The organism is Stenotrophomonas veracruzanensis, from assembly GCF_032911525.1.
Lineage (GTDB): Bacteria > Pseudomonadota > Gammaproteobacteria > Xanthomonadales > Xanthomonadaceae > Stenotrophomonas > Stenotrophomonas africana.
Window position 1 is genome coordinate 1 of sequence record NZ_JAWJTI010000010.1, and the last position, 57671, is coordinate 57671.

The following is a 57671-nucleotide window of genomic DNA, read 5'->3' on the forward strand; positions in this document are numbered from 1 at the left end:
CCATCGAGCCCCCATGGATGGGTTCACGGCGTGTCCTGCAGCCCCACACCGACCTGCCTGCCACCGTAAGCCGCTTTGGCTGTTGCTTCGGCCGTTGCCTCTGCGGGTGCCGGGTGCAACCCGGCCGACGCCCCCAACCCGTACAATATCCGGATGCCTCTGATTACCCTACAGAACGTCGACTTCAGCGTCGGCGGCCCGTTGTTGCTGGAAAAGGCCGAATTGTCGATCGAGCCGGGCGAACGCATCGCCCTGATCGGCCGCAACGGCGCCGGCAAATCCACCCTGCTCAAGCTGCTGTCCGGCGACCACAAGCCCGATGACGGCGAAGTCCGCGTGCAGCAGGGCGTGCGTGTCACCCGCCTGGAGCAGGAAGTGCCACACGGCGCGGCCGGTTCGGTGTTCGACGTCGTCGCCGATGGCCTCGGCGAACTGGGCCAGTGGCTGGCCGAATTCCACCACCTCAGCCATGCCGAGGTCTTCGATGGCGAAGCTCTCGGCAACGTGCAGGCCAAGATCGATGCCGCCAACGGCTGGGGCCTGGACCAGCGCGTCAGCGAAACCCTGACCAAGCTCGACCTCGACGGCGATGCCGAGTTCGGTCGCCTGTCCGGCGGCATGAAGCGCCGCGTGCTGCTCGCCCGCGCGCTGGTGTCCAGCCCCGATGTGCTGCTGCTGGACGAACCGACCAACCACCTGGACATCGAGGCCATCGACTGGCTCGAAGCGTTCCTGAAGGGCTGGAGCGGCAGCGTGGTGTTCGTCACCCATGACCGCCGCTTCCTGCGTGCGCTGGCCACCCGCATCGTCGAGATCGATCGCGGCCAGGTCACCAGCTGGCCGGGCGACTGGGCCAACTACGAGCGCCGCCGCGAGGAACGCCTCAATGCGCAGGCGCAGGAAAACGCGCGCTTCGACAAGCTGCTGGCGCAGGAAGAAGTCTGGATCCGCCAGGGCATCAAGGCCCGCCGCACCCGCGACGAAGGCCGTGTGCGCCGCCTGAAGGCGATGCGCAACGAGCGTTCCGCACGTCGGGACCTCAGTGGCAACGTCAAGATGGAAGCCGCGCAGGGCGTCAGCTCCGGCAAGAAGGTCATCGACGTCAAGGACATTTCGTTCGCCTTCGGCGAGCGCACCATGGTCCGTGATTTCACCACCACCATCCTGCGTGGCGACCGCATCGGCCTGATCGGTCCCAACGGCAGCGGCAAGACCACGCTGCTGAAGCTGCTGCTGGGCGAACTGCAGCCAGCCAAGGGTGAGGTCAATGCGGGCACCAACCTGCAGATCGCGTATTTCGACCAGTACCGTGCGGTGCTGCGCGAAGACTGGAGCGCGATCGAGAACGTGGCCGAAGGCCGCGATTTCCTCGAGTTCAACGGCAAGCGCAAGCACGTGCATGCCTACCTGCAGGACTTCATGTTCACCCCGGAACGTGCGCGTGCGCCGATCACCCGCCTGTCCGGTGGCGAGCGCAACCGCCTGCTGCTGGCCAAGCTGTTCGCGCAGCCGTCCAACCTGCTGGTGATGGACGAACCGACCAACGACCTCGACGTGGAAACCCTGGAGCTGCTGGAAGAGCTGCTGGGCGAATACACCGGCACCCTGCTGCTGGTCAGCCACGACCGTGACTTCATCGACAACGTGGTGACTTCCACGCTGGTGATGGAAGGCGATGGCGTGATTGGTGAGTACGTTGGCGGCTACAGCGACTGGCAGCGTTATGCGGCCAGTGTGGCGACGCCTGCTGCGGCTCCGGCAGCCAAGCCGGCGGCAGCTGCACCGGCCGCCACGGCCGCTGCTCCGGCAGCGCCGAAGCGCAAGCTGGCCTACAAGGAAGCGCGCGAACTGGAGCAGTTGCCGAAGACCATCGAGAAGCTGGAGGGCGATGTCGAAGGCCTGACCTCGGCGATGAACGACCCGTCGTTCTACACCCGCAGCAGCGCCGAAGTGACCGCGCACACCCAGCAGCTGGCAAAGGTGCAGGCCGAACTGGATGCCGCTTACGCGCGCTGGGAAGAGCTGGAAGGCTGAGCGTTGACCGGCGCCAGCGGTTGCGCCGATTGATGTAGAGCCGAGCCCACGCTCGGCTCAGTAGATCCACGCCATGCGTGGATATGCGGATCTGTGCGGACCAACGGTCCGCACCCACCAATCAACGGTCCGCACAGACCGGGGGCCGGCGGTCATTTGACCCCGTGCAGATCCCGCAGCTGGGTCGGCCGGCTGCCGAAATACGCCGCCAGATCGGCAATGTCCTGATCACTCAGGTCCTTCGCCTGCGGCGTCATCAGCGCATGCTGGCGGTCACCGGCGCGGTAGGCCTGCAGCGCATGCGCCAGGTAGTCGCCGTACTGCCCACCCAGCTTCGGATAGGTCGGATCGATCGGCGCATTGCCGTCGGCCCCGTGGCAGTCGATGCAACTCTGGTTGGTGGCTTTGCCCTTCACCTTGGCGCGGGCTTCACCTGCTGCCTCGCGACCTGCCGGCAGGCCGGCGGAGGACGATGAACCGTGTTCGCCGCTGGCATGGCCCGGGTCGGCGGCGGATTTCTCGCTGTTCTCCACCTGCGACTGCGAACAGGCCGCCAGCAGCAGGGCAACGGACAGGGCGATGGCGTGACGCATCGGATGCGCGGCTTTCGACATGGGCGGGCCTTACTTGACGGTGGACAGGTAAACAGCGAGATCGGCGATCTCCTGTTCGCTGAAACTCATCGACTGCGCCTGCATCGTCGGATGCCTGCGCTTGCCTTGGCGGTACTCGGTCAGCGCCTGGGCCAGGTACTGCTGGGTCTGGCCGCCGATCTTCGGCACCCGGTAACTGGGGTAGGCGTTCTTGTAACCGGTGATGCCATGGCACCCCTGGCAGGTATAGGCCAGGACACGGCCATTGTCGAAGTTGCCGGTGGGGGCGGCAGGCGCCGGGGCGGCGGCGGGAGCCGGGGCCGGGGCAGGTGTGGCAGGAGCAGGAGCGGGCTGTGCGGCGGCCCCAAGGGGCAGGAGGACGGCCAGAGCGAGACAAGCGGCGAGCGGCTGCGGGCGCATGGTGTCGTTTCCGGGGATTCGGGTCTGGTCGTTCCGGCGTGGGGTACGGAACGCCCCGAGTATAGCCTCAGGTTTCATCTAGCTGAAATGGGGGTGCCCGACCAGCGGCGTGAAGAGACCATGACCTTTGGGATATGGTGTTGCCGTGAAGTGGTGCATTACTTTGCTACCACACCTGTCCACGCATCCTCCAGGGACCTGACGATGTCACACCCAACCTTCCTGTCCGGCCGTCGCAGCGGAATCTGCGCTGCCGCACTGCTGATCTCCACCTCCCTGCTGCTGGGCGGTTGCGCCGCAGGGCCCAATTCCGAAGCCAAGGCCGCCGAGACCAAGGAGGAGAAGAAGGTTGACGCGGTTCCCGTCGAAGTAGCCGTGGCCAGCCATCGCGCGGTTGCCGCCAGCTATACCGGCACCGCTGCGCTGGAGCCGCGCGCCGAATCGCAGGTGGTGGCCAAGACCTCCGGCGTGGCGCTGGCGGTGCTGGTCGAGGAAGGGCAGCGGGTCACTGCCGGGCAGCCGCTGGTCCGCCTTGATCCGGACCGCGCGCGCTTGGCCGTGGCGCAGAGCGAAGCGCAGATGCGCAAATTGGAAAACGACTATCAGCGTGCGCAGAAGCTGGTCGCCCAGCAGCTGGTCAGTGCGGCCAGCGTCGACCAGTTGCGCTACGACCTGGAAAACGTGCGCGCCCAGTACCGCCTGGCCACGCTGGAACTGTCGTACACCACCGTGGTCGCACCGATTTCCGGCGTGATCGCCTCGCGCTCGATCAAGACCGGCAACTTCGTGCAGATCAATACACCGATCTTCCGCATCGTCGACAACTCGCGGCTGGAAGCCACCCTCAACGTGCCCGAGCGTGAGCTGGCCACCCTGCGCGCCGGCCAGCCGGTGACGCTGGCCGCCGATGCGTTGCAGGGCCAAAGCTTCACCGGCACCGTCGATCGCATTGCGCCGGTGGTGGACTCAGGTAGCGGCACGTTTCGCGTGGTCAGCGCCTTCGATGGCGCCGCGCACGCACTGCAGCCCGGCATGTTCGGGCGCATCCGCATTGATTACGACCAGCGTGCCGATGCGCTGGTGGTGCCGCGCCTGGCGCTGCTCGACGACGGTGAGCCGGCGGTGTTCCGGGTGCGCGAAGGCAAGGTCGCACGCGTTCCGGTCAAGCTGGGTTACGCCGAGGGCCCGTGGGTGGAGATCCGTGATGGCCTGGCGGCCGGTGATCAGGTGGTCACCGCCGGCAAGGTCGCCCTGCGCGACGGTACCGCGGTGCAGGTGATCGCCGATCCGAAGGCAAAGGCAAAGACGGTCGCAGCGGCCGCAAAGCCGGCAGACAAGGCCGGGAGCAAGCAATGACCGGCCCGGGCCACGACCACGGTGCCTCGCCGGCGAGCGACGGCGCCGCCGCCGGCATGCGCGGCGGCCTGGTGGAATTCGCCACCCGCCGCCGCGTGACCATCGCCATGTGCACGGTCACGCTGCTGCTGTTCGGCCTGATCGCGCTGGGCAACCTCAAGGTCAACCTGCTGCCGGACCTGAGCTATCCGACGCTCACCGTGCGCACCGAGTACACCGGTGCGGCGCCGACTGAAATCGAAACCCTGATCACCCAGCCGGTCGAAGAAGCGGTGGGCGTGGTCAAGAACCTGCGCAAGCTGAAGTCGGTCTCGCGTACCGGCCAGAGCGATGTGGTGCTGGAGTTTGCCTGGGGCACCAACATGGACCAGGCCAGCCTGGAGGTGCGCGACAAGATGGAAGCGCTGAACCTGCCGCTGGAGGCCAAGGCCCCGGTGCTGCTGCGCTTCAATCCGTCCACCGAGCCGATCATGCGCCTGGTGCTGTCCAGCAAGACCGCACCGGCCGGCGATGCCGATGCGGTCCGCGAGCTGACCGGCCTGCGCCGCTATGCCGATGAAGACCTGAAGAAGAAGCTGGAGCCGGTCACCGGCGTGGCAGCGGTCAAGGTCGGTGGCGGCCTTGAGGACGAGATCCAGGTCGACATCGACCAGCAGAAGCTGGCACAGCTGAATCTGCCGATCGACACCGTCATCAAGCGCCTGAAGGACGAGAACATCAACATCTCCGGCGGTCGCCTGGAGGAGGGTTCGCAGCGCTTCCTGGTGCGCACCGTCAACCAGTTCGCCGACCTGGAGGAGATCCGCAACCTGCTGGTCACCACCCAGGGCTCGAACGGAAGTGCAGCCGACTCGGCATTGCAGCAGATGTTCAACATCGCCGCGTCGACAGGTTCGGCCGCGGCCATCGCGGCGGCCTCGGCGGCGCAGAGCGCATCGTCCGGTGGAGGCTCCAGCGTGGTCGCCAACGGCGTGCCGGTGCGCCTGAAGGACGTGGCCACGGTGCGCCAGGGCTACAAGGAGCGCGAAGCGGTGATCCGCCTGGGCGGCAAGGAATCGGTTGAACTGGCGATCTACAAGGAAGGCGACGCCAATACGGTGTCCACCGCCGAAGCGCTGCGCAAGCGCCTGGAGCAGATCAAGGGCACGTTCCCGTCCGATGTCGAGATGACCACCATCGAGGACCAGTCGCGCTTCATCGAGCACGCCATCGCAGACGTCAAGAAGGATGCGGTGATCGGTGGCCTGCTGGCGATCCTGATCATCTTCCTGTTCCTGCGCGATGGCTGGAGCACGTTCGTGATCAGCCTGTCGCTGCCGGTCTCGATCATCGCCACGTTCTTCTTCATGGGCCAGCTCGGCCTCAGCTTGAACGTGATGTCGCTGGGCGGCCTGGCATTGGCCACCGGCCTGGTGGTGGACGACTCGATCGTGGTGCTGGAGAGCATTGCCAAGGCGCGTGAGCGGGGCCTGGGCATCCTGCAGGCGGCGATCGTCGGTACCCGCGAAGTGAGCATGGCGGTGGTCGCCTCCACCCTGACCACCATCGCGGTGTTCCTGCCGCTGGTGTTCGTCGACGGCATCGCCGGCCAGCTGTTCCGTGATCAGGCACTGACCGTGGCGATCGCGATCGCGATCTCGCTGCTGGTGTCGATGACCCTGATTCCGATGCTGAGCTCGCTGAAGGGACGGCCGCCGCTGGCGTTCCCGGAAGAGGCACCGAACGAACCATGGCAACCGCAGAGCCGCTGGCAGAAGCCGGTTGCGCTGGGCCGCCGTGGCGCCGTGGCGACCGCGCGCTGGGGCTTCTACGCACTGGCCTGGCTGATCGTGCGCCTGTGGCGTGGCGTGGTCGCGGTGGTCGGCCCGGTGATGCGCAAGGCCAGCGATCTGGCGATGAAGCCCTATGCCGGTGCCGAGCGCGGTTACCTGCGACTGCTGCCGAGCGCGCTGGCGCATCCAGGCAAAGTGCTGGGCGTGGCCACGATCATCTTCGTGGCGACCATGGCGCTGGTGCCGATGCTCGGTGCGGACCTGATCCCGCAGTTGGCCCAGGACCGCTTCGAGATGACGGTGAAGCTGCCGGCCGGCACGCCGCTGAAGCAGACCGATGCGCTGGTGCGCGAGCTGCAGCTGGCGCACGGCAAGGGGGAGGGCGTGGCATCGCTGTACGGGGTCAGTGGCAGCGGCACCCGCCTGGATGCCAGCCCGACCGAGAGCGGCGAGAACATCGGCAAGCTGACCGTGGTGATGGAAGGCGGCGGCAATGCACGTACCGAAGCGGAGATCACCGAGCGCCTGCGTGACACCATGGGCCAGCATCCGGGTGCACAGGTCGACTTCGCACGGCCGGCGTTGTTCAGCTTCTCCACGCCGCTGGAAATCGAGCTGCGCGGGCAGGACATGGCGACGCTCGAAGTAGCTGGCCAGCGCCTGGCGGCGCTGCTGCGCGGCAATGCGCACTACGCCGACGTGAAGTCGACGGTGGAAGAGGGCTTCCCGGAAATCCAGATCCGCTTCGACCAGGAGCGTGCCGGCGCGCTGGGCCTGACCACGCGCCAGATCGCCGATGTGGTGGTGAAGAAGGTGCGTGGCGACGTGGCCACCCGTTACAGCTTCCGTGACCGCAAGATCGACGTGCTGGTGCGTGCGCAGGAAGGTGATCGTGCCAGCGTGGAGAGCATCCGTCGGCTGATCGTCAATCCGGGCAGCACCCGTCCGGTCACGCTGGATGCGGTGGCCGACGTGGTTGCCACCACCGGTCCCAGCGAGATCCATCGCGCCGACCAGACCCGCGTCGCCGTCGTGTCGGCCAACCTGCGCGATATCGATCTGGGCGCGGCCATGCGCGAAGTGCAGCAGATGGTGGCCGAGCAGCCGCTGGGTGCGGGTGTCGGCCTGCACATCGGTGGCCAGGGTGAGGAGCTGGCGCAGGCGGCGAAGTCGCTGATCTTCGCCTTTGGCCTGGCGATCTTCCTGGTCTACCTGGTGATGGCCTCGCAGTTCGAGTCGCTGCTGCATCCGTTCGTGATCCTGTTCACCATCCCGCTGGCGCTGGTCGGTGCGATCCTGGCGCTGATGCTGACCGGCAAGCCCATTTCGGTGGTGGTGTTCATCGGCCTGATCCTGCTGGTCGGCCTGGTCACCAAGAACGCGATCATCCTGATCGACAAGGTCAACCAGCTGCGCGAGGCCGGCGTGGCCAAGCACGAGGCCCTGGTGGAAGGAGCACGCTCGCGCTTGCGGCCGATCATCATGACCACCCTGTGCACGCTTTTCGGCTTCCTGCCGCTGGCGGTGGCGATGGGCGAGGGTGCCGAAGTGCGCGCGCCGATGGCGATCACCGTGATCGGCGGCCTGCTGGTATCGACCCTGCTCACCCTGCTGGTGATCCCGGTGGTGTACGACCTGATGGATCGTCGCGGTGATGCCTATTACCGCGAACGCGGCCGCAAGCATGCCGGCGAGATCGAACCGGGTGCGGCGGGCAGCGCGGCGGGTGCGGAGGAACCGGCATGAGTGTTGCCGAGTTCTCCATCCGCCGCCCGGTCACCACCATCATGTGTTTCGTGTCACTGGTGGTGATCGGCCTGATCGCTTCGTTCCGGCTGCCGCTGGAGGCGCTGCCGGACATCTCCGCGCCGTTCCTGTTCGTGCAGATCCCGTATACCGGTTCAACTCCGGAGGAAGTGGAGCGGACCATCATCCGCCCGGTGGAGGAATCGCTGGCGACGATGACCGGCATCAAGCGCATGCGCTCGTCGGCCACCTCCGAGGCCGCCCTGATCTTCATCGAGTTCAGCGACTGGGACCGCGACATCGCCATCGCTGCCTCCGATGCACGCGAGCGCATCGACGCGATCCGCAGCGACTTGCCGGACGATCTGCAGCGCTACAACGTGTTCAAGTGGTCCAGCAGTGACCAGCCGGTGCTGAAGGTGCGACTGGCCAGCACCACCGACCTGACCACCGCCTATGACATGCTCGACCGCGAATTCAAGCGGCGCATCGAGCGCATCCCCGGCGTGGCGCGCGTCGACATCACCGGTGCGCCGCCGAACGAGGTGGAGATCGCCATCGATCCGAACCGGCTCAACGCGCACGGGCTGAGCATCAACGAGCTGAGCGAGCGTTTGCGTACGCTGAACTTCTCGATCTCGGCCGGGCAGATCGACGACAACGGCCAGCGCGTGCGCGTGCAGCCGGTGGGCGAGATCACCGACCTGCAGGAAATGCGCGACCTGGTGATCAACGCCAAGGGCCTGCGCCTTGGGGATATCGCTGACGTGCGCCTGAAGCCGGCGCGGATGAACTATGGGCGCCGCCTCGATGGCAACCCGGCCGTCGGCCTGGATATTTTCAAGGAGCGCAGCGCCAACCTCGTGGAAGTCTCGCGCGCGGCGCTGGCCGAGGTCGAATCGATCCGTGCGGAGGCGTCGATGCGCGACGTGCAGATCAAGGTGATCGACAACCAGGGCAAGGCGGTGACGTCCTCGCTGCTGGAACTGGCCGAGGCCGGTGCGGTCGGCCTGATCCTGTCGGTGACGGTGCTGTTCTTCTTCCTGCGCCATTGGCCATCCACGTTGATGGTGACCCTGGCCATTCCGATCTGCTTCACCATCACCCTGGGCTTCATGTACTTCGTGGGGGTGACGCTGAACATCCTGACCATGATGGGCCTGCTGCTGGCGGTGGGCATGCTGGTCGACAACGCCGTGGTGGTGGTGGAGAGCATCTACCAGGAGCGCGAGCGCCTGCCGGGGCAGCCGCGGCTGGCCTCGATCATCGGCACCCGCAACGTGGCCATCGCGCTCAGCGCCGGCACGCTGTGCCACTGCATCGTGTTCGTGCCGAACCTGTTTGGCGAGACCAACAACATCAGCATCTTCATGGCGCAGATCGCGATCACCATCTCGGTCTCGCTGCTGGCCTCATGGCTGGTCGCGGTCAGCCTGATCCCGATGCTGTCCGCGCGCATGGCCACGCCCAAGCTGGTGCACTCGCAGACCGGCATGATCGCGCGCCTGCAGCGCCGCTACGCGCAACTGCTGGACTGGTCGCTGCACCATCGTGGCTGGAGCCTGCTCGGCATTCTGCTGGTCGTGCTGGTCAGCCTGGTGCCGATGAAGCTGACCAAGATCGACATGTTCGGCGGTGACGGCGGCAAGGACATCTTCATCGGCTACATGTGGAAGGGCGCCTACACCTACCGCCAGATGTCCGAGGAAGTGGCACGGGTGGAGAACTGGATCGACGAGAACCGCGAGCGCCTGCACGTCAAGCAGGTGTATTCCTGGTACAGCGAACAGGAAGGCAGCTCGACCGTGGTCACCCTGGACGAGAAGTACGCCAAGGACATCAAGTCGCTGCAGGAAGAGCTGCGCAAGGGTCTTCCGAAGTCGGCCCGCACCGACTACTTCGTCGGCAACCAGGGGGGTGATGGCGGCGGTGGTGGCGGCAACCAGGGCGTGCAGGTGCAGCTGGTGGGCGACTCCAGTTCGATGCTGCAGGAAATCGGCCAGGAAGTGGTGCCACTGCTGGCCCAGCGTGCCGAGCTGCGCGATGTGCGCATCGACAATGGCGAGAAGGGCGGCGAGCTGAAGGTGCGCGTCGACCGTGAGCGTGCCGCCGCATTCGGCTTCAATGCCGAGCAGGTGGCCAGCTTCGTCGGCCTGGCCCTGCGCGGTGCGCCGATGCGCGAGTTCCGCCGCGGTGACAATGAAGTGCCGGTGTGGGTGCGCTTTGCCGGTGCCGAGCAGAGCAGCCCGGAAGACCTGGCCGGCTTCAGCGTGCGCACCGGCGACGGCCGCAGCGTGCCACTGCTGAGCCTGGTCACCGTCGACGTCGGTTCGTCAGCCACCCAGATCGGACGCACCAACCGCCAGACCACGCTGACCATCAAGGCCAACCTGGCCGAGAAGGTCACCGCGCCCGATGGCCGCAAGGCGATGGAGTCCGTGCTCAAGCCGATGAACTTCCCGGCCGGCTATGGCTTCACCTTCGATGGCGGCGACTACGGCAACGACGACGAGGCGATGCAGCAGATGGTGTTCAACCTGCTGATCGCGCTGGTGATGATCTACGTGGTGATGGCGGCGGTGTTCGAGTCGCTGCTGTTCCCGGCGGCGATCATGAGTGGCGTGCTGTTCTCGATCTTCGGCGTGTTCTGGCTGTTCTGGATCACCGGCACCTCGTTCGGGATCATGTCCTTCATCGGCATCCTGGTGCTGATGGGCGTGGTGGTGAACAACGGCATCGTGATGATCGAGCACATCAACAACCTGCGGCGCGGCGGCATGGGACGCACGCAGGCGCTGGTGGAGGGCTCACGCGAGCGATTGCGCCCGATCATGATGACCATGGGCACGGCGATCCTGGCGATGGTGCCGATCTCGCTGACCAACACGCAGATGTTCGGCAATGGCCCCGAGTACGCGCCGATGGCGCGCGCGATTGCCGGCGGCCTGGCGTTCTCGACCGTGGTCAGCCTGCTGTTCCTGCCGACCATCTATGCGGTGTTGGATGACCTTCGCAGTGCCGTGACGCGGCTGGTCCGCTGCGCACGCGGCCTGGAGAGGGTAGAGCCGGGCGCTGCCCGGCTCTAATACACGTCAACGTGTTGTGGTGTGGGGGAGGCCGGTCGTAGTGGGGCGGCCTCCCCCTTTCTTTCAGCTCATTTCGACCTTGATCACCTGTGATTTGAACTTTGGAAACAGCGTGATCTGATGGTTGAGGAAACCCTTTACGCGCGCGTGAGGGTCTAGACGCCTTACCGAGTTTTGTTGGGGGTCTGATGCCCTCCAAAGGCCAAACGCAATGACATGGGTGCCATGCGGATACTGCTGGAGCCATTCTTGGTCAGTGTGACCGATACTTGCTCCATACGTCAGCTGTATCCCGTCATTTCCAACCTTGTGCCGTTCCGGAATCAGATTGAGAAACGTATTCCGTTGATTCGAACCGGTGTTTGGAAGCCAGATTCGATCCACAACGCCGGCTATCGCAAACGGGTGGGCCGAAGGCTCGGCCTTACGCAGCATTTTCCAAGCGTCCTCATACCGATCTTGTTCAAAGTAGAAACGGCGCCAAGGGATTTTGCGATTGCCAAAGCGCAGGAGCAGCGTCGCGCTCAGCTCGGCATCCTCCTCGCAGCGTTCGCGCAGCTTGAGAATGTCCATCGTAGTTCGGAGATAGCCGTCGAGCTTTCCACCAGTTCTGATGTAGTCTGTTCTTATGTGTTCATCTTTAGTTTTCGATCCAGTCTGGTAACCAGCCTTCACAGATCGATCAGAATTGCCAAGTGCGTTGTGTAGCAGCTGTAAGCGAAGCTCGTGTTTTCCTTCGTCAAGGCTTGACAAGAAGTCAGGATCAGATTGATTGGCGATGATCAGCTTGAGCTTTCCGGTTGCGTTGTAGCTGCAGCTTGTCGCGTGATCTGAATCTCTGGCTGATGTGAGGCCTATGTATGCAGCCCGCTCTACCGGCTCTTTTCCCGGCGGTCCATTTCGAAGTCCAAGTTTGACGAAACGGACGGACGCAGAGCATCCAACACCATCACAGAACAGTGGAGGGATTGTTTGACCATTTTCGGCTCGATTCTGCAGTGATTCGAGCGTATGTCGGTTCCTCCGATCGTCCACGGCTGAAGCCATCTTGATACCTTTTCCCATACTGGCCCTCCAGGCTCAGAAAAGTTTCATTGATCATACTTGCCGGAAGCGTGGCACAAAAAAAGCCACGCAATGCGTGGCTTTTTTGCTTGGGAATGATGTGCCAACCAAGGTTGGCACCTACCAGAGCGCAGTCGAGCTTGGCTCGACGCTACACGGAACAATCAACCCGCCACCTTGCCCCACACCTTGAACGTGGTCAGCCACAGGCCGAGCATGCTGCCGATGTTGGTCAGCATGAAGGTGAGCACCACGCGGGTGACGCGGTTGCGATACCAGCCCTTCAGGCTCTGCGCGTCGTCGCGCAGCTTCAGGAAGTCTTCGTAAGCCGGCTTGCGCAGGCGCGCTTCCACCAGCGCCGAGAATGCGCCGGTCGGGATGCTCAGGCGGAACGGCTTGAACGGGGCCACTGCGATCGCAGTCAGGATGCTCAGCGGATGGCCGCCGGCCAACAGGCAGCCCAGGCCGGCGAGGCCGCCGGTATACATCGCCCAGGTCGCCAGCAGTTCGGTGCCCACGCCCAGTCCGCCGCGGTAGAAGCCCACGCCGATGCCGGTTGCCACGATGGCCAGGATGCCCAGCGTGAACCACGGAATGTTGCGCTTCTTCGGCACCGCTTCCAGCTCGGCGCGCAGCGGCGCCGGTGCTTCGGTGTCGGTTTCCAGATAGCGCGCCAGACCCGCAAGGTGACCCGCACCGACAACCGCCAGCACTTCACGCTGCTGCGGGTTGTGTTCCTCGCGCAGGCGCGTGGCCATGTAGCGGTCGCGCTCGCCGATGATGGTCTCGTACAGTGCCGGGCTCTCGCTGGCGAACTCGCCGAAGCTCGATTCCAGCATGTCGCCCTGCTTGAGCTTCTCGATCTCGTTCTCGCCCACTTCCTCGGACGAGAACAGGCCGGCGCCGAGACCGGCAACCAGCTTCAGCTTGCCGAAGAAGCCCAGCCGCTGCGAGGCGCGGCGGAAGGTCAGGCCGACCTCGCGGTCGATCAGGTGCACCGGCAGGTCGCGTTCGCGCGCCAGTTCCACCGCGCGCTTCAGCTCGGCGCCCGGCTCGATGTCGAGCTGTTCGGCCAGGCGACGCTGGTAGGCGGACAGGGCCAGGTTGGCGGCGAACAGGGCGACGCGGCCCTTGCGGATCACCTCGACCAGGTCGAGCTTGGCCAGCGTGTCGGGGTCGCTCAGCGCCTGCAGGCGCTGCGGGTCCAGTTCAACGGCAACGGCATCGAAGCGGCCGCTGTCGATGGCTTTCTCCACCGCCTCGACGCTGGCGCGGGAGACGTGGGCAGTGCCCAGCAGGGTGTAGCGCACGCCGTCGCGTTCAACGACGCGCACCGGCTGGCCGGCGAACAGGTCGTCGCCGGTCTCGGGAAGGGTTTCGGTCATGGGTTCATTCATTGGAAGGTGCGGTGTCGGCGCCGTCGCCGAGCGCGCGCTGCATCTGCACGGTATCCAGCCAGCGGCCATGCTTGCGGCCGAGGCCACGGAACACGCCCACCAGCTCGAAGCCGAAGCGTTCGTGCAGCTTGATTGAAGCGGTATTGGTCGGTTCGCCGATCACCGCCACCATCTGCCGGTAGCCACGCGCCACGCAGGCGTCGATCAACGCCTGCAGCAGGCCGGTGCCAACGCCCTTGCCCTGGAACGCGGCATCGACGTAGACCGAGTTTTCCACGGTCCACTGGTAGGCAACGCGGGTGCGGTAAGTATTGGCGTAGGCATAGCCGGCCACCTGGCCGTCGATTTCGGCGACCAGGTAGGGAAAGCCGCGATCGATGATGTCGCGCATGCGGCGCAGCATCTCGGTCGCGTCCGGGATGTCGTACTCGTAGGTGTTGACGAAGTCGGTCACTTCCACCGCGTAGATCGCGGTGATCGCGTCGATGTCGGCCGGGCCGGCATCACGGATGAGGACGGCCATGCGCGGGCTCCGGCTCAGTCGATGTAGCGCTTGAGCAGGTCACCGTACGCGTCGATGCGGCGGTCGCGCAGGAACGGCCAGATGCGGCGCACATGCTCGCTGCGCTGCAGATCGACATCGCACAGCAGAACCGTGGCATCGGTGCCGGCTTCGGCCAGGAACTCACCCTGCGGGCCCAGCACGTGGCTGTTGCCCCAGAACTGGATGCCCGACGCGCCCAGCGGTGAGGCCTCGTGGCCGACGCGGTTGCAGCTCAGCACCGGCAGGCCGTTGGCCACGGCGTGGCCGCGGTGGCTCAGCACCCACGCGTCGCGCTGGCGGGTCTTCTCGTCCTGCACATCGTCCGGGTCCCAGCCGATCGCGGTCGGGTACAGCAGCAGTTCGGCACCGGCCAGCGCCATCAGGCGCGCCGCTTCCGGGTACCACTGGTCCCAGCACACCAGCACGCCAAGACGACCCACCGAGGTATCGATCGGCGTGAATCCGATATCGCCCGGGGTGAAGTAGAACTTCTCGTAGAAGCCCGGGTCGTCCGGAATATGCATCTTGCGGTACTTGCCCAGCAGGGTGCCGTCCTTCTCGAACACCACCGCGGTGTTGTGGTACAGGCCGGCAGCACGGCGCTCGAACAGCGAGCCGACCAGTACCACGCCATGCTGCTTCGCCAGCGCGCCCAGGCGCTCGGTGCTCGGGCCCGGAATCGGCTCGGCCAGGTCGAACTCGTCCACCGATTCGTGCTGGCAGAAGTACGGGCCGTTATGCAGTTCCTGCAGCAGCACCAGCTTGGCACCCTGCGCAGCCGCCTCGGCCACGCGTGCTTCGATCACCGCCAGGTTGGCGGCGGCATCACCGTGGTTGCGCTCCTGGATCAGGGCGACGGTAAGGGGGCTGCGCGAGTTCATGCGGGGCGTTCCTGCGGGGGAAAACCTGCATGTTAGCGCGGATGGGCAGCGACCGCGTGTCGCGCGCTGAATGGGCCGGTGTTGTAGAGCCGAGCCCATGCTCGGCTGCGTTCTGCTCCGGTCGCGCGAGCGCGCCAGCCGAGCGTGGGCTCGGCTCTACAAAAGGCCAGTCGAGCATGGCTCGAAGCTACAGGGGGAGCGCCGGGCGTGGCCCGGCGTCATCCGTCATGCCTTCAGCAGGCCTTCCGGCAGCTGCATGGTGATGCAATGCAGGCTGCCGTTCTGCCAGATCAGCGAGCGGCAGGGCACCTGCACGATCTCGCGGCCCGGGTGCGCCTGCGCCAGCACATCGCGGGCCAGGTCGTCGGCTGGATCGCCATAGGCCGGCATCAGCACCGCGCCATTGACGATCAGGTAGTTCGCGTACGACGCGGCCAGGCGACGGCCTTCGTCGATCACCGGCTGTGCCCACGGCAACGGGAACAGGCGGTACGGCTGGCCGTCCTTGGTGCGCAGCGCCGCCAGCTCATTGCCCATCGCCTGCAGTTCGGCGTAGTGCGAGTCGCTCTCGTCGTCGCAGGCCTGGTAGACGATGCTGTCAGCCGAGGCGAAGCGGGCGAGGGTGTCGATGTGTGCGTCGGTGTCGTCGCCTTCCAGGTAGCCGTGGTCCAGCCACAGCACGCGGTCCTGCTGCAGCCAGTCGGCCAGGTCGGCGCTCAGGCTGGCGCGGTCGCGGTCGGGGTGGCGCTCGTGCAGGCACTTCCAGGTGGTCAGCAGGGTGCCTTCACCGTCGGTCTCGATGCCGCCGCCTTCCAGCGCGAACGGAATGCTGCGCACCGGGGCGTTGTTGAACACGCCGGCCTGGTCGAGCACGCCCACCAGCTGGTCATCCAGGGTGGCGTCGAACTTGCCGCCCCAGCCGGTGAAGCGGAAATCCAGCAGCTGGAACCCGCCATCGGCGCGGCGCAGGGTGATCGGGCCGGAGTCGCGCAGCCAGGTATCGTCGTAGGCCGCCGTGGTGAAGTGGACCTTGTCCATGTCGATGCGGTTGGAGCGCAGCCGCATCTCGGCGTAGGTCTCCACATCGTCGTCGGCCACGCAGATCAGCACCGGCTGGAAGCGGGTGATGGCCGCGACCAGGGCGATGTAGGTCTCTTCCACCTGGCCCAGGCGGTCGGCCCAGTCGGTGTCGGCGGTGGGCCAGGCAATCAGGACGCCGCTCTGGGCTTCCCACTCGGCAGGAAAACGAAGGGTCTGGTTCATGGTCTCGCTACACAGGCCCGCCCACGGCGGGTAAAGGGATCAACGGATCGGCGGTTTCGGGCCGATTTCGTTCGGGTCCGCCTGGTTGGCCACCACGTCGATCACCTTCTGCTTCTCGAAGTAGACGGTGAACTGCGGGTACACCCAGCGGTTGATGGTCGGCCATTGCCGCTTCTGCCCGCCACGCGGCTGCAGCTGTTCGCTCGGCGCGCCGAACTGCGCCTGCACCTGCTGCATGCTCTGGCCGCGCACGGGCAGGGCACCGGCCGGCTTCTCGCGGGCACGGTCGACAAGCAGGGTATCGGCCATCGCCGGTGTGGCGGCGGCCAGGGTGGCCATCACGGCCAGGGCGGACAGGTAACGCTTCATCTCGATCTACTCCCCAGTGGTCAAGAAAGGCGATTACAGCAAAAACGGCAGGAAAAAGCCGCATAAACAAAAAACCGCCCGAAGGCGGCTTTTTGCATCGGGTCGGCCCCGCGTAGGGCCAGCCGCAGCCGCGAAGGCTGTTGGGCTTAGCGCTGACGCGCCTTGAAACGCGGGTTCGACTTGCAGATGACGAAGATCTTGCCACGACGACGCACGACCTTGCAGTCACGGTGACGGGCCTTCGCCGACTTCAGGGAGGACAGGACTTTCATGGCATACCTCGGCGTAAACAGTAGTTGTTCGGGTGGAGCGTGGCCGCGATATGCGAAAGACAATCGGCAGTTGACGCTCGTTCAAGCCCGCCATTCTACCGGGCTTTTCCTCGTGGTTTCAAGTGGTTGCACAAAAGATCCCGTTGGGGGCGTCTGACAGGGGCTAGAATGACCCCTTCACACGCTCTGGGAACCCCATGAATCCACTCGCTCCCGTCCTGACCATCGACGGCCCTTCAGGGGCTGGCAAGGGTACCATCAGCCGCATCATCGCGCGCCGGATGGGCTGGCATTACCTGGATTCGGGCGCGCTGTACCGGGCGGTGGGCGTGGCCGCGAGCTGGGCCGACATCGACACCTCCGATGCCTCGGCGCTGGTCCGCTGCACCTTCGATACCCACGTTCAGTTTGTCGAGCAGGGTGAAGCCATGCGGGTCATGGTGAACGGCACCGATGCCACCGACGAGCTGCGGCTGGAGACCACCGGCGCGCTGGCCTCGGCCATTGCTGCCATTCCCGAGGTCCGGGCCGCCCTGAAGGAGCGCCAGCGCGCATTCAGGGAGCTGCCCGGCCTGGTCGCCGATGGCCGCGACATGGGCACGGTGATCTTCAAGGACGCCCCCTACAAGGTCTTCCTGACCGCCAGTGCCGAGGAGCGCGCCGAGCGCCGGCATAAGCAGTTGAAAGACAAGGGGGTTTCTGTTAACTTTGATGACCTCCTGCGCGAGATCATGGCCCGCGACGCCCGTGATGCTCAGCGTACCGTGGCGCCCCTGAAGCCGGCAGACGATGCTGTCCTCATCGACACCACAGGCATCGGCATCGCAGATGTCGTTGCCAGAGTGATGGATCTGCTTCCGGTTCCGGCTGCCTGATCCGTTCGCGCGGGAGCACTGCCAGCAACATCGGTGGTGGTCGCGCATAGCAGTGCTGTACCAGCTCCGTCGCGCAATGATGCGTGGCGGTTTTCCTACTACACACGACCTGCGTTTCCGGGGTCGACCAACAGGCGGGCGGTCGCCATTCCCCTGAAGGGGACGCTACCGACCCATGTGTCCAACAGAGTAAATCTAATGACCGAATCATTTGCCGAACTGTTTGAAGCCAGCCAGGCCAACCTGGCCAAGCTGAAGCCGGGCGCCATCGTCAGCGGTACCGTTGTTGAAGTCCGCGGCGACGTCGTGGTGATCAACGCTGGCCTGAAGTCCGAAGGCATCGTGCCGATCGAACAGTTCCGTAACGACGCTGGCGAAATCGACGTCGCCGAAGGCGACATCGTCAAGGTCGCCCTCGACTCGATCGAGAACGGCTTCGGCGAAACCGTCCTGTCGCGCGAGAAGGCCAAGCGCGCGATGGTGTGGGACGAGCTGGAAGAAGCGTTGGAAAAGAACGAAACCATCACCGGTCGCATCAGCGGCAAGGTCAAGGGTGGTTTCACCGTGGACATCAAGGATGTCCGCGCCTTCCTGCCGGGTTCCCTGGTCGATGTGCGCCCGGTGCGCGATCCGGCCTACCTGGAAGGCAAGGAACTCGAGTTCAAGCTCATCAAGCTGGACCGCAAGCGTAACAACGTCGTGGTTTCGCGCCGCGCTGTCGTCGAAAGCGAGCACTCGGAAGAGCGCGAGCAGCTGATGGACAAGCTGCAGGAAGGCGCGATCCTGAAGGGTGTCGTCAAGAACCTGACCGACTACGGCGCGTTCGTGGACCTGGGCGGTATCGACGGCCTGCTGCACATCACCGACATGGCGTGGAAGCGCGTGCGTCACCCGTCGGAAGTCGTGAACGTCGGCGACGAGCTGGACGTCCGCGTGCTGAAGTTCGACCGCGAGCGCAACCGCGTTTCGCTGGGCCTGAAGCAGCTGGGCGAGGATCCGTGGGACAACATCGGCCGTCGTTACCCGGCCAACAGCCGCGTCTTCGGCAAGGTCTCCAACGTCACCGATTACGGTGCGTTCGTTGAGATCGAGCCGGGCGTCGAAGGCCTGGTGCACGTCTCCGAGATGGATTGGACCAACAAGAACGTCAACCCGTCCAAGGTTGTGCAGGTTGGTGACGAAGTCGAAGTGATGGTGCTGGACGTCGATGAAGAGCGTCGCCGTATCTCGCTGGGCATGAAGCAGGTTGCCGCCAATCCGTGGGAAACCTTCGCTGCCACCCACAAGAAGGGTGACAAGGTGTCGGGCCAGATCAAGTCGATCACCGACTTCGGCATCTTCATCGGCCTGGACGGCGGCATCGACGGCCTGGTTCACCTGTCCGACATCAGCTGGGCCACCACCGGCGAAGACGTCGTTCGCAACTTCAAGAAGGGCGATACCCTGGACGCCGTCGTCCTGGCCGTCGACCCGGAGCGCGAGCGCATCTCCCTGGGCGTGAAGCAGCTGGAGCAGGATCCGTTCGGCCAGTACATGGCTGCCAATCCGAAGGGCTCCAAGGTCGAAGGCGTGGTGAAGGAAGTCGACGCCAAGGGCGCCGTGATCGAACTGGCCGACGGCATCGAAGGCTACGTGTCGGCTCGCGACATCGCCAACGAGCGCGTTGACGACGCTACCCAGCACCTGAAGGTCGGCGACAAGGTCGAAGCCAAGTTCGTGGGCATGGACCGCAAGGGCCGCACCCTGCAGCTGTCGATCAAGGCCAAGGATGACGCGGAAATGCGCGAAGTGCTGGAGGAATACCAGTCCTCTTCGGCTTCCAGCGGCACCACCCAGCTGGGCGCGCTGCTGCGTGCACAGCTGAACGGCAACAAGTCCGAGTAATCGGCCTTACGCTGTTCGTTGTTTCCTGGACGGCCCGGGCATTGCCCGGGCCGTTTCAGGCTGAGATGCCCCTGATGTGAGCCGGTGATGACCAAATCCGAACTGATCGAAATCCTTGCGCGCCGCCAGGCGCACCTGAAGGCCGATGATGTCGATCTGGCGGTGAAGTCGTTGCTGGAAATGATGGGCGGATCGCTGTCCGCCGGGGATCGCATCGAAATCCGTGGTTTCGGCAGCTTTTCGCTGCACTATCGTCCGCCGCGCCTGGGTCGCAACCCGAAGACCGGCGAATCGGTTGCCCTGCCGGGCAAGCATGTCCCCCATTTCAAGCCGGGCAAGGAACTGCGCGAGCGGGTCAGCAGTGTGCTGCCGCTGGACGCCGATCCGGCCTGAGCCCCGTCGCGCCACCGCGTGCGAATCCAGCCGCGAGTCGGATAAGCTACGGACTCCTGCCACTGGAGCTGTCGCATGAAGGTTTTTCGTCTGCTGGTCCTGCTGGCGGTCCTGATCCTTGGGCTGATCATTGGTGCGGTCAACATGACCGCAATGTCGATCAACCTGTTGTTTACCCAATTGAACACGTCCGTCGGTGTGGCGCTGATTGCCGCCCTGCTGATCGGTGTCGTGGTCGGTGCCGGTCTGGTGCTGGTGAGCGTGGTCATTCCGCTCTACAGCCAGTTGCGCCGCGCTAACAAGTCCGTGGCGGCCACGCCGGCCGCAGGCGTTTCCCCCCAATCTTTTGATGGACGTTGATCGAAGATGGATTTCGTCACCGAGTGGTTCTGGTTCTTTCTGTTCGTTCCGTTGGCTGCACTGGCCGGGTGGGTGATCGGACGGCGTGGCGGTCAACGCCACGGTGACAACCAGGTGAGCCGACTGTCCAGCACCTACTTCCGCGGTCTGAACTACCTGCTCAACGAACAGCCGGACAAGGCCATCGAGCTGTTCCTGCACATCGCCGAGCTGGACAAGGAAACCTTCGAGACCCAGGTCGCGCTGGGCCACCTGTTCCGCCGTCGCGGTGAGGTGGATCGCGCGATCCGCCTGCACCAGGGCCTGGTCAACCGCCATGACCTGAGCGATGCACAGCGCGTGCAGGCCCTGCTGGCGCTGGGCGAGGACTACATGAAGTCCGGTCTGCTGGACCGCGCCGAGACCGTGTTCACCGAGCTGGCGCAGCTGGACCAGCGTGCACCGCAGGCGCTGAAGCACCTGATCGGCATCTACCAGGCCGAGCGCGACTGGGAAAAGGCGATCGACAATGCCACCCGCTTCGAAGACGTGACCGGCGAGCCGATGGGCAAGCTGATCGGGCAGTTCGAATGCGAGCTGGCCGAGCGTTTCCGCGGCGCCGGCAAGCTGGAAGAGGCGAGGGCGGCGATCGCTCGTGCCTACCAGGCCGATGCCATGTCGGTACGCGCGGGCATCATCGAAGGGCGCCTGGAGACGGATGCGGGCAACGCCGAAGCCGCCGTGCGTGCGTTCGAACGCGCTGCCCGCAACGACCCCGAGTATCTGCCGGAGTTGCTGCCCGCATTGATGCAGAACTACCGCAAGGTCGGTGACCTGGGTGGCGCGCGTGCCTTCCTTTCGGAAATGACCGAGCACTACCGTGGCATTGCACCGGTGCTGGCATTGACCCGTCTGATGGAAGAGCAGGAGGGCGTGGCCCCGGCCCGTGCCTACCTCGGTCGCCAGCTCAAGGATCGTCCGTCGGTACGTGGCGAGTCCGCGCTGATCGACCTGACGCTGGCCGAGGGCGCCGATTCCACCGCCACCCTGCACGACCTCAAGCACATCACCGACCAGCTGCTGGTGCGCAACCCCGCTTACCGCTGCACCCGCTGCGGATTCGGTGCACGCACTCACCACTGGCAGTGCCCGAGCTGCAAGGAGTGGGGCACGGTCAAGCCGCTGCTGAATTACGCGGTGCTCTGATCCATGCCGTGGCTCGTGATGGGCGCGCTGCTGGGGCTGGCCCTGCTGAGTGCGGCGCTGACGTGGGCTGCGCGGGGCTATGCCCTGCGCCAGCAGTTGATGGACCAGCCGGGCGAGCGTCGCAGCCATAGCGTGGCGACCCCGCGCGGCGGCGGCATCGCCATCGTCATCAGCCTCCTGGTCACTGCGGGCGTGGCGATGTGGATCTGGCCCGCAGCAATGCCGAGCCTGCTGCTTGTCAGTCTGGGACTGGTGCTGGTGGCGGGTATCGGCTGGTGGGACGACCACAGGCCGCTGCCGGCCATGCGCCGTCTGATGGTGCATTTCATTGCTGCCGCACTGCTGGCCGCACTGGTAAAGGTGTACGGTGGCAGCTGGCTGCTGGCCGTGCTGGTGCTGCTGTTCACTGCCTCGTTGATCAACATCTGGAACTTCATGGATGGCATCAACGGCATTGCCGCCAGCCAGGCTGTCGTGGTCGCGCTGGGCCTGGCACCAGTGCTGCCCTGGCCGTACTCGCTTGCGGCCGTGGCCCTCGGTCTGGCCTGCCTGGGTTTTCTGCCGTTCAACTTCCCACGGGCGCGGATCTTCATGGGTGATGTCGGAAGTGGCGCACTGGGATATGCGGTTGCCGTCGTTCTGGCGATCGCAAGCCTGAAGACCGATATCCACTGGATCCTGTTGCTGGTGCCGGCCTCGACGTTCCTCGTGGACGCAGGCTTCACGCTGCTGGCGCGCATCATTTCAGGGCAACGCTGGATGGAACCCCATACCCAGCACGTCTACCAGCGGGCGGTGCAGGCAGGAGCCAGCCATGCCCAGGTGACAGGGATGTACTTTGCTTTGGGCCTGTTCAGTATTACAGTGCTTAATGTCTGCTCGAATTTGCAGCCGAGGTGGGAGGCTGTCGTGGCGATCGCGTGGTTCATTGCGCTGAGCGCCCTCTGGCTCTTCCTGCGCAATGGATTGCGTCACCGACAAGGAACTACCTGACTTATGGCTTCACCCTGGCGGGACAGAATTCTCGGCCTGATGCCGCGTTCGGCCATCGTCTGCCACGACCTGTTCATGGTCTGGGCATGCTGGCAGCTGCTCCACGCGGGGCGGTACTCGATCCTCCCCAACGCGCCGGCGCTGCCCCTCTGGAATGTCGATACCACGCTGGTGCTGCTGCTGCAGGGCCTGGTGTTCTGGCGCGTGGGCCTGTATCGCGGCCTGTGGCGTTTCGCCAGCGTCAGCGACCTGCTGAACATCTTCAAGGCCAGCTTCATCGGCCTGGTCGGCATCGTGCTGGTACTGATGTGGAAGCGCTTCGATGGCGTTCCGATGTCGGTGCTGGTGATCTATCCGTTCGCGCTGTCGGCGCTGCTGGGAGCGCCGCGGCTGCTGTACCGGGCCTGGAAGGACTATCAGGCGCTGCAGTCGGATTCCAGCGCACGCCGGGTATTGATCCTGGGCGCCGGGCAGGCGGCTGAAACCCTGGTCCGTGACCTGCGCCGTTCCGGCAACTTCGAGCCGGTCGGTCTGCTGGATGATGCACCGCACCTGCGTGGCGCCAAGCTGCAGGGGCTGCCCATCCTCGGCAGCCTGGATGATGCCCCGGCAGTGGTCCGCGAGACCGCCGCCAAGCTGCTGGTGATCGCCATGCCCTCGCTGGACGCCGCAGGCATGCAACGGGTGGTTGCCATCTGTGAAAGCACCGGCGTGCCGTTCCGGACCGTGCCCAAGCTCAGCGACATCCTGCAGGGCCAGTCGCTGCCGGGCCAGCTGAAGGAAGTGGCGATCGAGGACCTGCTCGGCCGCAAGCCGATCACCCCGGACTGGAGCCTCATCCGAGGCTGGCTGGGCGGGCGTACCGTGATGGTGACCGGCGCCGGCGGTTCGATTGGTTCGGAGCTGTGCCGCCAGTGTGCGCGCCATGGCGCCGGCCGCATCATCCTGCTGGAGATGAGTGAACTGCTGCTGCTGACCATCGAGGGTGAGCTGCGCCGCAGTTTCCCCGATGTCGAGATCGAAGCGGTACTGGGTGACTGCGGTGACCCGGCGGTGATCCGCCATGCGCTGTCGCTGCATCCAGTCGATACCGCCTTCCATGCCGCGGCCTACAAGCATGTGCCGGTGCTTGAGCGGCAGCTGCGCGAAGCCGTGCGCAACAACATCCTGGCGACCGAGAACGTGGCGCGCGCCTGCCTTGAGGCCCGTGTCGAACATTTCGTGTTCATCTCCACCGACAAGGCGGTCGACCCGGTCAATGCGCTGGGTGCCAGCAAGCGCTACGCCGAGATGATCTGCCAGAGCCTGGACCAGAGGTCCACGCATACCCGTTTCGTCACGGTGCGCTTCGGTAACGTGCTGGCCTCGGCCGGCAGCGTGGTCCCGCTGTTCCGCGAACAGATCCTGCGTGGCGGGCCGGTGACGGTCACCGATCCGGAAGTCAGCCGCTACTTCATGACGATTCCCGAGGCCTGCCAGCTGATCCTGCAGGCGGCCGCCTCGGCATCGCACGGTGCGATCTACACGCTGGACATGGGCGAGCCGGTGCCGATCCGGCTGCTGGCCGAGCAGATGATCCGCCTGGCAGGCAAGCAGCCGTACAAGGACATCCCGATCATCTACACCGGCCTGCGTCCGGGCGAGAAGCTGCACGAGACGCTGTTCTATTCGGACGAAGACTACCGCGCCACCGCGCACCCGAAGATCCTCGAGGCCGGTGTACGCATGTTCTCGCGCGATCTGGTGCTGGGTAACGTGCCGCGCCTGCGCGAAGCAGTGTGCAGCTACGACACCGACACCATCAAGGAAGTCCTGTTCGCGACGATGCCGGAGTTCTCACCGATCGAACAGGATGCTTACATTTCATCCGCTAAAGTCGTGCCCTTTCCGGCACGTGAGGCCAACAGGCACCAATGAGCAAGCGAATTCGCAAGGCAGTTTTTCCAGTGGCAGGGCTAGGGACGCGCTTTTTGCCGGCAACCAAGACGGTGCCGAAGGAGATGCTGCCGATCATTGATCGTCCGCTGATCCAGTACGCTGTGGATGAAGCGATCGAAGCGGGCTGCGACACCCTGGTGTTCATCACCAACCGCTACAAGCATGCAGTTGCCGACTACTTCGACAAGGCCTACGAACTGGAGCAGAAGCTCGAGCGCGCCGGCAAGCAGGAGCAGCTGGAGCTGATCCGTCACGTGCTGCCCAATGGGGTGCGTGCGGTTTTCGTAACCCAGGCCGAGGCGCTGGGCCTGGGTCATGCGGTGCTGTGTGCCAAGGCCGTGATCGGTGACGAGCCGTTCGCGGTACTGCTGCCGGACGACCTGATCTGGAACCGCGGTGCTGGTGCGCTGAAGCAGATGGCCGATCTCAACGAAGCCAGTGGCGCCAGCGTCATTGCCGTTGAAGATGTGCCGCACGACAAGACCGCCAGCTACGGCATCGTCGCGACCGAGGCCTTCGATGGCCGCAAGGGACGCATTTCGCAGATCGTGGAGAAGCCGAAGCCGGAGGACGCCCCGAGCGACCTGGCGGTGGTCGGACGCTACGTGCTGAGCCCGAAGATCTTCGAGCTGCTGGAGCAGACCGGCAGCGGTGCCGGCGGCGAGATCCAGCTGACCGACGCGATCGCGCAGCTGCTGAAGACCGAAGAGGTGGATGCCTATCGTTTCGAGGGCACCCGCTTCGACTGCGGCACGCACCTGGGGCTGGTGGAGGCGACGATCCGCTTCGCGCTGGACAACCCGAAGCTGGCCGGCCCGGCGCGGGAGAAACTGACGGCGATGTTGGCGGAATAAGGGTTTTATCAAGCGCTCCGTGCGGCGCCTTGATTGATACGTGATGGGCGGGACGGGAAGGGCGGAATCAAGGGCAAGAGCAAAAGCAAAAAGGCAGCCGATGGCTGCCTTTTTTGTTTCCGCGAGCGTCGAGTCGGGGTCGGATCCCTTTGCGTAGCAAAGGGCTCTGACCCCAGCTCTTGATCCTGCCTTTGCTCATCCCTCCGCCGCGGGGAGGCTGGAAGGGCCGGGTTGGCAGGGCTGCCCGGGACCGTTGGCGCCATGGATGGCGCCATCGAGCCCCCATGGAAGGGTTCACGGCGTGTCCAGGGCAGCCCTGCCAACCCGGCCCACGCCATGAAGCCCAACGAGGCAACGCTTTGAACCTTACAGCGCCTCGAAAATACCCGCTGCGCCCATGCCGGTGCCGATGCACATCGTCACCATGCCGTACTTCTGCTGGCGACGACGCAGACCGTGCAGCAGGGTCGCGGTACGGATCGCGCCGGTCGCACCCAGCGGGTGGCCCAGGGCGATTGCGCCACCCAGCGGGTTGACCTTGCTCGGGTCCAGGCCGCAATCGCGGATCACCGCCAGCGACTGCGCGGCGAACGCTTCGTTCAGTTCAATCCAGTCCAGCTGGTCCTGGGTCAGGCCGGCCTGCTTCAGTGCCTTCGGGATCGCGGCGATCGGGCCGATGCCCATCACTTCCGGGCGCACGCCGGCCACCGAGAAGCTGACGAAGCGGGCCAGCGGGGTCAGGCCGTAATCCTTGATCGCCTGCTCCGACGCCAGCAGCACGGCGCCGGCGCCATCGCTCATCTGCGACGAGTTGCCGGCGGTGACGGTGCCGCCGAACTGACCGTTGCGGAACACCGGGCGCAGCTTGGCCAGGCCTTCAGCGGACGAATCCGGGCGCGGGCCTTCGTCGGTGTCGGCGATCTTGTTGCGGGTGATGATGCGCTGGCCATCGGCCAGGTCCGGCAGGTGCGAGACGATCTCGTACGGGCTGATCTCGTCCTTGAACTCGCCGTTCTGGATGGCGGCCATGGCCTTCTGGTGCGAGGCCAGGGCGAAGGCGTCCTGGTCTTCGCGCGAGACCTTCCACTCTTCGGCGACCTTCTCGGCGGTGATGCCCATGCCGTAGGCGATGGCCACGTGGTCGTTGTCGAACACGCTCGGCGCCATCGCGATCTTGTTGCCCATCATCGGCACCATCGACATCGACTCGGTGCCGCCGGCCAGCATCAGGTCGGCATTGCCCAGGCGGATCGCGTCGGCGGCCTGCGCCACGGCCTGCAGGCCGGAGGAGCAGAAGCGGTTCACGGTCTGCGCGGCGATGGTGTTGGGCAGGCCGGCCAGCAGCACGCCGATGCGCGCCACGTTCATACCCTGCTCGGCTTCCGGCATGGCGCAGCCGATGATCGCGTCATCGATGCGGTTGACGTCCACGCCCGGGGCCTGTGCGACGACGCTGCGCAGCACGTGCGCAAGCATGTCGTCGGGGCGGGTGTTGCGGAACATGCCCTTGGGCGCCTTGCCAACCGGGGTACGGGTGGCGGCGACGATGTAGGCGTCCTGGATTTGCTTGGTCATTGCAGTGATCTCTCGAATAGGGTTTGTAGAGTCGAGCCATGCTCGACTGCCACATCAGGGAGTGCCGACCAACGGTCGGCACCCACCGGAAGCAGGGAGGGGCGATCAGTTACGCAGCGGCTTGCCGGTCTTCAGCATGTGCGCGATGCGGGCCTGGGTCTTTTCCTGCTGGGCCAGTTCGACGAAGTGCTTGCGCTCCAGGGTCAGCAGCCACTCTTCGTCCACCAGGGTGCCGCGGTCGACCTTGCCGCCGCACAGCACGGTGGCGATGCGTTCGGCAATCTCGTAGTCGTACGGGCTGATGAAGCGGCCTTCCAGCATGTTGACCAGCATCATCTTGAAGGTGGCAATACCCACGTCACCGGCGACCTGGATGCTGCGTGCCGGCAGCGGCGGACGGTAGCCGGCTTCGGCCAGCGCACGCGCTTCGGCCTTGGCGATGTACAGCGCCTCGTAGCTGTTGAACACCACCTTGTCGGTGCTGCGCAACAGGCCCAGCTCCTGGGCGTTGACCGCCGAGTTGGACACCTTGGCCATGGCCACGGTTTCAAAGGTCTTCTTCAGTTCCGCGAACACATCACCGCCCGGACCGGCCGCCTGCGAGGCGCGCACCGCCAGTTCCTTCAGGCCACCACCGGCCGGCAGCAGACCGACGCCGGCCTCGACCAGGCCGATGTAGCTTTCCAGGAAGGCCACGGTCTTGGCGCTGTGCATCTGGAACTCGCAACCGCCACCCAGTGCCAGGCCGCGCACCGCAGCCACCACCGGCACCAGGGAGTACTTGATGCGCTGGCTGGTGCGCTGGAAGTTGTGCACCATCTCTTCGAACTGGTCGACCTTGCCGGCCTGCAGCAGGCCGAGGGCACCGGCCAGGTCGGCACCGGCGGAGAAGGGTTCCTTCTGCTGCCAGATCACCAGGCCCTGGAAGTCCTTCTCGGCGCGCGTGACGCACTCCTGCAGGCCATCCAGCACCTGGTCGGACACGGTGTTCATCTTGGTCTTGAAGCTGACCACGGCGATGCCATCACCGTCGTGCCACATGCGCAGGCCGTCGTTCTCGAACACGGTCTCGCCCGGCGCGAACTTCTCGCCCAGCAGCGGATCGGGGAAACGCTGGCGCTGGTACACCGGCAGCGACGAGCGCGGCAGCTTGGCGTTGCGCGACGGGCTGTAGCTGCCTTCGGCGGCGTGCACACCATCGCGGCCATCGAACACCCAGTCCGGCAGCGGGGCGTTGCTCATGCTCTTGCCAGCCACGATGTCATCGGCGATCCACTGCGCCACCTGCTTCCAGCCGGCGGCCTGCCAGGTCTCGAACGGGCCCAGCGACCAGCCGTAGCCCCAGCGGATGGCGAGGTCCACGTCGCGCGCGGTCTCGGCGATGTCGGCCAGGTGGTAGGCGCTGTAGTGGAACAGGTCGCGGAAGGTCGCCCACAGGAACTGCGCCTGCGGGTGCTGGCTCTCGCGCAGCTTGGCGAACTTCTCGGCCGGGTTCTTGATCTTCAGGATCTCGACCACTTCCGGTGCGGCAGCGCGATCAGCCGGACGGTAGTCCTCCTTCTCCAGGTCCAGCACGACGATGTCCTTGCCGACCTTGCGGAAGATGCCGGCACCGGTCTTCTGGCCCAGTGCGCCCTTGGAAATCAGCGCGTCCAGCCACTTCGGCGACTTGAAGAACTCATGCCACGGGTCGTTCGGCAGGGTGTCGCCCATGGTCTTGATGACGTGGGCCATGGTGTCCAGGCCGACCACGTCGGAGGTGCGGTAGGTGGCCGACTTCGGGCGGCCGACCAGCGGGCCGGTCAGGCCGTCCACTTCATCGAAGCCCAGGCCGAACTGCTGGGTGTGGTAAATGGTGGACAGGATCGAGAACACGCCGATGCGGTTGCCGATGAAGTTCGGGGTGTCCTTGGCGTACACCACGCCCTTGCCCAGGGTGGTGACCAGGAATGCTTCCAGGCCTTCCAGCACGGCGGCATCGGTGGTGGTGGCCGGGATCAGCTCGGCCAGGTGCATGTAGCGCGGCGGGTTGAAGAAGTGCACGCCGCAGAAGCGGTGACGCAGCTGCTCGGGCAGCACGTCGGCCAGCTTGTTGATGCCCAGGCCCGAGGTGTTGGAGGCCAGCACCGCGTGGTCGGCCACGAACGGCGCGATCTTCTTGTACAGGTCCTGCTTCCAGTCCATGCGCTCGGCAATGGCCTCGATGATCAGGTCGCAGTCCTTCAACTGTTCCAGGCCCGACTCATAGTTGGCCGGGGTGATGGCTTCGGCCAGCGACTTGCTGGCCAGCGGCGCCGGGCTCAGCTTGCCCAGGTTGGCGATCGCCTTCAGCACGATGCCGTCGGCCGGACCTTCCTTGGCAGGCAGGTCGAACAGCACGGTGTCGACGCCAGCGTTGGTGAGGTGGGCGGCGATCTGGGCACCCATGACGCCGGCACCCAGCACGGCGGCGCGGCGGACTAGCAGGGAATTGGACATGGTGTAGGGCCTTTGTTGGTCAGCAGTTACTGGGTGGAATCAAAGGGAAGCGGGCAGGGCGCTGGCGCGTGCGGCGGCGCGGAACCCGGCTTCGGCGAAATGGATCAGCTCGTGGGCGGCATGGGCACGATGCGCCGCTTCGGTGACACCGGCGGGACGCTTGATCAGCCCGAAGTCGGCCATGGCATAGGTGAGCGAGCCGGCCAGGAAATCCAGGCGCCAGTACAGCTCCTCCTTGCTCAGGTCGGGCACGCATTCGCCGATGGCCTTGCCGAACGCACGCAGCACGTGGCCGTAGTGGTCGGACAGGAACTTGCGCAGGTTGTCGTTCTTCTCGGCGTAGGCGCGGGCGATCACGCGCACGAAGGCGCCGCCGTTCTGGCGGTCCTGGGCCAGCGCCAGCGCCGGCTCGACGAAGGCGGCCAGCACCGGGCGCAGCTGCCCGGGGTGTTCGCTGCGGGCGCGCTCCAGCTGCGCCAGGCGCGCGCCGGTCATCTCGTCCATGCGGCGGCGGAAGACTTCGTTGACCAGGTTTTCCTTGGAGCCGAAGTGATAGTTGACCGCGGCGATGTTGACGTCGGCCTGGCTGGTCACCTGGCGCAGCGAGGTACCGGCGAAGCCATGCTGTGCGAACAGCTCCTCGGCCGCGCCGAGGATGCGGTCCTTGGTCGAGAAGTGGGCGGGTTTGGCCATCGGCGGGCGGACCTTAATCAAACGATTGTTTGATACTAGGACCAGACGGTACCGTATGGCATTTTGCAGTGCAGCAAAACCGGCCGGCCCGGTCAGATTTCACTCAGGTGGGTGAATGGGGTAGTGCCGGCCGCTCCGAGCTTGAATGGCGTCCAAGGCCGGCCAGCGGCCGGCACTACCACGCCAGCACTTTATCTTTTACAATTCGCCTACGTTTATCAGGCTAAGCCCGCGTCCCGACGCGGGTTTTTTTCATGTTACCCTTCGGGCCATCAGCGGCCCGATTCCATTGGAGACATCCCATGGCGCTGGAGCGCACCCTTTCGATCATCAAGCCGGACGCCGTTGCCAAGAACGTCATCGGCGAAATCTACGCCCGCTTCGAGAAGGCCGGCCTGAAGGTCGTGGCCGCCAAGTACAAGCAGCTGTCGCGCCGTGAAGCCGAAGGCTTCTACGCCGTGCACCGCGAGCGTCCGTTCTTCAACGCGCTGGTCGAGTTCATGATCTCCGGCCCGGTGATGATCCAGGCCCTGGAAGGCGAGAACGCCGTCCTGGCCCACCGCGACCTGCTGGGCGCCACCAACCCGAAGGAAGCCGCTGCGGGCACCATCCGCGCCGACTTCGCCGAATCCATCGATGCCAACGCCGCCCACGGCTCGGACTCGGTCGAGAATGCCGCGATTGAAATCGCCTACTTCTTCGCCGCCACCGAAGTCGTCTCGCGCTGAGAGTAATGCCGTGAACGAGGTCGTACAGTCCCCCGCCATCCAGCCGCTGCCGAAGTCGGCACCCACGGCTGGCAAGCAGAACCTGCTCGACCTCGATCGCGCGGGCCTGGAGAAGTTTTTCGTCGAGGTTCTCGGCGAAAAGAAGTTCCGTGCCCATCAGGTGATGAAGTGGATCCACCATCGCTACGTCACCGACTTCGATGAAATGACCGACCTCGGCAAGGTCCTGCGCGCCAAGCTGCAGGCCCATGCCGAGGTGCTGGTTCCCAACATCGTGTTCGACAAGCCCTCCGCCGACGGCACCCACAAGTGGCTGCTGGCGATGGGCGTGGATGGCAAGAACGCCATCGAGACCGTGTACATCCCGGACAAGACCCGCGGCACGCTGTGCGTGTCCTCGCAGGTCGGCTGCGGCCTGAACTGCACGTTCTGCTCCACTGCTACCCAGGGCTTCAACCGCAACCTGACCACTGCCGAGATCATCGGCCAGGTGTGGGTTGCCGCACGTCACCTGGGCAACGTGCCGCACCAGATGCGCCGCCTCACCAACGTGGTGATGATGGGCATGGGCGAGCCGCTGATGAATTTCGACAACGTCGTACGCGCCATGAGCGTGATGCGCGACGACCTGGGCTATGGCCTCGCCAACAAGCGCGTGACCCTGTCGACCTCCGGCCTGGTGCCGCAGATCGACCGCCTCTCTGCCGAAAGCGACGTGTCGCTGGCGGTGTCGCTGCATGCGCCGAACGACGCGCTGCGCGAGACGCTGGTGCCGCTCAACAAGAAGTACCCGATCGCCGAGCTGATGGCCTCGTGCGCACGCTACCTGCGCGCCAACAAGCGCCGCGAATCGGTCACCTTCGAATACACCCTGATGAAGGGCATCAACGACAAGCCCGAGCATGCCCGTGAGCTGGCCCGCCTGATGCGCCAGTTCGACAACGCGGTGCAGGCCAAGGATTCGGGCAAGGTCAACCTGATCCCGTTCAACCCGTTCCCGGGCACCCGCTACGAGCGTTCGGAAGAAGCGCACATCCGTGCCTTCCAGAAGATCCTGCTCGACAGTAACGTGCTGACCATGGTCCGCCGCACCCGTGGCGATGACATCGACGCCGCCTGTGGCCAGCTCAAGGGCCAGGTGATGGACCGCACCCGCCGCCAGGCGGAGTTCAACAAGACGCTGCAGGCGGGGAAGGGGAGCGATGCCGCGGCCTGACCGCCTCTGGCTGGTTCTGTTCGCAGGCATGCTGGCCGTTGCGGTCGGCGGCTGCAAATCCCAACCCAAGGCCAAGCTGGGCCCCAGCGAGGCGCCGGTCTACTCGGTCCGTGATCCGGACAGCGTGCGGCGTCAGGTGCGCCTGCAGGACCTGCTGGCACTGGCCGCCCGCGACATGCAGGTCGGAAACCTCGATGCGGCCGAACGCAAGGCGCGCGAGGCGCTGAAGCTGGCCCCTGAATCGCCCGATGCGCTGGTGCTGCTGGCGGGCATCGACGAGCGCCGTGGCCGTACCCAGCAGGCTGGCGAGAGCTTCCGCAGGGCTGCCGAACAGGCGCCGCAGCGCGGGGACATCCTCAACAACTACGGCGCGTGGCTGTGCCAGCAGGGGCGGCCGGCCGAGTCGCTGGTCTGGTTCGATCGTGCGCTGCAGGCGCCGGGCTACGCCACGCCGGCCGAGTCCCAGGCCAATGCCGGGGGCTGTGCGCTGGATGCTGGCCAGTTCGAACGTGCCGAGCGCGACCTGCGTGCGGCGCTGGCGACGCTGCCCGGCAACCCGGTCGCGCTGGAGGCGATGGCCCAGCTCAGCTTCCGCCAGGGCCGCTTCATGGAGGCCCGGGCCTTCGCCGAACGTAGGATTGCGGCTGCACCCGCAACGCGTTCCGTGTTACAACTTGCGTCTCAAATCGAAGCGCGGCTGGGTGATCGGGCGGCATCTGATCGCTATCTTCAGCGGATTCGACAGGAATTTCCGCAGGACGCGGGCTCCTAAACTCCAGGGTTGATGCATTGTGATTGATGACCAGACTGTGAGCGCTCTCGAGACTGCGGCCGGCTGCGGCACCCGCCTGCGCCAGGCCCGTGAGGCGGCCGGACTGACCCTCGAAGATGTCGGCTCGCGCCTGCGCATGCCGGTCCAGGTGGTCAGGTCGCTGGAAGAAGAACAATGGCAGAAGCTCGGCGCACCGGTGTTCGTGCGCGGTCAGCTGCGCAGCTATGCGCGCCTGCTCAACGTGGACGTGGGGCAGCTGCTGGAGCAAGCCCAGGTCGGGCCGGTGGTGCCGCCCACCCTGGTCAGCCATACCCATACCCCGCGTGCGCGCCGTATTGCCGAGAACCTTGGCCGGCGCATGCTCTATGTCGGCATCACCGCGGTGCTGGCCGTGCCGGTGTGGTTCGCCACCCGCGGTCACTTCGATGGCAGTGCCACCCCGTCGCCGAACACGGCCTCGCTGGATGCGATCCCGGCCGCCGTGCCGGTGACCCCGTCTGCCGCAGGCGTTGAGCCGACGGCACCGGCTGATGTGGCGGGCGTTCCGGCCAGCAAGCCGGCCGCGACCCCGTACGTGGCCTCGCTGGCCCCGGTGCCGCGTTCGGCCCCGGCGCCGGCCGCGGTCGGCAACACGCTGGAAATGCAGTTCAGCGGTGACAGCTGGGTTGATATCGGCGGTCCGGACGGTGGCACCGTCGAGAAGGCGCTGATCAAGTCCGGCGAAAGCCGCAGCTTCACCCCGGGCCAGGTGACCCGGGTGACCCTGGGCAACGCATCGGCGGTCCAGGTTCAGCAGAACGGCGCTATCGTCGATCTGACCCCCTACCAGCGAGCCAACGTGGCACGCTTTCAGGTATCCTCTGAAGGCTCCGTAGTCCCGGTTTCGCACTGAGGCGCGGTTTCACCACCTTCGATTAATCCCAATGGTCCCTCCCGACGGGCGGGGCGAGAGTACGCATGGCGATCGACGATCTGCTCGACGAGCACGAACAAAGTGAACGCGTCCGCAGCTGGCTGCGGAAGAATGGCGCCAGCATCCTCGGTGGCGTAGCCATCGCGATCGGTGCCATTGCCGGCTGGCAGTGGTACCAGAAGGATCAGGGCGGCAAGCTGGCCTCGGCCAATGTCGAGTACCAGAAGGCGCTGGTCGGCCTGCAGCAGAACAAGCTCGACGACGCTGCCAAGGCAGTGAAGGCGCTCGAAGCCGGCCCGTCCAGCATCTATGGCGACCTCGCGGCGCTGCAGCTGGCCAAGGCCCAGGTCGACGCCGGCAAGAATGAAGAAGCGCTGGCCACCCTGCGCGCCGTGAAGGTCGAAGGTGACCTGCAGCGCGTGGTCGACCAGCGTGTGGCCCGCCTGCTGGTGGCCACCGGCAAGAGCGACGAGGCGATCAAGCTGCTGGGCAGCGCCACCGACAGCAGCAGCCTGGAAATCCATGGCGACGCGCTGCTGGCGCAGGGCAAGCGTGATGATGCCCGTGCACAGTACGAGAAGGCGTTGAAGTCGCTGGACGTGGCAGCGCCGCAGCGGCGCCTGCTGGAAACCAAGGTTATGGATGCCGGCGGCACGGTCGCCGCCCCTGCGGAGTCGGTTTGATGAGTCAGAAGGTCATGATCACCCGCGTCGCCACCGTGCTCCTGATGGGCATGGCCCTGACCGGCTGCAGCACCATGAAGGGCTGGTTCGCCGGCAAGGACGCGGCAGCGAAGAAGGCCCAGGAGCCGGCTGAGCTGGTCAAGTTCGAGCCGAGCGTGAAGGTCAACAAGGCCTGGTCGGTCAACCTCGGCAAGGGCGAGCGCCGCATCGGCGTGCGCCAGGGCCCGGCCGTGGCCAACGGCCATGTGTTCGCTGCGGCGATCACCGGCGGCGTGCACGCCATCGACCTGCAGACCGGCAAGAAGGTCTGGACCTGGGAGCCGACCAAGGAAAAGAAGAAGCCGAAGCTGCGCCTGTCCGGCGGCCCGGGTGTCGGTGAGAACCTGGTCGTGATCGGCACGCTGGATGGCCAGGTCATCGCCCTGGACATCAACGATGGCAGCGAGAAGTGGCGCGCCCGTGTTCCGGGTGAAGTGATTGCGGCGCCGGCCGTGGCCCAGGGCCTGGTGTTCGTGCGCAGCAATGATGGCCGCATCACCGCCTTCGATGCCGGCAACGGCACCCAGAAGTGGTTCAACCCGAGCGAGCTGCCGGCGCTGACGGTGCGCGGCAACGCGCCGGTGGTCACCGGCCCGGGCGTGCTGTTCATCGGCAAGGACGAAGGCGCGGTTGCCGCGCTCGCCATGCAGGATGGCCGTACCCTGTGGGAGCAGAACCTCGGCAACGGCGAAGGCCGTACCGAGCTGGAGCGCATGGCCGACGTCGACGGCGCCCCGGTGCTGGAGGGCAACACCCTCTACGTGAGCAGCTTCAAGAACCAGACCATGGCCATCGAAGGCCCGACCGGTCGCCCGCTGTGGGCGCGCGACCATGGCGGCGCAGGTGGCGTGGCGGTGTCGTCGGGCAATGTGTTCGTCACCGACAACAAGGGTGGCGTGTTCGGCCTGGACAAGGCGACCGGCGCCGCCATGTGGTCGCAGACCGAGCTGGCGCGTCGATCGCTGACCGGTCCGGCGCTGCACGGCGATTACGTGGTCGTCGGCGACTACAAGGGATACGTGCACTGGTTGAAGACCTCTGATGGTGCGATGGCGGCACGGGCAAAAAGTGGCGGCGACGCCCTGCTGGCCCAGCCGGTCGTCGTAGACGGGGTGCTGCTGGTGCAGAACGTTGATGGCAAGCTGACCGCCTTCCGGTTGGCAAATTAAAAATTGGAGTAATCGCGATGCTGCCTTTGGTCGCCCTGGTTGGACGGCCGAATGTCGGCAAGTCGACTATTTTCAATGCGCTTACGCGCACCCGTGATGCGCTGGTACATGACCAGCCCGGCGTCACCCGCGACCGCAACTACGGCGTCTGTCGTCTGGACGAGGACAATCATTTCCTCGTCGTCGACACTGGCGGTATCGCGGAAGAGGAAGAGGGTCTGGCAGGGGCTACCACCCGCCAGGCCCGCGCCGCTGCGGCGGAAGCCGACCTGATCCTGTTCGTGGTCGATGCCCGTGAGGGTACCTCGGCGATGGATGACGAGATCCTGGCCTGGCTGCGCAAGCTGTCGCGTCCGACGCTGCTGCTGATCAACAAGATCGACGGCACCGACGAGGACACCGTGCGTTCGGAGTTCGCCCGTTACGGCTTCGGCGAGATGCTGACCGTGTCGGCTGCGCATCGCCAGGGTCTGGACGACCTGCTGGACGAAGTGATCCAGCGCCTGCCGGAAGAAGGCAGTGGCGAAGAGCTGGACAACGATCCGAACCGCATCCGCATCGCCTTCGTCGGCCGCCCGAACGTGGGCAAGTCGACCCTGGTCAACCGCATCCTCGGCGAGGAGCGCATGATCGCCTCCGACGTGCCGGGCACCACCCGCGACTCGATCGCAGTGGACCTGGAGCGCGACGGCCGCGAGTACCGCCTGATCGATACCGCCGGCCTGCGCCGTCGTTCGCGCGTGGACGAGGTCGTTGAGAAGTTCTCGGTGGTCAAGACCATGCAGTCGATCGAGCAGTGCCAGGTAGCCGTGTTGATGCTCGACGCCACCGAAGGCGTGACCGACCAGGACGCTACCGTGCTCGGTGCAGTGCTCGACGCCGGTCGCGCGCTGGTGATCGCCATCAACAAGTGGGATGGCCTGACCGAGTACCAGCGCGAGCAGGCCGAAACTATGCTGTCGCTGAAGCTGGGCTTCGTGCCGTGGGCCGAGTCCGTGCGCATCTCGGCCAAGCATGGCTCGGGCCTGCGCGAGCTGTTCCGTGCGGTGCACCGCGCGCACGAATCGGCGAACAAGACCTTCACCACCAGCGAAGTGAACAAGGCGCTGGAAGTGGCCTACGAGACCAATCCGCCGCCGACCATCCGCGGCCACGTCTCCAAGCTGCGTTACGTGCACCCGGCCGGCGCGAACCCGCCGACCTTCATCGTGCACGGCACGCGCCTGAAGGAGCTGCAGGAATCGTACAAGCGCTACCTGGAGAATTTCTTCCGCAAGCGCTTCAAGCTGATCGGCACGCCAGTGAGCTTCATCTTCCGCGAGGGTACCAACCCGTACGAGGGCAAGAAGAACGTCCTCACCGAGCGGCAGGTCAAGGCCAAGCGGCGCTTGATGAAGCACGTCAAGGGCAAGTGATGTAGAAAAAGGCGGCCTGAGGGCCGCCTTTTTCGTTGTTGTACATGGGCGGCCGCCTTGCTCAGGCGTGGCCCCACGGCAACAGCACGCCACGGAACCTCATTCTTCCCGACGAAAGCCGATCATAGGCTTCGGTCGCGCGGTCCAGATCAAAGGTCTCGACCATCGGTTTCACCTTGCCGGCAGCGGCAAGCTGCAGCACTTCGCTGAGGTAGTGCTGGCCACCATGGGTGGCGCCGATCACACGCTGGCGCATCATGTGGAACGGCACGCCCTCGGACGAGATCGAGAACGGCTGGCTGAAGTCCAGGCCGCACAGCACAACGCGCCCGTCGACACGCAGGCCGGTCATCGCTTCTTCGGCCGAGCTGAATTCATTGGTGGTCACCAGCAGCACATCAGCGCCGCCGATGGCCTTCAATTCCTTGCCATTGGCCACGACCTGGTCGGCGCCAAGCTGCAGGGCAAGCGCATGCTTGTCTGCGGAATGGGTGATGGCGATGGTCTCGAAGCCACAGGCCTTGGACAGCTGCAGGGCGACATGGCCCAGTCCACCGATACCCAGTACCGCGATCTTCTCCCGTGGCTGGGGCGCCGCATCACGCAGTCCGCTCCAGGTGGTGTAGCCGGCACACATCATCGGCGCCGCGTCCACGTAGGAAAGGCCGTCAGGCAGCAGTACCGTGCCTTCGGCGGAGATGGCGATGTACTGCGCATGGCCACCTTGGGCGGCGAAGCCGGTGGTGCGAGGTGCATCGCAGTTCATCGCCGTCTGCCCGGACAAGGGGCGATTCTCGCGGCAGTAGGGGCATCGGCCGCACGCGGACTGGACCCATGAGGTGCCCACGCGATCACCCACCCGCCGCGTGTGCACGCCCGCGCCTACTTCCACGACCTCGCCGACCACTTCATGCCCCGGGGTCTGCGGGTAGATGTCGCCGCCATAGCCCTGGGTTGCCCAGACGTCCGTGTAGCACATGCCCGATGCGTGGACCTTGACCAGTACCTGGCCCGGTTCGATCACGGGCATCGGCACGGCCTGTACCTGCCACGGCGCATTCGGCCCGGTCATCACAACCGCTTTCATCGTTTTCATCGTCTTGATCCTGTCCCGGTGGGTGAGCGCCGAGGGCCTGTGCCCACGGGCAACCAGAAGCGTAGAATCGGTTGACTATCAAGACAATCGCTTCAATATTTCATGATATGGTGAAGGGAATTCAGCAGTCCAGCGGTGGTGATCTGACCCCCTTCACCGCGTTCCTGGCGGTGGCGGCGCATCGCAGCTTCCGCAGCGCGGCGGCAGAATTGAACATCACCCCGTCGGCAATCAGCCATGCGATCAAGGCGCTCGAGCAGCGGCTGGGCGCGCGCCTGTTCAACCGCACCACGCGCAGCGTCTCGCTGACCGACGCCGGGGAGCGCCTGGCGGAAAAGCTGCGGCCGGCCATGGCCTCGATCGAGGAGGCCCTGCAGTCCGTGGATTCCCAAGCGGGCACGCCGCGCGGCACGGTCCGCATCAACGCCAGTGAGGGCGCCATACGGCTCGTACTGAAGCCGGTGCTTGCGCGGTTCCTGCGCCAGTATCCGCAGGTCCACCTGGACATCGTCAGTGACGGCAGGCTGGGCGATATTGTTTCGGACGGTTTCGATGCGGGTATCCGCCTGACCGAAGCGGTGCCGCGGGACATGGTCGCGATAGCGGTGACCGCGCCCATGCGGTTCGCGGCAGTTGCCTCGCCGGCGTACCTGCAGGCGCGTGGCCGGCCACTGCGGCCGCTGGATCTGCATCAGCACGACTGCATTCGTTTCCGCTTCGAAAGTGGGGCGATCTACCGGTGGGAGTTCGAGCGTCAAGGCACCGCCGAGCGGGTGAACGTCTCCGGGCCGATCACGCTGACGGACCAGCCGTTGATGGTCGACGCGGCCATTGAAGGTATCGGCATTGCCTTCGTTCCCGAGCATCTGGCACTGGAGCCGTTGGCCGATGGCCGCCTGCTGCGCCTGCTTGAGGACTGGTGTCCTGAATTTCCTGGCCTCTCGCTGTACTACCCGGGCCATCGGCATGTGCCGCCCGGGCTGAAAGCGCTGATCGGTCTTCTTCAGGAACAGCACGGCGGGCGCGGACAGCGCGCATAGCGCCGGGCATTGGCCAAGGCAAGGCAGAACGGCCTGCGCGATAATGCGGACATGAGCATCCAAGAGCTTTCCCCCGCGCAGGCACGTGAGCGCCTGGCCCATGGCGCCGTGCTGATTGATGTGCGCGAAGCGCACGAACGGGCGGGCGGCATGGCCGAAGGCGCGCGCGGCGTGGCCAAGGGCGAGCTGCAGGCCGACCCGGCCGCGCATCTGCCGCGGCACGACCAGGAGATCCTGCTGATCTGCCAGAGCGGCAAGCGCTCGGCCGATGCCGCGCAGTTCCTGCTGGAGGCCGGGTACACCCGCGTCGCTTCCGTGACGGGCGGTACCGTGGCCTGGCGCGAGCAGTCGCTGCCGCTGGTGCAGCCGGTGGCCAGCGCCGCCGACCGCGACTTCTACGACCGCTACTCGCGCCACCTGCTGCTGCCGCAGGTGGGCGAGGCCGGCCAGCGCCGACTGCAGCAATCACGCGTGCTGGTGCTGGGCGCGGGTGGGCTGGGCGCGCCGGCCGGCTTCTACCTTGCTGCGGCTGGGGTGGGGCACCTGCGCTTCGCCGACCATGACCGCGTGGAGCGCAGCAACCTGCACCGGCAGATCGTGCATACCGAAGCCAGCGTGGGCCAGCTCAAGGTCGATTCCGCGCGCGAGCGTCTGCTGGCGCTGAACCCGTCGATCGAGGTCGAGGCCGTTCCCGAGCGGGTCACCTCCGAGAACGTGGATGCGCTGTTGGACGGCGTGGACGTGGTGCTGGATGGCTCGGACAACTTCCCGCTGCGCTACCTGCTCAACGACGCCTGCATCAAGCACGCCACGCCGCTGGTGTACGCCGCCATCGAGCGCTTCGACGGCCAGGTAAGCGTGTTTGACGCCGGTCGCCAGCGCGGCGTGGCGCCGTGCTACCGCTGCCTGTTCCCCGAGCCGCCGCCGCCGGAGTTTGCGCCGAACTGTTCCGAGGCCGGCGTGCTGGGGGTGCTGCCCGGGCTGGCCGGCGTGCTGCAGGCGACCGAGGTGCTGAAGCTGCTGCTGGACATCGGCGAACCATTGGTCGGCCGCCTGCTGCGCTTCGATGCGCTGGGCATGCGCTTCCGCGAGACCGGCATCCGGCCGGACCCGCATTGTGCGGTGTGCGCGCCGGGCGCGCCGTTCCCGGGGTATATCGATTACGCCGCGTTCTGCCGGGGTGGGTGAAGCCGGCCGGGGAATGCCTTGGTAGATGCCGACCTTGGTCGGCGCTTTCGTGCCAACCAAGGTTGGCACCTACCGAAGCGGGTGCATGGGTTCGGGATCCTGCATCCGGCCGGACCCGCATTGCCCGGTGTGTGCGCCGGGCGTGCCGTTCCCGGGATATATCGATTACGCCGCGTTCTGCCGGGGTGGGTGAGGCTGGCCGGGGAATGCCTTGGTAGATGCCGACCTTGGTCGGCGTTTTCGTCCAACCAAGGTTGGCACCCACCGAAGGCGGGTGCACGGTTGGCACCCATTGAGGCGCGTACATGGTTTCGGGATGATGCAGGGGGTCACGCCCGGTATCGTTCCATCCCCAAGACAATCCGACGCAACATGCGTGCTATTGCCGTCATCGGCATTGCTCTATTGTTGAACCCGATTCTGGATCTTGGGGAAAACACCGCATGGCGGTAGAAGCAGCGACCAGCGAGCTGGTCAAGGTCGTGGCCCTGTTGGGCGCGGCGGTGGTGATGGTGCCTTTGTTCCGCCGGGCCGGCCTGGGCTCGGTGCTGGGCTACTTCGCCGCTGGCCTGGCGATCGGACCGTTCGGGCTGGGCTGGTTCTCCGACCCGCAGGCCATCCTGCATACCGCCGAGCTCGGCGTGGTGATGTTCCTGTTCGTGATCGGCCTGGAAATGCGGCCGTCGCACCTGTGGAGCCTGCGCAAGGAAATCTTCGGGCTGGGCACGCTGCAGATCGTCACCTGTGCGCTGGTGCTGACCAGCATCGCCAAGCTGTTCGGCCTGCCGTGGCAGGTGGCCTTCATCGGCGCCACCGGCTTCGTGCTCACCTCCACTGCAGTGGTGATGCAGTTGCTGGCCGAGCGCGGTGACATCGCGCTGCCGTCGGGGCAGAAGATCGTCTCGATCCTGCTGTTCGAAGACCTGCTGATCGTGCCGTTGCTGGCGCTGGTGGCCTGGATGGGCCCGAGCGCGGGCAGCGCCGATGGCGAGGGCTCGCGCTGGCTGTCGGTGGCGATCGGCGTGGGCGCCATCGTCGGCCTGGTGCTGGTCGGCCGCTTCCTGCTCAATCCGCTGTTCCGCGTGCTGGCCGAATCGAAGGCGCGCGAGGTGATGACCGCCGCCGCGCTGCTGGTGGTGCTGGGTGCCGCGCTGCTGATGCAGCTGTCCGGCCTGTCGATGGCGATGGGCGCGTTCCTGGCCGGCGTGCTGCTGAGCGAATCGACCTTCCGCCACCAGATCGAAGCAGACATCGAACCGTTCCGCGGCATCCTGCTTGGCCTGTTCTTCCTCAGCGTAGGCATGGCGCTGGACCTGGGCGTGGTGGCTGGCAACTGGCAGCTGATCCTGGGCCTGGTGCTGGCGTTGATGGCGGCCAAGGCGCTGTGCATCTACGTGGTCGCGCGCATCATGGGCAGCGACCACGCACAGGCGCTGGACCGGGGCGTGCTGATGGCGCAGGGCGGCGAGTTCGCCTTCGTGCTGTTCTCCGCCGCGGCATCGGCCGGTGTGATCAACCTGGAGATCAATGCCAACTTCACCGCCGTGGTGGTGCTGTCGATGGCGCTGACCCCGCTGGTGGTGCTGGTCTACAAGCGCATCGCGCCGAAGCCGACGGTGAACATGGACGGCGTGGACGAGGCCGAGGGCCTGTCCGGCAGCGTGCTGCTGATCGGCTTCGGCCGCTTCGGCCAGGTCGCCAGCCAGTCGCTGCTGGCGCGCGACGTGGACGTGACCATCATCGACAACGATGTGGAGATGATCCAGAGCGCGGCGCGCTTCGGTTTCAAGATCTATTACGGCGACGGTACGCGTCTGGATGTATTGCATGCTTCGGGTGCGGCCACAGCACGTGCGATTGCGGTGTGCGTGGACAAGGCTGAAGCCGCCGATCGCATTGTTGAACTGGTGGCGCACGAGTTCCCGCAGGCCAAGCTGATGGTGCGCTCGTTCGACCGCGAGCATTCGCTGCGGCTGATCCATGCCGGTGTCGATTTCCAGATCCGCGAGACGTTTGAATCGGCGGTGCTGTTCGGCCAGGCCGCGCTGGTGGAACTGGGTGCGGATGAGGACGACGCGATCGAGATTGCCGAGCAGATCCGCCGCCGCGACGCCGAGCGTTTCGAGCTGGAGATTGCCGGTGGTGGTCTGAATGCCGGCGCGCGGATGATCTACGGCAACAGCCCGCAGGGCGTACCGACGCCGACGCCGTTCACCGCGCCGAAGCGGGCAAGCAAGACGTTGAACCCGCAGGACGTGCCGGAAGAGGAAGAGTAGAGCCGAGCCCATGCTCGGCTTGCTCTTCGGTCAGGTTGCGATAAAGCCGCGCTACGCGCGTGAGCCGAGCGTAGGCTCGGCTCTACAAGGACGGGTCGGTCGGCTGTAGAGCCGAGCTCATGCTCGGCTTGCTCTTCGGTCAGGTTGCGAAAAAGCCGCGCTGCGCGCGTGAGCCGAGCGTAGGCTCGGCTCTACAAGGGCGGGCCGGTCGGCTGTAGAGCCGAGCCCATGCTCGGCTTGCGCTTCGGTGAGGTTGCGATAAAGCCGCGCTGCGCGCGTGAGCCGAGCGTAGCCTCGGCTCTACAGGGGCGGGTCGGTCGGTGCCGTGGCGGTGGGCGAGGGGGCCTGAATCGGGGACAATAGCGTCCCCGCCGCCCCACGCCTGCCTCCGATGACCGATTCCGCCCCCCAGCATCCTGCCCGCATCCTCGATGGCCGACGTATTGCCGAGGACCTGCTCGACAGCCTGAAGGTGCGCGTCGACGCCCGCGTGGCCGCCGGCGGCAGCCGCCCGGGCTTGGCCGTGGTGCTGGTCGGTGGCGACCCGGCCTCGACCGTCTACGTGCGCAACAAGCGCCGTGCCGCCGAGAAGGTCGGCATCGAGGCGCATGACTACGATCTGCCGGCCGGTACCACCGAAGCCGAGCTGCTCGACCTGATCGACCAGCTCAACGCCGATCCGAAGATCAACGGCATCCTCATCCAGCTGCCGCTGCCGGGCATCCCCGACGCACGCCGGCTGATCCAGCGCATCGACCCGCGCAAGGACGTGGACGGTTTCCACCCGGAAAACGTCGGCCACCTGGCCCTGCGCGAATTCGGCCTGCGCCCGTGCACCCCGCGCGGCATCACCACGCTGCTGGGCCACACCGACCAGCCGGTGCGCGGCCGCAACGCCACCATCGTGGGCGTGAGCAACCACGTCGGCCGCCCGATGGGCCTGGAGCTGCTGATCGCCGGCTGCACGGTGACCAGCTGCCACAAGTTCACCCCCAAGGACGTGCTGGAACAGGCCGTGCGCAACGCCGACATCCTGGTGGTGGCGGTGGGCCGCCCGGGCATCGTGCCGGGCGAGTGGGTGAAGCCGGGCGCGGTGGTGATCGACGTGGGCATCAACCGCTTGGATGACGGCCGCCTGGTGGGCGACGTCGGGTTTGAAGCGGCTGCCCAGCGGGCGAGCTGGATCACCCCGGTGCCGGGTGGCGTGGGCCCGATGACCGTGGCCACGTTGATGCAGAACACGCTGGAAGCGGCGGAAGCGCTGAGCTGACCTGCGATTGGGGAGATCTGCTGTTGGTGGGTGCCAACCGTTGGTCGGCACAATGCCGGGGCAGGCCGATGACCCGCTCTTGGTAGGTGCCAACCTTGGTTGGCACACATCCATCGGGGCCATCGGCCCATCTGGGGTGCCGGTGCCGGACGGATCGTGCCAACCAAGGTTGGCACCTACCCAAAGCAATCCAAGGTGGCTTGGATGCCCTGCATGATCCGCTCCTGGTAGGTGCCAACCTTGGTTGGCACACATCCATCGGAGCCATCGGCCCATCTGGAGTGCCGGTGCCGGACGGATCGTGCCAACCAAGGTTGGCACCTACCAAAGCGGTAGCCGGCCCCCTGAACCAACCACCGCCCGCGCGACACTGCGTCGCATCTACCCCCTGCCACGCGGCGCGAAAACAGGGTAAAATGTCGCGCTTCCCCACATCTCGGGTATGCCGATGCTGCGCATCCAGGCTGAAGCACTCACTTACGACGACGTCTCGCTCGTCCCCGCCCACTCGACCATCCTGCCCAAGGACGTCAACCTCGAAACGCGGTTGACTCGCGACCTGAAGCTGAAGCTTCCGATCCTGTCCGCAGCCATGGATACCGTCACCGAAGCCCGCCTGGCCATCGCCATGGCCCAGCTCGGCGGCATGGGCATCATCCACAAGAATCTCAGCCTGGAACAGCAGGCCGCGGAAGTGGCCAAGGTCAAGAAGTTCGAGGCCGGTGTCATCCGCGACCCGATCACCGTCGGCCCGGAAACCACCATCCGCGACGTGCTGGCCCTGACCCAGGCGCACAACATCTCCGGCGTGCCGGTGGTGGGCAGCGACGGCCTGCTGGCCGGCATCGTGACCCACCGCGATATGCGCTTCGAAACCGAGCTGGACGATCCGGTCCGCCACATCATGACCAAGAAGGATCGCCTGATCACGGTCAAGGAAGGCGCCGCATCCGACGAAGTGCTGCAGCTGCTGCACCGCAACCGCATCGAAAAGGTGCTGGTGGTCAATGATTCGTTCGAACTGCGTGGCCTGATCACCGTCAAGGACATCCAGAAGAACACCGACTTCCCGAACGCTGCCAAGGATCTGTCGACCCGCCTGCTGGTCGGCGCTGCCGTCGGCGTGGGTGGCGATACCGATCGCCGCGTGGAAGCGCTGGTGGCGGCCGGCGTGGACGTGATCGTGGTCGATACCGCGCACGGCCACTCGCAGGGCGTGCTGGACCGCGTCAGCTGGGTCAAGAAGAACTTCCCGAACGTGCAGGTCATCGGTGGCAACATCTGCACCGGCGAAGCCGCACTGGCGCTGCTGGACAGCGGCGCGGACGCAGTCAAGGTCGGCATCGGCCCGGGCTCGATCTGCACCACCCGCGTGGTTGCCGGCGTTGGCGTGCCGCAGGTCACCGCCATTGATCTGGTGGCCGAGGCGCTGCAGGACCGCATCCCGCTGATCGCCGACGGTGGCATCCGCTACTCGGGCGACATCGGCAAGGCGCTGGCCGCTGGTGCCTCGACCATCATGGTCGGTGGCCTGCTGGCCGGTACCGAGGAATCGCCGGGCGAGACCGAGCTGTACCAGGGCCGTTCGTACAAGAGCTACCGCGGCATGGGTTCGCTGGCTGCCATGGAGAAGGGGTCGAAGGACCGCTACTTCCAGGACGCCGCCACCGCCGACAAGCTGGTGCCGGAAGGCATCGAAGGCCGCGTGCCGTACCGCGGCCCGGTGGGCGGCATCATCCACCAGCTGATGGGCGGCCTGCGCGCCACCATGGGCTACGTGGGCTGCGCCACCATCGAAGACATGCGCAGCAAGCCGAAGTTCGTGAAGATCAGCGGCGCCGGCCAGCGTGAGAGCCACGTCCACGACGTGACGATCACCAAAGAGCCGCCGAACTACCGCGCCTGATGCGCTTGCGAACTGCTCTTGCGATTACGGGCAGCCTGCTGATGGCAGGCTGTTCGTTGTCCGAACCGCCGCCGCGCTCCGGGTCTCCGGGCGCGGCGGTTTCGCAATTGCAGGACGTGCAGGCGTGCCAGAACGCGTTCTCGCTGCCGAAGGGCTGGCACGTGCAGGCCGCTGGCGAACAGCGCTGGCTGCTGAAGGGCACCGGCGAGCGCCCGCTGCAGGTCACGCTGCAGTGCATTACCGAGCTGCTGCACGGGCCGGATGATCCGGTGCTGACGCCAGTACTGGGCGCGCTGGAGCCCGCACGGATGAGCGTACGCTGGGCGTCCTGGGGCGCTGCGGATTCGGGCGCTTCGATGGCGGCGCTGCAACGGCGCATCGTGCCCGGCACCGAAGTGCAGGAAATCGCTGAGCTGCCGCGCGCTGACCGCTCCAACCCCAACGCACCGCACGGCCTGCTGATGCTGCGCTGGGACGAGGAAGACCCCTCACATATTCAACAACGCGAGGCGTTCATCGCCACGCTGACGCAGAGCCTTGAAGCGCCGGGCGCTGCGAAAAACACCACTGGAACGGCACCATGACCAACATCCATAACGACAAGATCCTGATCCTCGATTTCGGCGCGCAGTACACGCAGCTGATCGCCCGCCGCATCCGCGAGCTGGGCGTCTACTGCGAAATCTGGGCGTGGGACCACAACCCGGCCGAAATCGCCGCGTTCGGCGCCAAGGGCATCATCCTGTCCGGTGGCCCGGAATCGACCACGCTGCCGGGTGCCCCGGCCGCGCCGCAGGAAGTGTTCGACAGCGGCCTGCCGATCTTCGGCATCTGCTACGGCATGCAGACCCTGGCCGCGCAGCTGGGTGGTGCGACCGAAGCCGCTGACCAGCGCGAATTCGGCCATGCCGAAGTGAACGTGATCAACCCCGATGCGCTGTTCAAGGGCCTGAGCGACCACGGCGGCGAGCCGAAGCTGAATGTCTGGATGAGCCACGGCGACCATGTCTCCGTCGCGCCCCCGGGCTTCACCATCACCGCCACCACCGACCGCATTCCGGTGGCCGCCATGGCCAACGAAGAGAAGCGCTGGTACGGCGTGCAGTTCCACCCGGAAGTGACCCACACCCTGCAGGGCCAGGCGCTGCTGCGCCGCTTCGTGGTGGATATTTGCGGTTGCCAGACCCTGTGGACCGCCGCCAACATCATCGACGACCAGATCGCCCGTGTGCGCGAACAGGTGGGCGATGACGAAGTGATCCTGGGCCTGTCCGGCGGCGTCGATTCGTCCGTGGTGGCTGCGCTGCTGCACAAGGCCATCGGCGAGAAGCTGACCTGCGTGTTCGTGGATACCGGCCTGCTGCGCTGGCAGGAAGGCGACCAGGTGATGGCGATGTTCGCCGAGCACATGGGCGTGAAGGTGGTGCGCGTGAATGCCGCCGACCGTTACTTCAGCGCGCTGGAAGGCGTGAGCGACCCGGAAGCCAAGCGCAAGATCATCGGCAACCTGTTCGTTGAGATCTTCGACGAAGAGTCGAACAATCTGAAGAACGCCAAGTGGCTGGCGCAGGGCACCATCTACCCGGACGTGATCGAGTCGGCCGGCAGCAAGACCGGCAAGGCGCATGTGATCAAGAGCCACCACAACGTGGGCGGCCTGCCGGAGCACATGAAGCTGGGCCTGGTGGAGCCGCTGCGCGAGCTGTTCAAGGATGAAGTGCGCCGCCTGGGCGTTGAGCTGGGCCTGCCGCGCACCATGGTGTACCGCCATCCGTTCCCGGGCCCGGGCCTGGGCGTGCGCATTCTGGGCGAAGTGAAGCGCGAATACGCCGAGCTGCTGGCCAAGGCCGATGCCATCTTCATTGATGAGCTGCGCAAGGCGGACCTGTACGACAAGACCAGCCAGGCGTTTGCCGTGTTCCTGCCGGTGAAGTCGGTGGGCGTGGTGGGTGATGCGCGCGCTTACGAGTGGGTGATTGCGCTAAGGGCGGTGGAGACGATCGACTTCATGACGGCGCATTGGGCGCATCTGCCGTATGAGTTCCTGGGGACGGTGAGCAACCGGATCATCAATGAGTTGCGGGGGGTGTCGAGGGTTGTTTATGACATCTCGGGGAAGCCGCCGGCGACCATTGAGTGGGAATGAGTTGATAAGACGAGGGCGCCGAGAGGCGCCCTTGTTTTTTTGAAGGGCCGGCCCATCAGTTGAGCCTAATGAGTAGGCCTAGCTGGGACATTGACGACCATCGGGCGCTGATACAATGTCGCGGGTATCCAGTTCGCTAAGATCCTGCCTCGTAGAGCCGCCGCTGCGAAATATGAAACCCTTCGTGCTGACAGCCGAGTTCTGGGGAGGGCTGGATTAATGACATCGAGAACAGGAGGAGGCGCGATGGAACGGATGTGGATGGTTCGCGGCGATGGCGGCACCTTGTATGACGCTTTCCGTGAGCGCGGTGTGGTGGCTGTGGGCTGGAATCAGCTGGCTGCGCATGCCAAACCCGGCGTCGGTCGAAAACAGCTGATCGGCCTCTATCAGGCAGCTGAGCCCCAGGCCAAGCATGGCACGGTAGTGTCAGGCGCTTCTCAGGTCTGGCGCTTCGTCAATGACATCCGAGATGGCGATTGGGTTATTACCTATTCTCCTCCAAACCGCCTGTATTCGATCGGTAGGATTGCTGGTCCGGCCAAGCATTATGCCGACTGGACAGAGCAGGGCATGCCTTTGGCTCGAGACGTTCAATGGGGCGCGCAAGAATTGCCGCGCGATCATTTGGGCACCGGGACGAAGAACAGTCTTGGTTCCACCTTGACGTTGTTCGAGGTGCCACGAGTTGCTGCTGCCGAAGTTCTCGCCGCTCTTCAGGGGCAGTCGGCCCCGATGGCCGATGATGAGGCGGACGAGGCAGTAGCAGATCCTCTGGCTGACATCGACTCTCAAGCGGTGGAGCGAATCAAAGACCGAGTCAACGAGCTTGACTGGGACGACATGCAGCAGCTCGTGGCGGGAATATTGCGCGCCATGGGCTACAAGACCCAGGTTTCTCCGCCAGGTTCAGATCGAGGTAAAGATATTGTTGCCTCGCCGGATGGGTTCGGATTCGAGCATCCGCGCATCGTCGTGGAGGTCAAGCACCGCAGGGGGCAGATGGGAAGTCAGGAGATTCGCAGCTTCCTCGGCGGCCGCCACAAGGATGATCGCGGGCTTTACGTAAGTACTGGGGGATTCACCAAGGACGCTCAGTATGAAGCAGATCGCGCTTCCATACCTCTGGCGATGTGGACGCTAGATCACGTGGTTCGCGCTCTGATTGAGCACTATGACGCTACAGACGCCGAAACCAAGCGAATTGTGCCGCTGAAGCGACTTTACTGGCCAGCCTAACATAAGAGGAATGGTAGGTGATTCCCCCCCGAACAGAAGACCGAACAATGCAACTGAAGGTCGATTGCCTGCGGCAGTCGCGCTCGCAATAAGCGTCTGCTTGAAACGCCGGGCAGGCAGGGTAGTATCTTCTCACGCGCCAAACGGCAATTAGTCGGCTGCCGCATTAGCCCTGGCGCGGCCTCGGTAGCCTTGAGCGAGAACGTTTTTCCTTACGCAAACGCGACAACGGCCACCAAGCGAGAAGTTTATGGGGCTAGCAAGGAAGACATACATGACGAAACACGGGACAAAAACATGAAACCCATCGAACAACAATTCTTCAACGACCTGGAAAAGAAGCTCTGGTCCGCAGCAGACAAGCTACGCTCAAACCTCGATGCGGCCGTTTACAAGCACGTCGTACTTGGGCTGATCTTCCTCAAATACGTTTCCGACTCCTTCGAAGAGCGGCAACGCGAGCTACGCGAACAGTTTTCCAACCCGGACCATGACTACTACATGGCCCCAGACGAATACGGTGGCGAAGGCACTCAGGATTACGAGAAGAATATCGCCGCCGAGCTTGAAGTCCGCGATTACTACACCGAGAAGAACGTGTTCTGGGTGCCGGCAGAGGCCCGTTGGCAAACCCTGCGCGATTGCGCTCAGCTGCCGCCGAAGGCGGGGCTGCCGTGGAACAAGCCGGGCAAGGACGAGCCGGAGGAAATGCGTTCGGTCGGATGGCTGATCGACAACGCCATGGAAGCCGTCGAGCGCGAGAACGTCCGGCTGAAGAACGTGCTCAACAAGGACTTCGCTCGCGTGCAGCTCGACTCCAGCAAGCTGGCCGGATTGATAAGCCACTTCTCGGATACTGACTTCAGCGCCAAGGAATACAGGGGGCAGCCGTTAGACCTGAAGTCCAAGGACATCCTCGGCCACGTCTACGAATATTTCCTGGGCCAGTTCGCCCTGGCCGAAGGCAAAAAGGGTGGCCAGTACTACACGCCCAAGAGCATCGTTACCCTGATCGCGGAAATGCTCCAGCCGTTCAAGGGCCGCGTCTACGACCCGGCTATGGGTTCCGGCGGCTTCTTCGTGCAGAGTGAGGAGTTCATTGAACAGCACGGCGGCAGGGCCATCAACGGTAAGAGTGGACAGATCAGCGTCTACGGGCAGGAGAGTAACCCCACGACTTGGCGACTAGCTGCGATGAACATGGCCATTCGCGGCATCGACTTCAACTTCGGTAGCGGCCCGGCCGACACCCTGCTCAACGACCTGCACCCGGACCTGCGCGCCGACTTTGTAATGGCCAACCCACCCTTCAATATGAAGGAATGGTGGAACGAAAAGTTGGCCAGCGACCCGCGCTGGATCGCTGGTACGCCGCCGCAAGGCAACGCCAACTTCGCTTGGCTGCAGCACATGCTGTATCACCTGGCGCCCACCGGCAGCATGGCGCTGCTGCTGGCCAACGGCTCCATGAGCTCCAATACCAACAACGAAGGCGAAATCCGCAAGCGGTTGGTCGAGGACGACTATGTCGAGTGCATGGTCGCGCTGCCGGGCCAGTTGTTCACCAACACCCAGATTCCGGCTTGCATCTGGCTCCTTACCCGCGACAAGCGAAACGGGTTTGCGCTCGACAAGAAGAAGCGCGACCGGCGTGGCGAGTTCCTGTTCATCGACGCCCGACAGTTAGGTTATATGAAGGATCGCGTGCTGCGCGATTTCACAAAGGACGACATCCAGAAAATCGCTGAGACTTTCCATGCCTGGCAGCAGGGCGAGGGATATGAGGATGTGCCCAGCTTCTGCTATTCTGCCACATTGAAAGACGTGCGCAACCATGAGCATGTGCTCACGCCGGGACGTTACGTGGGCGCGGCAGAGCAGGAGAATGATGGCGAACCCTTTGCCGACAAGATGCAGAGGCTGACCGGACAACTGGCGAAGCAGCTTGCGGAGGGTGCGAAGCTGGAGGCGGAGATCAAGAAGAATTTGGCGAGGCTGGGTTATGACCTCTAAGTGGAGATCAACAGCTTTCGGTGATTTGGTGGATTTTGTTTCCGAGAAGGCTAAGGCACAAGATGCAGTCTACGCAAAATACGTCTCCACTGAAAACATGCAGGCAGACTTTGGAGGCGTGGCAATAGCAGCAACCGTGCCCAAAAGTGGAAGCGTGACGAAATTCAATCTCGGCGATACGCTGTTCTCAAATATTCGAACCTATTTCAAGAAAGTTTGGCTGGCAGAGTTTGATGGATATTGCTCAAATGATGTGTTGGTCTTTCGCACTAAAGACGAAATTGTATTGCATCCGGGATTCCTAAATGGCATTTGTCGGTGGGAAAAATTCACCGAGTTCAGCATTAGAACATCCAAAGGTGCAAAAATGCCGCGCGGAGATAAAGATGCGCTGGCACAGTTTAAATTTGAATTGCCGTCCATCGAAGAGCAGCGTGCGATAGCCAAAACAATTCGCTGTTTTGATAACAAGATCGACCTCAATCGCCGCATCAACCAAACTCTTGAAGCCATGGCGCAGGCCATCTTCAAATCTTGGTTTGTCGATTTCGATCCGGTCAAGGCCAAGATCGCGGCCATCGAACAGGGCGAAGACTCCCAGCGGGCCGCCATGCGCGCCATCAGCGGCAAGACCGACGCCGAACTCGACCAGATGCCACGCGAGCACCATGACCAGCTTGCCGCCACCGTCGCACTGTTTCCCGATGCCATGGAAGAGTCGGATTTGGGAGATATTCCGAAGGGATGGACGCACGGTGTTCTGGGTGATGTTTGCAGCTTTACGGCTGGTAGCGCATTTAAGCCCGAATATCAGGGAAGCACAGAGGGAGACTATCCGTTCATCAAGGTTAGTGATATGAATCTTGCTGGCAACGAGGTATTCATACAGTCAGCTAACAACTATGTGAGCAAAGCGCAGCAGTCTGAAATGAAAGCCAAACTTCACCCAATAGGGGCGACAGTTTTTGCCAAGATTGGCGTGGCGCTGATTTCGAATCGTCGAAGATTACTGACTGCCCCAACAATCATTGACAACAATTTGATGTCAGCCAGTCCTGTTGACGGTAAGTCGGGAGTATATTTTTTGTACTCGATGCTTAGCGCGATTGATTTCAATACACTGGTTTCAGGCACTGCTTTGCCATATCTCAATGTTTCTGACCTTAAGAAGATCCCTATTGTTCGTCCTTCGCACGACGTCAATTGTGATTTTGAGCGGAAAGCATCCTCGATTTTTTCGATGATGCAGGCGCTGACGGAACAAAGTTCAACTCTCGCAGATACTCGCGACAATTTGCTGCCTAAATTGCTATCGGGTGAAGTTGAGATTTATGAATCACTTGAGGGGTGACCATGGAATTTTGGCGCCCCAAGTACCATGAATATCTCAATTCCGAAGGGGATGTGACCATTGTTGGTTCTACCTTTCAGCGGAGTCGAATACTCAAAGATTTAGAGCCAGAAACTTATCAGTTATCTTTTGAAGATTGGGTTGAAGAGAGAAAGGCTGGCTTGCATGATTTGGCTGGTCAAGTACTGACGACGCACGACAACGAAAACCGTTTCAAGGCTCTCAAGAGGGCATATGAGACTCGGAATGTTGTTCCATTTCTTGGTGCGGGCATATCAATGCCTAGTGGCTATCCGGGCTGGACGAAATTTCTATGGGATTTACAGTCTGAGTCGCACGTCAAAGAGAATGATTTGGAGTTGTTGTTAAGTTCTGGAAACTATGAAGGTGCAGCTCAGCTGATTTACGATGATCTTGGCTCTGCGTTATTTAGCAAGCAGCTGCAAGAATGCTTTGATAGAAATTGCACGACTGCTGGCGCAATAAATTTGCTTCCGCTTGTGTTCCCGGACTCAAATATCATTACCACCAATTTCGACAAGTTGCTTGAGTCTGTCTTTTCTGGACAATCACAAGGCTTTGACCAAGTGGTGCTTGGTACTAGCCTGGAAGAGGCGCTGCGTATTTTGAATACTGGTGGAAGATACCTTCTAAAGCTGCATGGCTCATGTGAATCGATTGCAAATCGCGTGCTACTCCAGGGTGAGTACGAGCATGCCTATAGCGACTCAGGGGTTGTTAGGAGATTCTTTTCACGCTTCTTGTTCGGGAAGTCATTGTTATTTATCGGTTGCAGCCTTTTGACGGATCGCACGCTACGGGCAATGGAAGACGTAGTCTCAGCAGAAGGTTCCCACACGCTTCCACAACACTACGCTTTCCTTGAGTTAAAGGATGGGGTCGATCGCGTGGAACGAAAAAAGGATTTGGCAAGAGCCAATATATTTCCCATCTGGTATCCGGAGGGAGAGCATGATGAATCTATCGAAGCCCTATTGTTGGCGCTGATGGAGGATGGGGCATGATCACGGAGCAGCAACTCGAAGACCACAGTGTCGCTTGGTTTCAGGAGCTTGGTTGGCAGTACGTTCTGGGTTCAAGCATTGCACCCGATGGAGATGGCCCTGCGCGTACTGATTATCGCCAGACCGTATTGCGGGAACGCTTGTTAGTCGCGCTCACCCGCATCAACCAGCACATCCCCGCTGCGGCGCTGGAGCAGGCAGCACACGAGCTTCTTACGGTAAGCGAGCCGCTGCTGATCGCGCGCAACCGTCGTATGCATGGACTTCTGCTGGCTGGCATTCCGGTCGAGTTCTCCATAGGCGACGAAAAGCGCACCGACTTGGTTAACCTGATTGACTTCGCTGACCCACGCAACAACGACTTCCTGCTGGTCAGCCAATTCACCGTGACTGGTACTAAGCAGCTGCGCCGTCCCGATCTGGTGGCCTTCGTCAACGGCCTGCCGCTGGCGGTGATCGAGCTGAAGAACCCAGCCAACGAGCAGGCCGACATCTGGGATGCCTTCAACCAGATCCAGACCTACAAGGAAGAGATTGGCGACCTCTTTAACACCAACGTGGCGGTGGTGGTCAGCGACGGCTTCACGGCGCGCCTGGGTTCGCTGACGGCCAACCAGGAGCGCATGCAGCCCTGGCGGGCGATTGCCAATGAGGACAACCGGCCGCTGCTGGAGTTCGAACTGGAAACCATGGTGCGTGGCTTCTTTGAGCCTGCACTGTTCCTGGACTATGTCCGCCACTTCGTGCTGTTCGAGCAGGATGCCGATCAGATCATCAAGAAGATTGCGGGCTACCACCAGTTCCATGCCGTGCGCGAGGCGGTGAAAGCTACGGTGGTCGCCGCCAGCGACCCGAACAAGGGTCTTCTGGAAGTGCAGGAGCCGCGTGCCACCTATGGCAAGGAAGTGCAGCCCGGCAGCCGCAAGGCTGGTGTGGTGTGGCATACCCAAGGCTCGGGCAAGAGCATCACCATGGCCTGCTACGCGGGCAAGCTGTTGCAGCAGCCAGAGATGAAGAATCCAACGCTGGTGGTGGTGACCGACCGCAACGATCTCGACGGTCAGCTTTTCGGCACTTTCTGCGCCGCCGAGGACCTCCTTAGGCAGGCGCCAGAGCAGGCCGGCAGCCGCGAGGAGCTGCGCGAGATGCTGGCTTCGCGTGAGGCTGGCGGCATCATCTTCACCACGGTGCAGAAGTTCGCCCTGCTGGACGATGAGGCACTTCACCCATTGCTGTCGGATCGCAGCAATATTGTTGTGATCTCCGACGAGGCGCACCGCAGCCAGTACGGCATGAAGGGGCGGCTGGATACCGAGACCGGCAAGTACGTGTTCGGCTATGCCAAGCACATGCGCGACGCGCTGGCCAATGCCACGTTCATCGGCTTTACCGGCACGCCCATCGCTCTGGAAGACAAAGACACTCGGGCGGTGTTCGGCGATTACGTCAGCATCTATGACATTCAGGATGCGGTAGACGATGGCGCCACGGTCCCAATCTTCTACGAAAGCCGTCTAGCTAAGCTGGACGTGAACCAGGCTGAGATCGACGCACTCAATGCCCGGGTAGATGAGGTCATCGAGGACGAGGAAGACATCACTGCCCGCGAGAAGACCAAGAGCGATTGGGCTGCGCTGACCAAGCTGGTTGGTGCGAAACCGCGTCTTGAACAGGTCGCTGCCGACTTGGTGCAGCACTTCGAGACGCGCACGGCCACGCTGGAAGGCAAGGCGATGATCGTGTGCATGAGCCGTGACATTTGTGCCGAGCTGTACGACGCCATCGCGGCCCTGCGCCCGGACTGGCACGATGCCGACCCGGAGAGGGGGGCAATCAAGGTAGTGATGACCGGCTCGGCAGCGGACAAGCCCTTGCTGCAGCCTCATCTTTACAGCCAGCAGGTGAAGAAACGCCTGGAAAAGCGCTTCAAGGATCCGGCAGACCCGTTGAAGCTGGTGATAGTACGCGACATGTGGCTGACTGGCTTCGACGCGCCCTGCTGTCACACCATGTACGTGGACAAGCCCATGAAGGGCCACAACCTGATGCAGGCCATCGCCCGCGTCAACCGAGTGTTCCGCAACAAGCCCGGTGGATTGGTCGTAGATTACATCGGCATTGCCAACGAGCTAAAAGCGGCGCTCAAGACCTACACCGAATCCAAGGGCAAGGGCGATCCTGCGCATAGCGCGGCGGAGGCTCTGGCTGTGTTGCTGGAGAAGCTGGACATCGTGCGCGGGTTGATGCATGGCTTTGATTACAGCGAGTTCGAAACAGATGCGCTGCAACTTTTGGTGCCAGTGGCCAACCATATCCTAGGGCTGAAGGACGGCAAGCAGCGCTTCCTCGATGCCATGTTGGCGGTGAGCAAGGCGTTCTCCCTGTGCAGCACGCTCGATGAAGCCGCAGCCTTACGTACGGAGATTGCCTTCTTTGCCGCCGTCAAGGCCGCCATCGTCAAGTTCACCACTGTGGATCGCAAGCGTTCCGATGCGGACAAGAACAGCGCGCTCAAGCAGATTCTTGATAACGCCATCGTGGCCGACGGGGTGGCGGATATCTTCGCGTTGGCGGGCCTGGACAAGCCCAACATCGGCCTGCTTTCAGACGAGTTCCTGGAAGACGTGCGGCAGATGAAGAGCCGCAATCTGGCGGTGGAACTGCTGGAGAAGCTGTTGCGCGACGAGATCAAGGCGCGGGCGCGCAACAACGTAGTGCAGGAGAAGAAGTACGGCGACCGCCTGCTGGAAACCTTGCGCAAGTACCACAACCGGGCGGTGGAGACGGCGCAGGTCATCGAAGAGCTGATCCAGATGGCCAAGGACTTCCAGGCGGCCCTGGAACGAGAGACGGCATTGGGCCTGAGTCAGGATGAGATAGCCTTCTATGATGCCTTGGCCAATAACGAAGGTGCGGTTCGGGAGTTGGGGGACGACACTCTAAAGAGCATTGCCATCGAGATCACGGAGAAGCTGCGCCATAGCACCACGGTGGATTGGCAGGTGCGTGAGAGCGTCCGTGCTAAGTTGCGGATTCTGGTGCGACGTACCCTGAAGAAATGGAAGTACCCGCCGGTAGGTGAGGATGCCGCGATCGAACTAGTGCTTAAGCAGGCCGAATCACTGTCAGACGCGTGGTCAAAGTAGATGCACGTTTAAAGAATTAGGGCGCCGATAGGCGCCCGTGTGATCGAGCGAGGGGCTGGTGGATTACTCCGGCCTAACCTCCCGACAGGCCCACTCAACCAACCCTCTACAAGCCAGAAACAACCCGTCCACCACCCCCTCATCCAGATGCCTCTCCGGCTCCGCTGCCACACGGCAGCGGTCCGCCGCGTGCAGCAGCTCCAGCACCGTCAGCGCCCCCACCATCGCGCGCTCGCTCCTGGCCAGGCTCACACGTCGGCCGGGTGACACATCGGTTTCTGGCCAAGGGTGTCCATTAGCACCCTCGCAGCCGCGCATTCGCTTGAGGATGCCGAGCAGGGAGTTCAGGTCGGGCAGGGGAGTGTCGTCGTTGATGGGTTCAACAACGGTGTACGAAGAAAAGGTGTCGGATTCGTTCATGGCGTCGGCTTCCGTGGCTGTGCTTAACAGCGCCACCGCGAAGAGGTGGCGGACGGTGCGGGTTCCAAACCGGGACAGACAGTTGTCAATAACCGGCGGGTCCGAAGACCCCCACGCACCGCCCGCCATAAAGGCCGACGGATTGCCCGCCGGCACCGGTTAAGGACGGTGCCGACGGGCAAGCGTAAACAACTATCTGTCTCGGGTTTGGACGCCCGCTGCCACCCGTTGTCGGTGGCGCACCATGGTGTTTACGCAGCCGCTTCGAATGCCAATAGAAATTCGCGAAGGAATCGAGGAATCCGAGAGCGAAGAACTATTGTTGCACGCACCATCCGTGCAGCACGCGACGCCATTGGACGTATTCGCGCAGGCGCGCAGTTGATGGCGAATCAAACTGGCGCAATCGCCCATGCCACAAGCGAATAGCGAGACGGCCTGCTTTGCAACTCTTCTTAGTCTGCCTCGCCAGACAACGGCACGCGATCAGCCGCACATCCCGAAAATCGGTTCAAACCCGACACCGTTAACAAGCTCGCGGCTTCAACCAACGCGATCCTCAACCGCATTCCCCACCAGCAACTCAATCATCGC

The 57671-nt window shown here is 64.1% G+C and carries 46 protein-coding genes (1 of these 46 running past the window's edge); 31 read left to right on the plus strand and 15 right to left on the minus strand.

Annotation, left to right across the window (positions count from 1 at the left end; translation table 11 throughout):
- Positions 1-153 precede the first annotated feature (153 nt).
- A complete protein-coding gene (locus R1H25_RS09145) occupies positions 154-2034 on the plus strand; it encodes an ATP-binding cassette domain-containing protein (RefSeq protein ID WP_317223406.1) in 1881 nt (626 codons plus the stop codon).
- Positions 2035-2186: 152 nt separating this feature from the next.
- On the opposite strand, the gene R1H25_RS09150 is transcribed toward R1H25_RS09145, so the two are convergent.
- Positions 2187-2648 (minus strand): cytochrome c, encoded by a 462-nt coding sequence (locus R1H25_RS09150; RefSeq protein WP_049447845.1) that lies wholly within the window; start codon positions 2646-2648, stop codon positions 2187-2189.
- 9 nt (positions 2649-2657) lie between these two features.
- Positions 2658-3047: a c-type cytochrome gene (locus R1H25_RS09155; RefSeq protein WP_049447846.1), complete on the minus strand. Its 390-nt coding sequence runs from the start codon at positions 3045-3047 to the stop codon at positions 2658-2660.
- Between the two features lie 204 nt (positions 3048-3251).
- On the opposite strand from R1H25_RS09155, the gene R1H25_RS09160 reads away from it, so the two are divergent.
- From R1H25_RS09160 to R1H25_RS09170, 3 genes are read left to right on the plus strand one after another with little or no spacing between them, the layout of a single operon-like run.
- Positions 3252-4403: an efflux RND transporter periplasmic adaptor subunit gene (locus R1H25_RS09160; RefSeq protein ID WP_317223407.1), complete on the plus strand. Its 1152-nt coding sequence runs from the start codon at positions 3252-3254 to the stop codon at positions 4401-4403.
- On the plus strand, positions 4400-7921 hold the full coding sequence (locus R1H25_RS09165; protein WP_373695559.1) for an efflux RND transporter permease subunit: 3522 nt from the start codon (positions 4400-4402) through the stop codon (positions 7919-7921). The genes R1H25_RS09160 and R1H25_RS09165 overlap by 4 nt, the downstream gene beginning before the upstream one ends.
- On the plus strand, positions 7918-11007 hold the full coding sequence (locus R1H25_RS09170) for an efflux RND transporter permease subunit (protein ID WP_241881285.1): 3090 nt from the start codon (positions 7918-7920) through the stop codon (positions 11005-11007). Before R1H25_RS09165 ends, R1H25_RS09170 begins: the two co-directional genes overlap by 4 nt.
- Positions 11008-11070: 63 nt before the next feature.
- Here R1H25_RS09170 and R1H25_RS09175 read toward each other — a convergent pair whose 3' ends face one another.
- The 7 genes from R1H25_RS09175 to ykgO form a co-directional block, all read right to left on the minus strand.
- The gene (locus R1H25_RS09175) at positions 11071-12072 is read right to left on the minus strand and encodes a hypothetical protein (protein WP_241882128.1); all 1002 of its coding nucleotides are present in this window, start codon (positions 12070-12072) and stop codon (positions 11071-11073) included.
- Positions 12073-12236: 164 nt separating this feature from the next.
- On the minus strand, positions 12237-13457 hold the full coding sequence (locus R1H25_RS09180) for a TraB/GumN family protein (RefSeq protein WP_005409278.1): 1221 nt from the start codon (positions 13455-13457) through the stop codon (positions 12237-12239).
- A 4-nt stretch (positions 13458-13461) separates the two neighbouring features.
- Positions 13462-13992 carry a GNAT family N-acetyltransferase gene (locus tag R1H25_RS09185; protein ID WP_049447852.1) on the minus strand — a complete coding sequence of 177 codons (531 nt, stop codon included), beginning with the start codon at positions 13990-13992 and terminating at the stop codon, positions 13462-13464.
- A 14-nt stretch (positions 13993-14006) separates the two neighbouring features.
- Positions 14007-14894: a carbon-nitrogen hydrolase gene (locus R1H25_RS09190; RefSeq protein WP_006430958.1), complete on the minus strand. Its 888-nt coding sequence runs from the start codon at positions 14892-14894 to the stop codon at positions 14007-14009.
- Positions 14895-15119: 225 nt separating this feature from the next.
- Positions 15120-16157: an agmatine/peptidylarginine deiminase gene (locus tag R1H25_RS09195; protein WP_088480442.1), complete on the minus strand. Its 1038-nt coding sequence runs from the start codon at positions 16155-16157 to the stop codon at positions 15120-15122.
- Positions 16158-16196: 39 nt separating this feature from the next.
- A complete protein-coding gene (locus R1H25_RS09200; protein WP_226053522.1) occupies positions 16197-16496 on the minus strand; it encodes a hypothetical protein in 300 nt (99 codons plus the stop codon).
- A gap of 176 nt (positions 16497-16672) precedes the next feature.
- Positions 16673-16798, minus strand: a complete 126-nt coding sequence (gene ykgO / locus R1H25_RS09205) for a type B 50S ribosomal protein L36 (RefSeq protein ID WP_005409283.1) — start codon at positions 16796-16798, stop codon at positions 16673-16675.
- Between the two features lie 197 nt (positions 16799-16995).
- Between ykgO and cmk the strand changes: the two genes are divergently transcribed.
- The 8 genes from cmk (at position 16996) to galU (ending at position 25280) form a co-directional block, all read left to right on the plus strand.
- Entirely contained in the window at positions 16996-17673 is a 678-nt protein-coding gene (cmk, locus tag R1H25_RS09210) for a (d)CMP kinase (protein ID WP_049399452.1), read from the plus strand.
- 198 nt (positions 17674-17871) lie between these two features.
- Positions 17872-19557 carry a 30S ribosomal protein S1 gene (gene rpsA / locus R1H25_RS09215; RefSeq protein ID WP_049447857.1) on the plus strand — a complete coding sequence of 562 codons (1686 nt, stop codon included), beginning with the start codon at positions 17872-17874 and terminating at the stop codon, positions 19555-19557.
- 87 nt (positions 19558-19644) lie between these two features.
- On the plus strand, positions 19645-19950 hold the full coding sequence (locus R1H25_RS09220) for an integration host factor subunit beta (protein ID WP_005409286.1): 306 nt from the start codon (positions 19645-19647) through the stop codon (positions 19948-19950).
- A 75-nt stretch (positions 19951-20025) separates the two neighbouring features.
- On the plus strand, positions 20026-20310 hold the full coding sequence (locus R1H25_RS09225; RefSeq protein ID WP_049447858.1) for a lipopolysaccharide assembly protein LapA domain-containing protein: 285 nt from the start codon (positions 20026-20028) through the stop codon (positions 20308-20310).
- A 6-nt stretch (positions 20311-20316) separates the two neighbouring features.
- Positions 20317-21495 carry a lipopolysaccharide assembly protein LapB gene (gene lapB / locus R1H25_RS09230; protein ID WP_049447859.1) on the plus strand — a complete coding sequence of 393 codons (1179 nt, stop codon included), beginning with the start codon at positions 20317-20319 and terminating at the stop codon, positions 21493-21495.
- Positions 21496-21498: 3 nt separating this feature from the next.
- Positions 21499-22488 carry a glycosyltransferase family 4 protein gene (locus tag R1H25_RS09235; RefSeq protein ID WP_317223408.1) on the plus strand — a complete coding sequence of 330 codons (990 nt, stop codon included), beginning with the start codon at positions 21499-21501 and terminating at the stop codon, positions 22486-22488.
- A 3-nt stretch (positions 22489-22491) separates the two neighbouring features.
- On the plus strand, positions 22492-24405 hold the full coding sequence (locus R1H25_RS09240) for a nucleoside-diphosphate sugar epimerase/dehydratase (RefSeq protein ID WP_049447861.1): 1914 nt from the start codon (positions 22492-22494) through the stop codon (positions 24403-24405).
- Positions 24402-25280 carry a UTP--glucose-1-phosphate uridylyltransferase GalU gene (galU, locus tag R1H25_RS09245; RefSeq protein ID WP_049447862.1) on the plus strand — a complete coding sequence of 293 codons (879 nt, stop codon included), beginning with the start codon at positions 24402-24404 and terminating at the stop codon, positions 25278-25280. Before R1H25_RS09240 ends, galU begins: the two co-directional genes overlap by 4 nt.
- Before the next feature lie 366 nt (positions 25281-25646).
- Here galU and R1H25_RS09250 read toward each other — a convergent pair whose 3' ends face one another.
- The 3 genes from R1H25_RS09250 to R1H25_RS09260 form a co-directional block, all read right to left on the minus strand.
- A complete protein-coding gene (locus R1H25_RS09250; protein WP_005409292.1) occupies positions 25647-26855 on the minus strand; it encodes an acetyl-CoA C-acyltransferase in 1209 nt (402 codons plus the stop codon).
- 105 nt (positions 26856-26960) lie between these two features.
- Complete coding sequence (locus R1H25_RS09255) at positions 26961-29333, minus strand: 3-hydroxyacyl-CoA dehydrogenase/enoyl-CoA hydratase family protein (protein WP_317223409.1); 2373 nt, start codon at positions 29331-29333, stop codon at positions 26961-26963.
- Positions 29334-29372: 39 nt separating this feature from the next.
- A complete protein-coding gene (locus tag R1H25_RS09260) occupies positions 29373-30026 on the minus strand; it encodes a TetR/AcrR family transcriptional regulator (RefSeq protein WP_014036900.1) in 654 nt (217 codons plus the stop codon).
- A gap of 302 nt (positions 30027-30328) precedes the next feature.
- Here R1H25_RS09260 and ndk point away from each other — a divergent pair, with 302 nt between their 5' ends.
- The 7 genes from ndk to der all read left to right on the plus strand — a co-directional run bounded on the left by ndk (position 30329) and on the right by der (position 36961).
- Complete coding sequence (ndk, locus tag R1H25_RS09265) at positions 30329-30754, plus strand: nucleoside-diphosphate kinase (RefSeq protein ID WP_008265389.1); 426 nt, start codon at positions 30329-30331, stop codon at positions 30752-30754.
- 10 nt (positions 30755-30764) lie between these two features.
- Complete coding sequence (gene rlmN, locus R1H25_RS09270) at positions 30765-31970, plus strand: 23S rRNA (adenine(2503)-C(2))-methyltransferase RlmN (RefSeq protein WP_005409296.1); 1206 nt, start codon at positions 30765-30767, stop codon at positions 31968-31970.
- Entirely contained in the window at positions 31957-32742 is a 786-nt protein-coding gene (gene pilW, locus R1H25_RS09275) for a type IV pilus biogenesis/stability protein PilW (RefSeq protein WP_317223410.1), read from the plus strand. The genes rlmN and pilW overlap by 14 nt, the downstream gene beginning before the upstream one ends.
- A gap of 19 nt (positions 32743-32761) precedes the next feature.
- Positions 32762-33634 carry a RodZ domain-containing protein gene (locus R1H25_RS09280; protein ID WP_164078526.1) on the plus strand — a complete coding sequence of 291 codons (873 nt, stop codon included), beginning with the start codon at positions 32762-32764 and terminating at the stop codon, positions 33632-33634.
- A gap of 65 nt (positions 33635-33699) precedes the next feature.
- Positions 33700-34338, plus strand: a complete 639-nt coding sequence (locus R1H25_RS09285) for a tetratricopeptide repeat protein (protein ID WP_043884373.1) — start codon at positions 33700-33702, stop codon at positions 34336-34338.
- Positions 34338-35546, plus strand: a complete 1209-nt coding sequence (gene bamB, locus R1H25_RS09290) for an outer membrane protein assembly factor BamB (protein ID WP_049447870.1) — start codon at positions 34338-34340, stop codon at positions 35544-35546. The genes R1H25_RS09285 and bamB overlap by 1 nt, the downstream gene beginning before the upstream one ends.
- Before the next feature lie 17 nt (positions 35547-35563).
- Positions 35564-36961, plus strand: coding sequence for a ribosome biogenesis GTPase Der (der, locus tag R1H25_RS09295; protein ID WP_014036905.1), 1398 nt, complete (start codon positions 35564-35566; stop codon positions 36959-36961).
- A gap of 61 nt (positions 36962-37022) precedes the next feature.
- On the opposite strand, the gene R1H25_RS09300 is transcribed toward der, so the two are convergent.
- The gene (locus tag R1H25_RS09300) at positions 37023-38057 is read right to left on the minus strand and encodes an alcohol dehydrogenase catalytic domain-containing protein (protein ID WP_317223411.1); all 1035 of its coding nucleotides are present in this window, start codon (positions 38055-38057) and stop codon (positions 37023-37025) included.
- A gap of 107 nt (positions 38058-38164) precedes the next feature.
- Between R1H25_RS09300 and R1H25_RS09305 the strand changes: the two genes are divergently transcribed.
- From R1H25_RS09305 to R1H25_RS09360, 12 genes are all read left to right on the plus strand, one after another.
- On the plus strand, positions 38165-39097 hold the full coding sequence (locus tag R1H25_RS09305; protein ID WP_154348904.1) for a LysR family transcriptional regulator: 933 nt from the start codon (positions 38165-38167) through the stop codon (positions 39095-39097).
- A 51-nt stretch (positions 39098-39148) separates the two neighbouring features.
- Positions 39149-40285: a molybdopterin-synthase adenylyltransferase MoeB gene (gene moeB, locus R1H25_RS09310; RefSeq protein WP_317223412.1), complete on the plus strand. Its 1137-nt coding sequence runs from the start codon at positions 39149-39151 to the stop codon at positions 40283-40285.
- Between the two features lie 443 nt (positions 40286-40728).
- The gene (locus R1H25_RS09315) at positions 40729-42561 is read left to right on the plus strand and encodes a monovalent cation:proton antiporter-2 (CPA2) family protein (RefSeq protein WP_164159003.1); all 1833 of its coding nucleotides are present in this window, start codon (positions 40729-40731) and stop codon (positions 42559-42561) included.
- A gap of 391 nt (positions 42562-42952) precedes the next feature.
- Positions 42953-43831, plus strand: a complete 879-nt coding sequence (gene folD / locus R1H25_RS09320) for a bifunctional methylenetetrahydrofolate dehydrogenase/methenyltetrahydrofolate cyclohydrolase FolD (protein ID WP_049402332.1) — start codon at positions 42953-42955, stop codon at positions 43829-43831.
- A gap of 448 nt (positions 43832-44279) precedes the next feature.
- Positions 44280-45737, plus strand: coding sequence for an IMP dehydrogenase (guaB, locus tag R1H25_RS09325; protein ID WP_005409308.1), 1458 nt, complete (start codon positions 44280-44282; stop codon positions 45735-45737).
- 107 nt (positions 45738-45844) lie between these two features.
- Positions 45845-46321, plus strand: coding sequence for a hypothetical protein (locus tag R1H25_RS09330; protein WP_180839126.1), 477 nt, complete (start codon positions 45845-45847; stop codon positions 46319-46321).
- Positions 46318-47883 (plus strand): glutamine-hydrolyzing GMP synthase, encoded by a 1566-nt coding sequence (gene guaA / locus R1H25_RS09335; RefSeq protein WP_317223413.1) that lies wholly within the window; start codon positions 46318-46320, stop codon positions 47881-47883. The genes R1H25_RS09330 and guaA overlap by 4 nt, the downstream gene beginning before the upstream one ends.
- 246 nt (positions 47884-48129) lie before the next feature.
- Complete coding sequence (locus tag R1H25_RS09340) at positions 48130-49122, plus strand: restriction endonuclease (protein ID WP_317223414.1); 993 nt, start codon at positions 48130-48132, stop codon at positions 49120-49122.
- Positions 49123-49419: 297 nt separating this feature from the next.
- Entirely contained in the window at positions 49420-51135 is a 1716-nt protein-coding gene (locus R1H25_RS09345) for a class I SAM-dependent DNA methyltransferase (protein ID WP_317223415.1), read from the plus strand.
- A gap of 28 nt (positions 51136-51163) precedes the next feature.
- The gene (locus R1H25_RS09350; RefSeq protein WP_317223416.1) at positions 51164-52486 is read left to right on the plus strand and encodes a restriction endonuclease subunit S; all 1323 of its coding nucleotides are present in this window, start codon (positions 51164-51166) and stop codon (positions 52484-52486) included.
- Between the two features lie 2 nt (positions 52487-52488).
- Positions 52489-53511, plus strand: coding sequence for an SIR2 family protein (locus R1H25_RS09355; protein WP_317223417.1), 1023 nt, complete (start codon positions 52489-52491; stop codon positions 53509-53511).
- Positions 53508-56657, plus strand: a complete 3150-nt coding sequence (locus R1H25_RS09360; RefSeq protein WP_317223418.1) for a type I restriction endonuclease subunit R — start codon at positions 53508-53510, stop codon at positions 56655-56657. The genes R1H25_RS09355 and R1H25_RS09360 overlap by 4 nt, the downstream gene beginning before the upstream one ends.
- 63 nt (positions 56658-56720) lie before the next feature.
- On the opposite strand, the gene R1H25_RS09365 is transcribed toward R1H25_RS09360, so the two are convergent.
- Positions 56721-57077 carry a hypothetical protein gene (locus tag R1H25_RS09365; RefSeq protein ID WP_317223419.1) on the minus strand — a complete coding sequence of 119 codons (357 nt, stop codon included), beginning with the start codon at positions 57075-57077 and terminating at the stop codon, positions 56721-56723.
- A gap of 543 nt (positions 57078-57620) precedes the next feature.
- Positions 57621-57671 carry the 3' end of a LysR family transcriptional regulator gene (locus R1H25_RS09370; RefSeq protein WP_317223420.1) on the minus strand. 867 nt of this gene lie beyond the right edge of the window, so the window shows 51 of its 918 coding nt (coding positions 868-918); the start codon falls outside the window, past its right edge; it ends in the stop codon at positions 57621-57623.

What these genes read in the sequence shown, in the direction of transcription:
- R1H25_RS09145 (WP_317223406.1), top strand. Translation starts at nt 154, where the DNA reads ATGCCTCTGATTACCCTACAGAACGTCGACTTCAGCGTCGGCGGCCCG.
- R1H25_RS09150 (WP_049447845.1), bottom strand. Translation starts at nt 2,648, where the DNA reads ATGTCGAAAGCCGCGCATCCGATGCGTCACGCCATCGCCCTGTCCGTT.
- R1H25_RS09155 (WP_049447846.1), bottom strand. Translation starts at nt 3,047, where the DNA reads ATGCGCCCGCAGCCGCTCGCCGCTTGTCTCGCTCTGGCCGTCCTCCTG.
- R1H25_RS09160 (WP_317223407.1), top strand. Translation starts at nt 3,252, where the DNA reads ATGTCACACCCAACCTTCCTGTCCGGCCGTCGCAGCGGAATCTGCGCT.
- R1H25_RS09165 (WP_373695559.1), top strand. Translation starts at nt 4,400, where the DNA reads ATGACCGGCCCGGGCCACGACCACGGTGCCTCGCCGGCGAGCGACGGC.
- R1H25_RS09170 (WP_241881285.1), top strand. Translation starts at nt 7,918, where the DNA reads ATGAGTGTTGCCGAGTTCTCCATCCGCCGCCCGGTCACCACCATCATG.
- R1H25_RS09175 (WP_241882128.1), bottom strand. Translation starts at nt 12,072, where the DNA reads ATGGGAAAAGGTATCAAGATGGCTTCAGCCGTGGACGATCGGAGGAAC.
- R1H25_RS09180 (WP_005409278.1), bottom strand. Translation starts at nt 13,457, where the DNA reads ATGACCGAAACCCTTCCCGAGACCGGCGACGACCTGTTCGCCGGCCAG.
- R1H25_RS09185 (WP_049447852.1), bottom strand. Translation starts at nt 13,992, where the DNA reads ATGGCCGTCCTCATCCGTGATGCCGGCCCGGCCGACATCGACGCGATC.
- R1H25_RS09190 (WP_006430958.1), bottom strand. Translation starts at nt 14,894, where the DNA reads ATGAACTCGCGCAGCCCCCTTACCGTCGCCCTGATCCAGGAGCGCAAC.
- R1H25_RS09195 (WP_088480442.1), bottom strand. Translation starts at nt 16,157, where the DNA reads ATGAACCAGACCCTTCGTTTTCCTGCCGAGTGGGAAGCCCAGAGCGGC.
- R1H25_RS09200 (WP_226053522.1), bottom strand. Translation starts at nt 16,496, where the DNA reads ATGGCCACCCTGGCCGCCGCCACACCGGCGATGGCCGATACCCTGCTT.
- ykgO (WP_005409283.1), bottom strand. Translation starts at nt 16,798, where the DNA reads ATGAAAGTCCTGTCCTCCCTGAAGTCGGCGAAGGCCCGTCACCGTGAC.
- cmk (WP_049399452.1), top strand. Translation starts at nt 16,996, where the DNA reads ATGAATCCACTCGCTCCCGTCCTGACCATCGACGGCCCTTCAGGGGCT.
- rpsA (WP_049447857.1), top strand. Translation starts at nt 17,872, where the DNA reads ATGACCGAATCATTTGCCGAACTGTTTGAAGCCAGCCAGGCCAACCTG.
- R1H25_RS09220 (WP_005409286.1), top strand. Translation starts at nt 19,645, where the DNA reads ATGACCAAATCCGAACTGATCGAAATCCTTGCGCGCCGCCAGGCGCAC.
- R1H25_RS09225 (WP_049447858.1), top strand. Translation starts at nt 20,026, where the DNA reads ATGAAGGTTTTTCGTCTGCTGGTCCTGCTGGCGGTCCTGATCCTTGGG.
- lapB (WP_049447859.1), top strand. Translation starts at nt 20,317, where the DNA reads ATGGATTTCGTCACCGAGTGGTTCTGGTTCTTTCTGTTCGTTCCGTTG.
- R1H25_RS09235 (WP_317223408.1), top strand. Translation starts at nt 21,499, where the DNA reads ATGCCGTGGCTCGTGATGGGCGCGCTGCTGGGGCTGGCCCTGCTGAGT.
- R1H25_RS09240 (WP_049447861.1), top strand. Translation starts at nt 22,492, where the DNA reads ATGGCTTCACCCTGGCGGGACAGAATTCTCGGCCTGATGCCGCGTTCG.
- galU (WP_049447862.1), top strand. Translation starts at nt 24,402, where the DNA reads ATGAGCAAGCGAATTCGCAAGGCAGTTTTTCCAGTGGCAGGGCTAGGG.
- R1H25_RS09250 (WP_005409292.1), bottom strand. Translation starts at nt 26,855, where the DNA reads ATGACCAAGCAAATCCAGGACGCCTACATCGTCGCCGCCACCCGTACC.
- R1H25_RS09255 (WP_317223409.1), bottom strand. Translation starts at nt 29,333, where the DNA reads ATGTCCAATTCCCTGCTAGTCCGCCGCGCCGCCGTGCTGGGTGCCGGC.
- R1H25_RS09260 (WP_014036900.1), bottom strand. Translation starts at nt 30,026, where the DNA reads ATGGCCAAACCCGCCCACTTCTCGACCAAGGACCGCATCCTCGGCGCG.
- ndk (WP_008265389.1), top strand. Translation starts at nt 30,329, where the DNA reads ATGGCGCTGGAGCGCACCCTTTCGATCATCAAGCCGGACGCCGTTGCC.
- pilW (WP_317223410.1), top strand. Translation starts at nt 31,957, where the DNA reads ATGCCGCGGCCTGACCGCCTCTGGCTGGTTCTGTTCGCAGGCATGCTG.
- R1H25_RS09285 (WP_043884373.1), top strand. Translation starts at nt 33,700, where the DNA reads ATGGCGATCGACGATCTGCTCGACGAGCACGAACAAAGTGAACGCGTC.
- bamB (WP_049447870.1), top strand. Translation starts at nt 34,338, where the DNA reads ATGAGTCAGAAGGTCATGATCACCCGCGTCGCCACCGTGCTCCTGATG.
- der (WP_014036905.1), top strand. Translation starts at nt 35,564, where the DNA reads ATGCTGCCTTTGGTCGCCCTGGTTGGACGGCCGAATGTCGGCAAGTCG.
- R1H25_RS09300 (WP_317223411.1), bottom strand. Translation starts at nt 38,057, where the DNA reads ATGAAAACGATGAAAGCGGTTGTGATGACCGGGCCGAATGCGCCGTGG.
- R1H25_RS09305 (WP_154348904.1), top strand. Translation starts at nt 38,165, where the DNA reads ATGGTGAAGGGAATTCAGCAGTCCAGCGGTGGTGATCTGACCCCCTTC.
- moeB (WP_317223412.1), top strand. Translation starts at nt 39,149, where the DNA reads ATGAGCATCCAAGAGCTTTCCCCCGCGCAGGCACGTGAGCGCCTGGCC.
- R1H25_RS09315 (WP_164159003.1), top strand. Translation starts at nt 40,729, where the DNA reads ATGGCGGTAGAAGCAGCGACCAGCGAGCTGGTCAAGGTCGTGGCCCTG.
- folD (WP_049402332.1), top strand. Translation starts at nt 42,953, where the DNA reads ATGACCGATTCCGCCCCCCAGCATCCTGCCCGCATCCTCGATGGCCGA.
- guaB (WP_005409308.1), top strand. Translation starts at nt 44,280, where the DNA reads ATGCTGCGCATCCAGGCTGAAGCACTCACTTACGACGACGTCTCGCTC.
- guaA (WP_317223413.1), top strand. Translation starts at nt 46,318, where the DNA reads ATGACCAACATCCATAACGACAAGATCCTGATCCTCGATTTCGGCGCG.
- R1H25_RS09340 (WP_317223414.1), top strand. Translation starts at nt 48,130, where the DNA reads ATGGAACGGATGTGGATGGTTCGCGGCGATGGCGGCACCTTGTATGAC.
- R1H25_RS09345 (WP_317223415.1), top strand. Translation starts at nt 49,420, where the DNA reads ATGAAACCCATCGAACAACAATTCTTCAACGACCTGGAAAAGAAGCTC.
- R1H25_RS09355 (WP_317223417.1), top strand. Translation starts at nt 52,489, where the DNA reads ATGGAATTTTGGCGCCCCAAGTACCATGAATATCTCAATTCCGAAGGG.
- R1H25_RS09360 (WP_317223418.1), top strand. Translation starts at nt 53,508, where the DNA reads ATGATCACGGAGCAGCAACTCGAAGACCACAGTGTCGCTTGGTTTCAG.
- R1H25_RS09365 (WP_317223419.1), bottom strand. Translation starts at nt 57,077, where the DNA reads ATGAACGAATCCGACACCTTTTCTTCGTACACCGTTGTTGAACCCATC.